The organism is Sodalis sp. RH16 (genome assembly GCF_047324245.1).
Taxonomy (GTDB): Bacteria; Pseudomonadota; Gammaproteobacteria; order Enterobacterales; family Enterobacteriaceae; genus Acerihabitans; species Acerihabitans ligni.
The window spans coordinates 4,138,103-4,195,273 of the sequence record NZ_CP178737.1 but is presented as its reverse complement, the minus strand read 5'-3'; the positions used below and the strand labels follow the sequence as shown (position 1 = coordinate 4,195,273).

The window sequence follows — 57,171 nt, the reverse complement described above, 5'->3', positions numbered from 1 at the left end:
ATGTTCTGACGCAGTCCTTTACCTGTATGGCACGGGATGAGGCGCAGGATCATATCCGGCTAGCGGAAAAACGACTTAACTCCACGGACGACGACGCGACTTCCCAGCGCGAAGAGCTGATTGTCCTGCGCGACCTGCTCCAGTCCGGGCATGTGTCGTGCGGTAAATTCCACTTTTCCCTGCTGATCTCCTCAGACAGTGCCGGACAGGTGGTGAAGGACACTAACGTTCTGGCCCAGCCCTTCGCCGATCTGGGTATTATGACGACGCTCTCCACCCTGTCACTGCCCGCCGCATATCTGGCGCAACTGCCGGGCGTCTATACGCTGCGTCCCCGACTGGTAGCCGTCAGCAGCCAGAATTTTGCCGATATGGCCTGCCTGCATAACTTCCATCCCCACAAACGCAACGGCAATCCGTGGGGGGAAGCCATCGCCATCCTCACATCGCCCGGCGGTGGCGGGTATTACCTGAACCTTCACGACAGCCAGGCCGGGCGGGATGACACCGGTGAGAAAACGCCAGGGAATACGGCGATTATCGGGAAAACCGGCTCCGGCAAAACCCTGCTGATGACGGTCATGCAACAACTGATGCAGAAGTACCGCAACCCGGCGACATTTGCGCCTTCTGCCACCCTCAAACGGCTGACCACGGTGTATTTCGATAAGGATCGGGCGGCGGAGATGGCGATCCGCCAGGCGGGCGGGCGTTATTTCCGCATCCGTACCGGCGAGCCCACCGGATTCAACCCGTTTGCGCTGGAGCCAACCCGCCGGAACATCAGTTTCATCAAACGGCTGGTGCGCATGCTGTGCCGCCGTAACGGTAAGCCGCTCGATCCACGCGATGAGGAACGGATCAGTGCCGCCGTTGACACCATCATGCTGGACTATCCGCCGGAGTACCGCCGGTTCGGGATCACCCGGCTGCTGGAAGTGCTGCCGGAGCCGCCGACCACAGACGCCCGCACCAACGGGCTGCGTATTCGCCTGAAACAGTGGGCGCAGGGGGGCGAGTTCGGCTGGGTGTTTGATAACGAGGCTGATACTTTCACCATCAGCGATGTCGATAACTTTGGTATCGACGGCACCGAATTTCTGGATGATGACGATATACGCGGCCCCGTGACCTTTTACCTGCTGTATCGCGTGACCAGCCTGCTGGACGGTCGCCGCCTGGTGATGTTTATGGATGAGTTCTGGCGCTGGCTGTCCGATGTCGAATTTTCCCGTTTCTCGCTCAATATGCTGAAAGTTATCCGCAAGCTGAACGGCATATTCGTCCCCGCAACACAGTCACCGGATGAAATCGTCAGACATCCCATCGCCCCGGCGATTATTGAACAGTGCGGCACCCAGATTTTCCTCGCCAACCCGAAGGCCAGTCATGCGGATTACGTGGAAAAAATGAAAGTGCCGGACAGCGTTTATGACACGGTCAGGAATCTGGATCCGGGCGAGCATTACATGGTCATCCTGAAAACACCGTTGCGGGCCGGGGAAACCCGCCCGTTTGTGGCGATGGCAAAAATGGATCTGTCCGGGCTGGGTAAACTCACCCGGCTCCTCAGCGGCAGTGAGGACAACCTGAAAATATTCGATGCCATTTATCAGGACGGCATGCGACCTGATGAATGGAAAGAAACTTTCCTTGAGCGGGCAATCTAATATTCATACGGAGGTCACTGATATGCGTACCAGATATACCTTTCTGGCATTATCGTTATTTTTCTCGACGCAGGCGTTCAGCGCCGGAATACCGGTTTTCGACGCCGTGCAGAATACCGAATCCATTAACCAGTGGATGCAGAAATTACAGCAATGGGAGGATACAGTTACCCATTATAAAAGTGAACTTGATGCGTATAAAAAACAGTTAGCTACTGCAACCGGCGTGCGGGATATTCAGGGTTTTCTCAGCGATGCCCGAAGCCTGAAAACCGATATTGATAATCTCCGTAAGAGCGGTATTTCACTGGATGATCTGCTGACCACGCAAAACAGCTCATATTCTGCTGAACTGCAAAACCTTTACAATAAATACAAATCATTCAGCGTATGCAGCGAGGAACAGGAAGGAATAAAGTCTCAGGTCCTGGCCGACAGTTGCAAACAGATGATCCTCAATCAGGCAATGGCGATTGAGAATACCACTGACGTTGAAAAGAGGATAAACAACACACTCAGCGATATATCAGACTTATCTGACCGTATATCGAATGCGCAGGACTCGAAAGAGTCTCAGGATCTGGCTAACGCCATTGCGGCGAAAAGCGTACAGTTAAATGCGCTGACGAATCAGTGGGAGATGTCTGTCAGACAGGCTGAACAGCGAACGACATTGCTGGAACAGCAAAGACAGAAAGCCTTTGAACAGCAGCAGCTAACGGCTCCTGTTGCTGACCTTAATAATTTATAAGGAGGTTATCCGTGCTCAGATCATTGTTCACCTTATACATACTCTCAGGCGTGATATTACTGTCCGGCTGCAAGGAAACCAAATCCGAGGCCTGGTATAAGCAGCATCCTGACGAAACTTATGCGGTTTATACGCAATGCCTGAAGGATGGCGAGGCAAGCGATAACTGCGAGTTTGCTCAACGGGCTGCCATTATGTTCGCTCAAATTGGCAAGCCCGGAATAAAAGAAAAATTTGAGATAATCTTTCAGCAGGAAGCCGAAAAGAGAAAATCCGTCACACAGTAATATCTCCTCCAGCAAAACAGGGAATTCTCCCTGTTTTTTATTTCCTTTCTTTATATATCAGGTGAGGCACCATGTCCGGTGGTATTTTTGTGGGTATGGACAAAAACATCATGGATGGACTTAATGCCGTACTGGAAGGTCAGTCTTCCACTTACGGTACGATGATCAGTGTCATCATCGTCAGCTCTTTTACCTTATTTATACTGTATCGCGGTTATCAGACACTGGCTGGCAAACTCCGGGCCCCGGTTGAAGATGTCGTCTGGGATGTGGGGCGAATGTTGCTGATCACCACCTTTGCGTTAAACCGAGATGGCTGGCTGGATATGGCGGTAGCGGCTATCCAGGGACTCAAAGACGGTGTCAGCGGCAATGATAACGTCTGGGCGCTGCTTGATACCGTCTGGGAAAAGGCACAGACACTGGGGCAGACACTGTTCAGTATGGACACCTCGACTTACGTCAAACTGAATGGTGGCTTTGCCGAAGTGCTGGTATGGGGCGGCGCGATCGTTCTGTTACTGGCTGCCACCTTTGTCAACCTGCTCGCTGAAATTATCATCCTGTTAATGACGACCACCGCGCCGCTCTTTATTTTCTGCCTGCTGTACGGTTTTCTTAAGCCGATGTTTGATAACTGGCTGAAAACGATTTTCGCGGCAATATTAACGATCATGTTTTCCGCCTTATCCATCCGTATCGCCATCAATTACCTGAATAAAATCCTTGATGCAGCGACCCGGACATCCAATGTCAGCAACATGGTGACGCTGGCGGCACAGTGCCTGCTGGCCGGGATTGCAGCCGGTGTGGTGGTCTGGTTCTCGGCGAAGCTCGCCAGCGCCCTCAGCGGATCCGCTGTACAGGCGGTGTTACAGGGGGCGGCCATGAGTGGTCTGACCGGACTGGCGAACAAATCCGCCGACCTTGCCGGGCCGGGGATAAAGGGTGGTGCCCGCCTGGCTGCGAAAGGCGGCATGGCCGTCGCAGCGGCGACCGGCAGACTCACTGGCGCAGGCGCGGGTAAAACCGTGAGCGCCTGGCAAAAACGCGCCGCCGCCATCGAAAGTATGAAACGCCTGAACCGGCAGCGTCACCGTTAATCCTCCCGTCTCTTAATTTCCTTTCCCCGTCACGCCGTGGCCTGCGCCACCGGTGCGGCATTCCTGCATCCATACGATAAGGGGCTTCCATGAAATTCAGCATCTTCCTTCTGATGCTGTGCGCGCTCACGGGCTGCGCACGGCATCAGGGCGACCTTCCGCCGGTATCCGGCGAACCCGAGCCTGTAAATTCCCCCGCCATCATTCAGGAGCTGACTCACCATGTCTGATATTCAGAACATTGTTAATGTTTCCCGTTCTTTTGAATCCATCCTGCTGGAAAAGGAAGAGCGTTCCCGAAAAACCGCCTGGCGGGTGGCCGCTGCCGGACTGATTCTGGCCGCAATGGCGATTGCGGCCATTATTATTCTGTTGCCGCTGAAAACCACCGACACTGAATTATGGTCAGTGGATAACCAGACCGGGCGCTATGAATATATGACCCGCGTGAAGGAACGGGATATTTCGTCTGAAAAGGCACTGGCGCATTCACTGGCAGCACACTATGTCAGACTCCGCGAGGGATATAATTATTTCTCCCTCCAGCGTGATTATGACGACGTGCAGTTATTTAACAGCGACAGCGTGAACCGGGACTATCTGGACGGGTTTAACGGCGACCAGGCACCGGACGTTATTTTTAACAAGGCGGAATATGTTGTCTATATCGACATTATTTCCAATGTGCATGCGCCTGCCACCGGGCCGGATAATCTGGCAACACTGCGTATTAAGCGCACAATTCGTCGTATTGCTGATAATTCTGTGAAAACGGATGTCTGGAATATCCGCCTCACTTACCGCTACGTCCCGCACCGGCAACTGACCGACAGCCAGCGCGAAGTGAACCCGCTGGGATTTATCGTCACCAGCTACCAGCGCGATAAAGAGCTGAGGGGGGAATGATGCTGAAACACATCCTGCTCCTCTCCGGCTTACTGGCGTCATGCGTGGCGTGGAGCGCGGCAATACCGCGCGGCAGCACGTATGACAGCCGGATGCAGAACGTCACGTACAACAGCCAGAACGCCACGGTCGTCAGTACCCGACCCGGCTACGTCACCATGCTGGTGTTTGATGACGATGAAACAGTCATCGACGCTCAGGCGGGCTTTCCCAGGGGCTGGACCGTGACGAAAAGCGATAACCGGGTGGGTGTCAGCCCGAATCCCATCGCTCAGCCGGTCACAGATGCCAGCGGAAACAACATCAGCCAGGTCTTTCTGCCGACGGCAAAAGACTGGAAAACCAACCTGTTCGTGGTGACATCGAAACGCGACTACAGCCTGGAGCTGAACGTGCTGGATAAAGACTCGCCCGCTCAGGCATTTGTTATCCGCTACCACTATCCCGATGAGCAGAGGAAAAAATCAGCCTCCGCCAGCGCCACCCGCCAGCAACGACAGCAGGAAACACTGAACCGGCAGCAGATAGCGGCGGCATTCGGGCAGGCCACCACGCCACGCAACTGGCGCTATATAAAACGGGTGGCCACGGGATCAACCTCTATCGCCCCGGACTTTGCCTGGGATGACGGCCGTTTTGCGTATATCGGTTTTTCCCCCACGAAAACCCTGCCTTCTGTCTTCCGGGTGGTTAATGGTCAGGAGCAGGCGGTCACGCCGCAGACAGTTCAACAGGGCAACTACACCGTGATGGTGGTTCCGGCATCGCCGCAACTGGTACTGCGTTACGGCACCTCTGTGGTGGGGATCGAAAACGACGGATTCGGGCGTATCCCGCTGACCAACAGTGACACCGTTTCGCCGTCCGTTACGCTGGAGGCAAAATGACCGACAAGTCTTTCCCGGACGAACCGGAAAAAACCACCGCAGAACGGGAAGCGGAAGCCCGTGAACGCGCCCGCGCGGCAATGACATATCAGGAGCCGGAGCAGAAAACGCCGCCCGGCCAGCCGGAAGTGACCCGTTTCCGTAAGGCGTCCGGTCACCGTACGCTGATAGTCAGCCTGCTGAGTCTGGCGCTGGTGATCGCCCTGGCATCCGGTGGCGATCGTCTTCTCAGCGCCCTGAAAAGGGATGATGAGAAAAAATCTGACACCGCGCCGCCGCCCTCCTCCGGGGCGGTGCAGCAGGAGCGTAAGAATCTGGGCATGGACAGTAACCCGTTTGGCCTGTTCGGGCCAGGGAGGCAGGAAAGCGCAGGCCCTGCCAGTCAGAGCGCCCCGGCCACTCCAGCTCTGCCGCCTGGGCCACCCGCCCTGAACAAGGCGGCAGCACTGACAGACGGGCTGAACAGCGGCAGTACAGGGTCAGGCGACAATACACGCTCGTCCCGAAGCGGTTTGCGCAGCAACACGGAAACGTCGGGCAGCCCGTCAGCCTCCACGGCGTACACATCCTGTCAGTCGGTACTGGTCAGTGGCGAAGATGGACGCCTGCGCTGCCCGGATACGACAGCACCGGCAGGCAGCAATAACAACGACAATCCGGGCGTTGCCCGCGTCACCGGTGTCAGGCGGCTGGGCCTTGATCCCGATCTCTATATCCCGGTGGATCACTATATTCCGTGTTCGATGATGCGGCGCTTCGTGTCCGATGTTGGCGGTCATATCTCCTGCCTGATCGGTGAAAATGTCTGGAGCGCCAGTAACCATGTGAAACTGATCCCGGCAGGAACGGTCGCCCGTGGTGTCTACCGCACCGGCGCACTGCAACATGGGCGCAGCCGGATGTTTGTGCTGTGGACGGAGCTGCGCACGCCGGAGCCCGGCAGCCTGCAAATCCCGCTCACCGATACGCAGGCCACCGGCCCGCTCGGTGAGGCGGGGATCGCGGGCTGGATCGACAGCCATTTCTGGGAGCGTTTCGGCAACGCCCTGATGCTGAGTACCGTGCAGGACGTGGCAGCAGCGGCATCAGAGGCCGCGCCGGGTAAAGACCGCAATACCGACTATACCGAAAACACCCGCGCCGCCACGGCGGAAATGGCGAAAACGACGCTGGAAAACAGCATCAGTATCCCGCCCACGATGTACCTGAACCAGGGCGATGTGATCGGCATCATGACCGGTACGGATATTGATTTTTCCTCTGTTTATCAACTACGGCTGAAAAAGAAATGGTATGAGCGCTGAAAACCTGTCACTGGATTTTATGAAAAATCAGCTGTTCGGTGATTATCTGCCAGTCGAAGGGCTGACCGAAATCGCAATTAACCGACCGGGGGAACTGCACACCAAAATAAAGGGGGCATGGCAGCGGCATGAATCCCCGGTCACGCTGCGTCAGTGTCATGCTTTTGCCAGAGCGCTGGCGTCCTGGCAGGACGATAATATTGACGATACGTCACCGATACTGTCGGCCACTCTCGAATCCGGCGAACGTATTCAGACGATTATTCCCCCCGCCTGTGAGCGTAATACGGTGTCCATTACGCTGCGCAAGCCCTCTTTTGAACAGAAAACACATCAGTCATGGATTGATTCGGGATTTTATCAGCGTGTGGCCGGTCAGGAGAAAACGGAAAGCCAAGATGATGCACTGGTTCAGTTATATCAGAGCGGGAACATCCCCCGTTTTATGGAAAAGGCGGTGGAATACGGCAAAACGATTTTTATTGTGGGTGAAACCGGCTCCGGCAAAACCACCTATATGAAAACGCTGCTGCATTATATTCCGCTGCATCTCCGTCTGGTAACGATTGAGGATAATCCTGAAATCCGTTTTTATCACCACGCCAACTATGTTCATCTTTTTTACCCGGCGGATGCCGGGGACAACGCCATTGTCACGCCCGGCAGACTGATCCGTGCTAATTATCGCATGAACCCTGACCGGATATTGCTGGCGGAAATTCGCGGGCGAGAGGCATGGGACGCGCTGAAAATTATTGGTTCCGGGCATGAGGGATTAATCACCTCCATGCATGCGGGCAGCCCGAAAGAATGTATTGAAGGGATCATTGACCGCTGCTATGAAAACCCCGACTGCCGGAATATTCCTTTTGATGTGCTGTTACGCAAGGTACTAAAAAGCATTGATGTCATCGTCAGTATTGATATACACGGCGATATTCGCCGGATGCATGATATTTACTTTAAGCCAGTTCATTTAAATGGCTTGAAAGAGGCATTCAGAAAATAACTCTGGTAAATAACATTACCCTAAATACGCAACCTTTCATTAATCATACTGGTGACTGAAATGAAGAAAGTCATACTCTCCTTATTATTTCTCGGCGTTATGGCGTCATGTTCAACATCCGCAATGGCCACTGATGCATGCGAAGTGGTTTTATGCATGTACGGTAAAACAACGAGAAACAGCGGCGGCAGTGAATGTCACTCCGCTGAACGGGCATTCTTTAATATCGTGAAAAAGAATAAACACGGCTTTCTTCCTGACCATACGGCCGATGCCAGAAAATCATTTTTGAGTGAATGTGATTCGGCAGACCCGGCGACTATCGAGCAGATCATCAGTAAATATGGCCGCGTTCGTGGTTAATACTGGCGAGACTGGCACAGAGCATGACGGTTTTCAGGTTTTTACGGCTTCTGTTTTTCGCGGATTAAGGAGCGAAGAAACAGGGGCCGTAAAAATGAGGCAGCGGACAGAAATATTTTCGCGGGTTAAGGAGCGAAAATAATTCAGGTACCGCGCCTCACCTGCAAACAGCCGCGCCCACGCGGATTTTGCAGGCCGGGGGGAGCCGGATAAATTTCGCCGCCCCAGCGAGCGAAAAGCTGTCGCCCACGACAGCGGTTTACCCGGGGGGCACAGCCCCGCACACCGTCGCGGCTAAGTCTCCGGCCCAAAGCCGGTAGCGTGGCGCGACCACCCTCTTTAAAGGTCAGCTTCCCTTTTATTCCCGCTGCGAGGAACGAGTAAAGGGAAGAAAAAGGCGAAAGCGACCGTCTTAAAGGGGGTGGTCGCGCGTAGCCGGCGACGGTGTGCCGCCATTGACCCTGGGGGTTTTGGCGCAGCGTCCAGCGGCGACATTACCCCCATGTGACATGCAGTGCGAGCGTCCAGCTCGAGCGAAATGTCACACGCCATTGCCCGTCATTCGGACGTTTCAGGGGACTGACGACCACGCGTCGGCTGTTTTCTGAAAGCGCGGATAACGGGCGTGAGCGTCGGAGACGTTCAGTACTTTTCATCCGTTTATGGGCGTCCTCAATAGGCGTCGCGTGTGGGCGTGGGGTTTAACGTCCATCGGTAACGCCCATGTGATGCGCCCGTCACACCGAAATCAGACCGGAGATCACTGCAATGGGAACTCATCTGATGCAAAGGCTGAATGCCTTTTCGGATGCATTTTCTTTTTTTCTGCTGTGGCTGCAATACAACCCAGTAATATTGTCCATATTTGCCGGGCTGACGCTGCCATTCATCTTTCATCTGCCACGTGAAGAAAGAAAAAACGCCCCCTTCTGGTTAAAATCGGTGGCGGGTGTATCCACCTTCTTTTTCATATTCGGCACCCTGTCACCGCTGACCATTCAGGGGCTGAGTTTTTTCTTTGACGTACTCGACAATAAAATACTGTTCAGATTATCACTCTGGATACTGACGGTCGGATTTACGCTGGCAGGTCTGGCTTTTCATATTGCTGCCCGAAGGGTGCTGGCCGGAGAAATCGACAGCCTAAAACACAGGATGATTAGAAAAAGCAAACTGGAAAGAAATGTCAGAACGGATGTTCGTGAAGTCAGAGACATGTTACCTGACAGTATTGCGTATAACCCGCTGGATTATGTTGACCTGAATAACGGTATTTTTATCGGGCTGGATAAAGACAACCAGCCGCAATATATCACCGCCGAAGAATTTCAAACTCAACACGCTGACCTTATCGGCACCACAGGCTCTGGTAAAGGCGTCAGTGCCTGTGTACTGCTTTATCAGGCAATACTTTCAGGTGAAGGCGTATTTGTCGAAGACCCTAAAAATGATGAGTGGGCACCGCATGTACTGCGGGGGGCTTGTCAGAAAGCCGGAAAACAATTCGTCATTATTAACCTGAATGACCTTAATTTTCAGCTTGATTTACTGGCTGATATTTCTCATGAACAACTGGAAGAGCTGTTTAATGCCGGTTTCAGTCTAGGTAAAAAAGGCGAAGGTGCTGACTTTTACCGTATTGCCGACCGTCGTGCAGCCAGAAACACAGCAGCTATTTATGAAAAGGGAATGACATTACGTGATTTATTTAATACCGACTTTGTGAAATCCATTAGTGAAGATGTGCCTGCTTTTTATGGCGAGCTTGAGGAAATCGCATTAGCCAATTCCATTAACGCCCAGAACGGATTTTCCTTAAAGACTATTTTCGATGAAGGCGGATGCTGTTACATCATCGGCTCGATGCGTAATCAGAAAATCATATCAGCTCAGCGGATGATTTTAACCCGCCTGATTCAGATAGCCGAAACACGTGACCGGATAAAAGGCAAACCTCGTCCGGTCGCTATTTTCCTTGATGAACTTAAGTATCACCTGTCCCGCCCTGCGCTCGAAGGACTAGGCGCAGCGAGGGATAAAGGTGTGCATATCATCATGGCTCACCAGTCGGTAAAAGATTTATATGATTGTCCGGCAGATCTGGAGGGTGATGCCGTTGCCGGTTCGGTGATTGAGAACTGCAAGTTTATGCTGGTTTATCGCCTTCGCGATCCGGACACTGCCGACTGGGTAGCAAGAATGACCGGCTCCATTCTGGTAGACGATGAAATGAGGAAAGTTAAAACGGATATATCCCTGACGGAGAAAATAGAAACGGACAGGATGATCCGCCAGGCTGAGAGATATTATATAGACAGCAACATGTTGCTTAACCTACCCCAATTTGTTGGTTTTGTTTTTACTCAGAACGATCTGGCGAAGGCAACCAAACTATTCCACATACCGGCGAAGAAGCAATATATCGACCTGTTTTCATTTGAGCATAAACCCCCTCTGCATACCGAAAAAGAAAACCAGACTCATAAACCGTCCATCAACCTGTGAGGCTATCAATGCTTGTTCATAACGTTGCTGAAAGAAATGAAGCCGCAAAACGGAGAATGCGGACATTGCTGTATTTCCTCAAGGAAGAAACATTCTCTGATTTCCGGACCTTAAAAAGAGCTGTCGGTTATAAAGGAAAACATAAGCATGCGATGTATAACCTGCTTAATAAAGCGGTTGCAATGGGTCTCCTCAATAAACATGAGTATCCGGTATTGACCGGGAAAAAATCATTGTGGGGGATCACCATGCAGGGACTGGCAATGGTGGTTAGCGCTGATGACAAGGTTTTCCCCGCCTATTTTGAACCGGGAAAACTCAAACACTCGACGCTGGAACATCGACTGCTAAATCAGCGGGTCAGGATCGCCCTTGAGGAAAAAGGCGGTACAGGCTGGCTTAACGGTGATCGGAGAGAGTTTATGTCGCGATACCCGGGCTTCCGGCACCGACCGGACGGCATTATTACTTTAAGCAGTGGTGCCATCGTTGCGGTGGAAACAGAGCGAACGATGAAAACCCGCGCCCGTTACATCAGCATTATTAACAGTCATCTTGCCGCCAGCGACGCCGGACGCTGGCACTATGCGATGTATGTTATGCCGGATGATAAAACCAAAGAATCACTGGTCAGGCTGTTTGCCAGCATCAGGACGGTGATGAGAAACAGTGTTCCCGTTTCGTTTGACGCGAAGAACCGCGAGATGTTTCTCTTCCGCACCCTTGATGAACTGGAAAATAGTGTCAGTGATAAACAGGGTGGCCCGTCTTCATCAGTTGCTGACGATGACGGGAGGGAACGCCATGTATGACATTTTGACTCATGGTGACTGCCTTGACGTACTGCGCAGTATGCCTGGCAACTCTGCGGACAGCATCGTGACCGACCCGCCCTATGGTATTAAATTCATGGGTAAGACATGGGACTATGATGTCCCTTCACTGGCGATCTGGAAAGAATGTCTGCGCGTACTCAGACCCGGTGGCCATCTGTTGTCGTTCGCGGGATCCCGTACTCAACACCGGATGGCAGCGCGTATTGAGGATGCGGGCTTTGAAATACGTGACATGATTGTATTTCTTTACGAGACCAGTAATGCTGCCAGGGTACTCATTGAAAGTTTATCGCCGGAGCAGCTCAAATTGCTAGATGCGGCATTTGGACGTGACGGAATGCTGGGCTGGGTATACGGTTCGGGCTTTCCTAAATCTCACCACGCGTTAAAACCGGCGCTGGAACCGATTACCCTTGCCCGCAAGCCATGTAAGGGAAGCATAGCATCCAACGTAGACGTGTATGGTACCGGCGTTCTGAACATCGGCGAATGCAGGATCCCTCTGGCAGAAGGAGAATCATCCTATGATTATCCAAATGGACCGGGAGGTTCCGATCCCAACCACATGTGGCGAGGCAGAAATAAAGGTGACGGGGATATCGCCAGGCAAGGAAACCCCGATGGCCGATGGCCTGCCAATCTTATCCATGATGGCAGTGCCGCAGTGCTTGCCTGGTTCAGGGATAACCCTCAGCAGGTAGAAATTAGCAGCCCCAGTCGGTTCTTTTATTGTGCGAAAGCCAGCAGAAAGGACCGTGGTCAGGGTAACAATCATATGTGTGTAAAGCCTACAGAACTGATGCGATACCTCTGCCGTCTGATTACGCCCCCGGGCGGCACTGTACTTGATCCCTTTATGGGGAGTGGAAGCACCGGCAAAGCTGCGGCGATGGAAGAATTCTGTTTCATCGGTATTGAGCGCGAAGCGGATTATGTGGAAATTGCTCGCGGGCGTATTGCGGCAGCACGGAGTACCGCAGCTCGTTCTGGTGATGCAGGAATACACATTGACAATTGAATTCGGGTAAAATGCCTCTAAATATGTTAGCGAAGATTTGAGCTAACATTTTTATGGCTCAAGGCCATAACCTAACCTGACAGACAGCTTTGTGCCAACAACGGAAGTTGAAGTGCCAGAGGCTCTCTAAAAATTGATGGTCCGTTTTGCAGGGATACTTAAACCAGCAGCTAGACCCGAAACAATGCTTATGGCGGTTCAACGGAGTCTGCCCGCTTTACCGGCTAGCGCAGTTGGACTGACTGTCCGGTCTGACGGGGATCAGGAGGCGATCTAAACCTGGCAGTGGCTGAAGTTTTTGCGTATCAGCAGCAGGCATTTCCTGAATCGTGCTACATTAATCTTTAGGAAAAATTCAAAGGTTATAGTCCAGTCTGGGAGACATGAAGATATGTCAGAAATCTTTGTGATTAATGATAAGAAAGTCCCGCTTAAGTCCCTGCAATACAACAGCAAAGCGAATCAGCTGGAAGTGATGCGCAACTGGTTTTATGAACACTACGAAGACCCAGTGAATGCCTGCCCTTATAACTCACGGGAAGGTGGATACGCGTATATTTATGGCGGTCCGTACGACGCTGATGAAGAGCTTCAGGGGTACTTTGGCGGATTCGTTAAGGACGATTACATCCAGGAGTTAGTCGACGAACTCCAAGCGGATTGCTTTGAATGGTCAGGAAATTCAAATAACACCGACTGGTACGATGATGATTTGTACAATGCGGTCACATCATCCGAAGCGCCTTTCGCTAAATTCGTCGGAAATATTGAAGGCATAAAATCCCTAGCTAACGGAGAGTTTGAAGGTGAAAGGAAGGATCATCTTCTCAGCCTTCTGTACACCAATGTCATTACAACGCTGGAAACACTTTATGTTGAGTTGTTCATTAACGCTATTAATGAAGATGAGTCTTATATTACTGAATTCATTGAAAAGGGAAAGTCAGAGTTCAAAGTAAGTAAAGAGATTGCCGCTTTACCTTTCAAAGGTGAACCTATTGAGAAAGTAAGAAATGAGCTTCTCAAAGCAGTAAAGGAGCATTTGATCAGCGCAAGCTGGCATAACACTGATCGCGTTTTGAAGCGATTCAAAGCTACGTTTGATATTGACGTACAGAAGGACTGGCCAATCGATGCGATTGAAATAGCCACGCTGAAGCGTAACCATTTGGTGCATCGGGGCGGTAAAGATAAAGACGGAAATCTTGTAGTGATTACAGAACAGGATTTGGATGAGTTGCTGGGTCATACCATGTCGATTGGAGAAAAACTATACCGTAGTCTGGAAATCGCGGTACTGACTAAAAGCGCTGGCGGGGAAACTGAATTTTGAACGGCCCTTGCTAATCGACCGGAACACAGTTAGAAAAATCAGTCTGAAATAATGAAAGCCGGCATTACCTGTGAGCGTCCTATCACCCTCCTTTTCTTCCTCCTTTCTCCATCAGACGCCCGCCGTAATGCCCATAACACTGTTCTGGCGGTTTGGTGGAACTCACAGGCATAATGGTTAACAAAGTCGGGCTGATAAATTGGCAATGCAGAGAAGCCGGAGGGCCAACAGGGTTTTAATATAGGTGCCAGCTATTGCCAGAAACGGACATTACACCTGTTAAGCTGTATCAATATAATTTGGTAGACATACCCAATAAATGACATTTAGATTACAAGATACAAACTTACCTAGTTTCTTTTAACATTAAATAAACGTTGAGATATTGAATACATGTTCAATCCCTTAAAAGGGTGGCTTGACCGGCGTCAGCCTATACCAGAGCGTTTTTATACCCCGGGACACATAGATGTCCCCACCCCAGATTGGTCCTGTTGGATTTCAATCGAGGAATGCGAACCCCTTCACTTAGTAATGAGTATGCAGTGGTTGAGCCTTAAAGACGCCAGAGCAAATACCCAGTCCTACTTAGATAGTGCTAGTGAACTCATTAGGGGACTTGAAGGCGGATGGCTTGACAGATGGGAACAGGAAGAAATCTTAACTGAATTGGGTGAAGCCCCCTTACCATCACTACCCATCTACCTGATATCTTGTGGTGATGGAGATGATGAAGAATTGGTCTATGTTGGAAAGACAAAAAATACATCGCGCTTCAATGGAGGTCATAGCGCAGCATTGAAGTTACATGCACCTGAGTACCAAAGTAAGTCAAAACATATCTACAGATGCACCGCTTGGTTTTATATTGATAACGAATATATTTCTCTTGATTGGATACAACCTGAACAAGTAGCACTTGATATTTTAGATAGTATTGAATCACAGCTGATTTATTGGCTACAGCCTCCACTTAATACGCACAAAAAAAAGAGAAATCTTGCAAGGTGGGAATTTTATATCCACATGCAAAATTTAATATGCGGTGGATTCATGAACGATAAGTTCATTTAATTTAATACTCTTCCATCGATTTTGTGAGCAAATACGAACTATCACAATGATTATAATAGGAAATTGCATACATGACTGGAATAGGAGATAATCGCTTTTTGGGATGATTTTAGAGAACTGTGATGCGTAACTTGAATTTTCGCTCTGCAACAGACTTTGAAGATTTTTGTTGTTGGTGGATGAGAGAGATCGTAAGTAAAAGTGTAGGTAGGGACGTAAATTTCGCTTGTTTTGGTTCATCAGGCCAGGCGCAGGGCGGAGTTGATATTATAAGTTGGCCTATCAACACACTGCCAGTGGTGGCACAATGCAAATGGTATTCACGCCCTTTTACCTTGGAAAACTTGGAGGTTGAGCTGAAAAAAACTGATAATTATCCTAACCCGATACAGCACTATTTTTTACTGACGACTGCGAGTCCACATACTTCAATTCAGAATGCAATGCCTGATGGCTATCTGACACATACTCGTAAAGATGGCACCTCATTTAAAGTTCATATCCGTTACTGGAGCCAGCTAGAGAATATTAATTTTTTGCCGCTCTTTGCACGGCAGCGTTATTTCCCTGAAGTACAATTTACGTCAATAATTCAGCCAAATCCAAACGCTATGGAGGAACAGTTTGCCCATCTAAAACAGCTTTTAGAACAAAAACTGCCTGTAGCTCATTTAGACTGGCTAGAGAAATGGGATTTCAGTAGTGGCTATATGAATAGCACTGATTTTGATCCGTTCGACGAACTGGTATATGACTATCATTTGGTTAAGTCATCTTTTGACCGTAGCGATAACGTTTTTCTGGATACACCTCTACGACTGAAAATGTATCAATGCCTACCAGCAGGGAACGGTTTCTTTCAAGCACTTGTCGCGTTTCGTGACAGCGTCTCATCGCACGTAATCGGTGATGCAATTAATGGGAAGCAAGCCCTATCCGTTCTCGACCTGCCAAACAGACATACAATTACTCGGCAGTGGATAAGCAATGCAGAGTATCTCGCAAAAAAATATCGGGACATAGCCCTCTAACAAAAGTCCAACGTGATCTCTTCCCTGGCTTCTGATTCTTGGGGAGAGACCAAAATCCGGAAGTCCCAAAAATGTGAGGGACTACTGTAAGTAACCCGTTAAACCGAACAATTCTCTTTTAGAGATCCTCTGGCATGTGGATTAGGTTACCCTGTAAGCAGAATTTCCGCTTCTCGCTCACAGCGGACCATCAACTAAGGTAACTTGCCCGCTTCGTGCCAGGAGCGGACGTTTGAGCTCAATAAGCAAGGACGTTATATTTTGTCCTGATTGACGCGAGATGAAAGCTCCTGATGGCTCTCTTTTCGTTCACTGTAGCGATCGGCAAGGTAAACGGTTTGCCCCTTGAGCAACAGTGTGATTTTAAACAACTCCTCGGCGACATCGACGATACGATCATACCAGGACGAAGGTTTCATTCGCCCGTTCTCATCGAATTCCTGCCAGGCTTTGGCTACTGAAGATTGGTTGGGAATAGTGAACATTCTCATCCAGCGTCCAAGAATACGCATCTGGTTCAGGGCATTAAAGGACTGCGAGCCGCCACATACTTGCATTACCGCAAGAGTTTTGCCCTGCGAAGGGCGTACCGCACCTTCACTTAAGGGTATCCAGTCGATCTGTGCCTTCATAACTGCGCTCATAGCACCGTGCCGTTCCGGAGAACTCCACACCATCCCGTCACACCATCTGACCAGACCACGCAGCTCGGTGACCTTAGGATGCGTGTCTGGCGCATCATCCGGCAGGGGTAAACCTGAGGGATTAAAGAGTTTCACCTCCGCGCCCATCGCTGTCAGCAGGCGGCCTGTTTCCTCCGCGGCAAAGCGGCTGTAAGAGCGCTCTCTTACTGAGCCATACAGGATCAGAATCCGTGGCGGCTCCTGCAGGTGTAATTGTTCAGCGATGTGATGATCAAAGCAATCAGCGTTCAGTGCAGGAAAGTGTTCCATTATTTCTCCTCCGGGATACCTAGGTGTTTTATAATTTACACATATGATTTACCATATGTGTAAATTATAAAGGGAACGGAGTGAAAAATGCTACAACCTGTTCAGCTTTTCAAAATCCTGTCGGATGAAACACGGCTAGCCATCGTCATGCTTCTGCGGGAGTCCGGAGAACTGTGCGTGTGCGATATCTGTGCGGCCACCACTGAGTCACAGCCCAAGATTTCGCGCCACATGGCGATCCTTCGTGAAGCAGAACTGGTACTTGACCGCCGGGAAGGCAAATGGATTCACTACCGCCTGTCTCCCCACATGCCAGCATGGGCAGCAGAGACGGTCACGACGTCCTGGCAATGTATGCGAGAGGATGTGCGTGAATGGCTGGACAAATCAGCTTGCACCTCCTGCTGAGACAGAAGACACATTTACATAATCATATATGACGGAGTCTGAGATGCTTTTGGCAGGGAGTATATTTTTACTGACACTGGTACTGGTGATCTGGCAACCCAGAGGTCTGAGTATTGGCTGGAGCGCGAGTATCGGGGCTGTGATGGCGCTGGTAACCGGTGTCATCCATATCGCTGATATTCCCGTTGTCTGGAATATCGTCTGGAATGCGACAGCGGCATTTATTGCGGTCATCATCATCAGCCTGCTGCTCGATGAGTCCGGCTTCTTTGAATGGGCAGCATTGCACGTCTCCCGCTGGGGTAACGGACGTGGGCGCCTGCTTTTCACCTGGATAGTACTGCTTGGCGCTGCGGTTGCTGCGCTGTTTGCTAACGACGGGGCAGCACTGATTCTGACGCCGATTGTGATTGCGATGCTGCTCGCTTTGGGATTCAGCCAGGCGACGACTCTGGCCTTTATCATGGCAGCAGGGTTCATTGCTGATACCGCCAGCCTGCCGCTGATAGTTTCCAACCTGGTAAATATTGTCTCAGCGGATTTCTTCGGACTGGGCTTTACGCAGTACGCCTCCGTGATGGTCCCTGTGAACCTGGCGTCTGTAGCTGCCACGCTGGTCATGCTCCATATCTTCTTCCGCCGCGATATCCCCGCCAAATATGACGTTTCGCTTCTCAAGATGCCTGCCAATGCGATTAAAGATCCTGCTACGTTCAGGGCGGGCTGGGGTGTTCTGCTGTTCCTGCTGGTCGGTTTCTTTGTTCTGGAGCCGCTGGGGATCCCTGTAAGTGCGATAGCAGCAGTTGGGGCTGCGGTGCTTTTCGTGGTAGCAAAGCGTGGTCATGCCATAAATACCGGGAAAGTGCTGCGCGGTGCGCCATGGCAAATTGTATTTTTCTCGCTGGGTATGTATCTGGTCGTCTACGGTCTGCGTAACGCAGGACTGACTGAGTATCTTTCAGCCGTACTCAATTTACTGGCAGACAAAGGTTTATGGGCTGCCACGTTCGGTACCGGCTTCCTGACAGCGTTCCTGTCGTCTGTGATGAACAATATGCCGACGGTACTTATTGGTGCATTGTCTATAGACGGGAGCACTGCGACCGGCATCGTCAGAGAGGCGATGATTTATGCCAATGTGATTGGCTGCGATTTAGGTCCTAAAATCACCCCGATAGGTAGTCTGGCAACCCTACTGTGGCTTCATGTGCTGGCACAGAAAAATATGACCATCACTTGGGGATATTACTTCCGCACCGGAATAATCATGACCCTGCCCGTGCTTTTCGTCACTCTGGCCGCGCTGGCGTGGCGGCTCTCTATCACTTTGTAATGAGATACTGATATGAGCAACATTACCATCTATCACAATCCAGCCTGTGGCACTTCACGTAACACGCTGGAGATGATCCGTAACAGCGGTAACGAACCAACCATTATTTATTATCTCGATACGCCCCCGACTCGTGATGAACTTGGCAAACTGATTTCAGATATGGGTATTTCAGTACGTGCATTGCTGCGTAAGAACGTCGAACCTTATGAGCAGTTGGGTCTTGATGAAGACAAATTTTCTGATGAGCAGTTGATTGATTTTATGCTTCAGCATCCGATCTTGATTAATCGACCGGTTGTAGTAACGCCGCTTGGTACGCGTCTTTGCCGCCCTTCAGAAATCGTGCTGGATATTCTTCCGGAAGGTCAGAAACGAGCGTTTACCAAAGAGGATGGCGAGAAGGTCATTGACGAAACGGGGAAGCGAGTTAAGTAATCTGTCCATATTCAAAATATCGGACACCTGTTTACGCAATGCGGGTGTCCGCTTTTCGCTCAAAGCTGCCTGTCATAACTGCTTAAAAAACAGGCTTAACGTAGGATATTTTCCGTTTTCCAGCGGCCCCCTATACAGCGTTTTCAGGGGATTTGGTCTTAATCGGATAACCTAAATGCGTTACAGCAAGAGCGATAGCCACTGACGCTAAATCAATCTCTTACGTATCTGGATTGCTTAAATAATGTGCTTGACGTACAAAAATTTCCGATCTCCAAACTGACCCCTTAAAGGCGGCACGCTCAGCGCGCCGGTGCAGGATGCGATGACCTCGCCTGGTTTTGCCCTCTCAGCGGGTCAGCATGCAGCCGAAGCGTTGGCTTTTTTCCAGGAGCGGAAGATATCCGCAGCACCCGTGACATCTGATGCCGGACAGGTTATCGGTGCCATTAACGCGCATGATATTCGCGAAGCCGGGATCTGATCTCTTTGCTGATTCTTACAGAGATTAAAAAAGTAATGAGTGCGGAATCGAAAACCAAAGCTACTCATCAGCTCAATGATTTCAAAGTCGATTTATCAGTCGGCGACTTTGAAATGATGACGCATTTGATACGTGTTTAGCCTAGCGGCTATGTGTCAGAAGCGGACGTTACGGACACTCTTATATAAAATAATCAGCCTGAAATCATAGCTTCAATTTCCGCTTTGCATTTCATCAGAGATACGATGAGAAACTCCTTTTTTTCCTCAAACCGCAGGGACGGAACGGCAACGGAGACAGCATACAACTCGCTCAGGGAAGACTGTATATGAACGCTGAGGCCGCATACACCCTGCGCATGTTCTTGATAATCTACCGCATGTCCCGCCTTTCGCACTTTGGCGACTTCAGCAAGAATATCTTCCACGCTGCTTAATGATTTTTGCGTCCTGATTTCAGGCGTATGGCTATAAAACGATACTATCTGCTCGTCTTCCAGACGGGCAAGCAGCGCTTTTCCTGGAGCGGTACAGTGGCTAGGGAAAGCGGTTCCAACCGGTGAAATGACACGCAACTCCTGATCGGAAGCATACTGACTGATGAGCAGCGCATGGGCACCACGCATAACGCTGAGATCGACGGTTTCCCGCGTCCGGCGTCCCAGCATTTCCATAGGCGTACGCGCCAGAGCAACCACATCCGTATGCGCTGAAGCCGCAAGTCTTGTCAGCGCAGGACCCAGCCGGATAAAACCTGCCGCACTCAGTAAAAGTTCTTCAGCCTCCAGTGAACTGACCAGCCGGTGTACCGTCGTACGCGGCATTCCGGTATAACGCGACAAAGCGGCGATCGTCAGCCCGCGAGGATGTTCTTCAAGCGTCCGCAGCAGCAGAGCTGCCCGAACGATAACACTTGTACCCGAATCAGCAGATTTGGCCGGCATGGAGACTCCTTACTTTCAACTTACATTTTGCGCATTGACATCATCGGATAGAAGTCAGAATACTATATCCGAATGGCGGACGCTATCGTCCGAATATCGGTCATTATGGAGCAATTTATGTTACAGATAAATAAAATTGGGGGGGTTACGCTTCTGGCCGTGGCCTGCCTGACAATTATGGTGGGATGCGTAATCGTGCCGGGACTGACCAGTATTTCTGATGCACTGAACGTGAAAGGTGCAGAGAGCTGGCTTGTTACCCTACCGTCTCTGGGAGTGGTGCTGCTTGGACCGCTTGCCGGTAAATTCATCGAGCGGGCGGGGCTTTACAGGGCACTGTGCCTCGGGCTTTTCCTGTACGGCTTGTTAGGTTCAGCCGGTGCATTTCTTTCCGGTTACATTACAGTCTTTGCCGATCGCTTCCTGCTGGGAGGGGCGACGGCGCTGATCATGACTGCAGGAACGGGTCTGATTTCAGTATTTTATAATGGGCCAGAACGTATGAAGATGATTGCGCGGCAGGGTATGTCGATTGAGCTGGGCGGCGTCATATTCCTGTTTATCGGCGGGTTACTTGCCGCTGCAGGGTGGCGCTGGCCGTTCGCGCTCTATTTATTTGCCTGGCTGATGCTGCTGATGGTACTGATGTTTGTTCCGCGACCTGACAACAGAGCGGAGTCTGAACAGATTAAAACGGATGTCAGCCAGGGTACCACTTCACCAGCCGTTCTGATGACCTGGGCAGCCGCGCTGATGTCCATGATTGTCTTCTTTACCGCCATTGTTGTCTTACCCCTGCACCTGCATAAAATGGGAAACACCGAGTCTCAGACGGGATATTTTCTCTCATTTGTTTCTCTGGTTGCCGTCTGTGGGGCCTGGCTGATGCCGAAGCTGGTAAGCCGTTACAGTGATTTTTCAACCTTATCCATTGCTTTCGGCTTTTACGCGCTTGCTCATCTGATCTTTGCTTTTGCGTCTTCCATGCCTTTCCTGATCCCCGGGGGAATCGCACTGGGACTGGGATTCGGTTTTTCCGTTCCCCTGGTAAATCACCTTATTGTCGAGCTCAGCAGTAACGCTGTGCGTGGAAGAAATCTGGCACGGCTATCAATGGCTATCTTTCTTGGGCAGTTTTTGTCCGCGTTCATGGCTTATCTTCCGGGTACCACTTCAACCGTATTTTTATCCGCTGCGGTAATCGGTGCGTTATTTTCATTGTTTATAAAATTTCGCGCGCCGGCCAGAGTCGCATCCAATACATAATTCACCGTCCGGCTTCATGTGCCGTCAATGTGGTTACTGATCCAGTCGGTCAGCCTTTCAATATGTGCCGCCGCCTCACGTCCCGGAGCGGTGAGCGCATATTCAGTATGAGGCGGTAAAACGGGATAAACCTTTCTGTGGACCAGGGACGCGCTTTCGAGTTCCTGCAGCGTTTTTATCAACATTCTGTCGGTAATTCCGCCCATTTTACGTTTCAGCTCTCCAAAACGATGAGTACCATCCATGAGGGTTATCAGCGTCAGGGTTCCCCACCGGCTTGTCAGGTGACTGAGCAGCCTTCTGGAAGGACACGTCGCATCAAATGTTTCTCCGTTGCGTAACCGGGTCGCCAGCACATTTTTTTTTACATTAGCAGGTTCAGAGAATACAGACATTTTTGTAGGTACTTATCCTGGACGTTAAAGAGGGCTAAAGTCATAGTTTACTCTATCGGATACGGGGAAAACCTTCACGATGAAAGCTGTACTCCTTGGCAATGAAGCGGGCGTAGATAATATCGCCTTTACAGACGTTACCGATCCGGGCCAGCCAGGCAAAGGTGAAATACGCGTCCGCATTCATAATGTCTCGCTTAACTTTCACGATTACAACGTCGCTGCGGGTACCCTGCCCGCGCAGGCGGGTCGTATCCTAATGTCTGACGGCGCTGGAACCGTCGAAAGCGTCGGAGAAGGCGTCACAGATTTTCAACCCGGGGATGCGGTGGTATCAACATTTTTTCCGGACTGGGACAAAGGAGAGTGCCCACTCGCCGGTTTCAGCCGAACGCCCGGAGACGGCATTGATGGATATGCCACGGAATACGTTGTCCGTCCCGCCCGTTTCTTCACGCATTCCCCCGCAGGATGGACGCATGCCGAGGCGTCAACGCTCCCTACCGCAGCACTGACGGCCTGGCGGGCTTTGATTACCGAAGGCGATCTGCGCCCGGGGGAAGATGTTCTTATCCTGGGCACCGGGGGCGTATCCGTTTTTGCCCTGCAGCTGGCAAAAATGACCGGAGCCCGGGTCTGGGGCACGTCTTCCTCTGAAGAAAAAATGGCCTGGCTGCGTGATCAGGGTGTTGCCGGTGTAGTTAATTATCGTAAAGAGCCGCATTGGGGTAAAAAAATCTTCGAGCTCACCGGTGGACGGGGGGTTGATCATGTAATTGAAATTGGCGGCCCCGGCACGCTGGCTCAGTCAATTGCCGCAGCGCGCATAGGCGGCCGGATTACGCTTATTGGCGTATTTACCGGCATTGCCGGAGAAGTCCCTACGGCGGCAATAATGGGCAAGCAGCTAACCGTCCGGGGCATCACCGTTGGAAGCCGTGAGCATCAGAAAGAGATGATCCGCGCTTTTGAAGCCTCTGATGTACGTCCCGTTATTGATAAAGTTTTGCCGCTCGGGGAGCTGCAGGACGCATTCCGGCATCAGCTTGCCGGTAAGCATACGGGTAAAATTGTCATAGAGATTTAACAAGTCAGGCCAGCGGAAGCTGGCTTTTTTTGCACAAAATGCGGCATGGATCGTGGTCCGGCAACAAGCAGATTGACTTGTAAACGATCCGCTTTAGAATTAAATCATCAATTGATGATTTAAAGAGGGTGTGATGAATAAAGTGAAACCAGCTGGCCCGGAAGTTTCACGACGCTCGCTACTGGCGGGTGCAGTGGGAATGGCCGTTACACATATGATGATGCCGCGACTGGCATTTGCTCAGAGCGGCAGTACAAACGGGAATCGTATCGTGCAAAATACAAAAATTTATGGCGACAGCGCTTATTCTGTCTGGTATCGGCGTCCGCTGCCTCTTAATGCTCCCCGCGCTCGCTATCCCGGATTTTCTCCCGGCACGACTCTGCTAAAAAAAGGGACCATCCGGCGTGAGGGGGCAAAACCACTGCCCTGTGACATCATTTTTGAGCGGGACGTTGCGCTTAAAATGCGTGACGGTACAACCATTTATACGGATGTGTTCCGCCCGGTAGCGGAAGGGAAATACCCGGCCCTGGTAGCATGGAGTCCCTATGGAAAAGAGATAGGCGGTCAGTGGCTGGATGATATACACGAGCGCTCCGGCGTGCCGCTGGAGTGGGTCTCAGAACTTCAGAAGTTTGAAGGCCCCGATCCGGCTTTCTGGGTCAACGAAGGCTACGTTATTCTGAATCCAGATCCACGTGGGGCTTATAAATCTGAAGGTCATATCTCTTACTGGGGACGGCAGCTGGCTGAAGACGGTTATGATTTTATTGAATGGGCCGCGCAGCAGTCCTGGTCAAGTGGAAAAGTGGGGATGGCAGGAAACTCCTGGCTTGCCGTCTCGCAGTGGTTTATTGCAGCCGAGCAGCCTCCTCATCTCACGGCTATCGCGCCCTGGGAAGGGTTTGTCGATCATTTCAGAGAGACGGGCAATCGTGGAGGAATACCTGCGCCAGCATTTCCTGAAGTCATACTGAAATCTTTCGCCGGTGAGAACCTTGTCGAAGATCAGCCCCGGATGATAGTGGAAAAACAGCTGATGGATGCCTACTGGGAAGACAAAAAGGCAAGGCTTGAGCGTATCAGCATCCCGGCGTACGTTGTCGCAAGCTATACCAATCACGCTCATACCCACGGATCGTTTGCCGGTTACCGTCAGATAGCTTCAGAAGAAAAATGGCTGCGGGTTAATAACACAAACGAATGGCTGGATTTTTATACGCCCGCCTATTCGCAGGAGCTTCTGGCATTTTTTGACCATTATCTCAAGGGCCATAACAATGGCTGGGAAAACACCCCTCGCGTGCGTATCTGCGTCCTGGATGACGGCGGTACAGATATTGTTGACCGGACTGAAGACAGCTGGCCACTGCCCCATACTCATCTGAAAAAAATGTTTATTACTTCCGGCGCGCAGCTCAGCCCTCTGGGTCAGAACATACCGGCGTCTCTGTCCTATGACGTTTCCGGTGAAGGGAAAACGGAGCTTCACTTTACCTTCACGCAGGATACAGAGCTCACAGGCTACATGAAACTGAAGCTCTGGGTTGAAGCCCAGGGGGCTGATGATATGGAGCTTGAGGTTGGCGTTGAGAAACGAAGTAAAGACGGAAAACCGTTTGAACGTCTGCTGGGAGAAGGCGTGAAAGGTCCGGTGGTCGCATCCGGTCTACTGAGGGTTTCCCAGCGCGCGCTTGATCCCAAGCTGTCAACTGAAACAGAGCCATTCCACACGCACACCCGTGAAGAGAAGCTGCACGCTGGGGAGATTGTACCTGTGGAAATAGGTATCTGGCCGATGAGCATGCTTTATCATGCAGGTGAAAAACTGGTGCTGACCATTGCTGCACACCGCCCAATACCCACAAGTATTGACATGGGGTTTGGCTCTGCCGTCATTGAACTGCCAGCTTCCGGAGGAACCTTTATGCCAGGTGAGAAAATTAAACGTATTTCCCTCGGCGGTCCGGCGTCAACGCTTCTGCCATTTGTCAGTGAACAGCAGGTAGCTACCCCGGTGAGCCGGAATGCAGGCCGGCATATCATTCATTTTGGTGGAAAATATGACAGTTACCTTCAGATCCCGGTTGTGAGTAAAATGGGCATGGTATTTTGATCAGTAAAAAGCACCGGCCTGGTCCGGTGCTTATCAAAAACGGAATCACATGAGCTCACAAGAAAGCAGACCTTCAGTACGGGGTCGCCGCCCCGGCGGGGCAGTATCAGGGCGGGATGCGCTTCTTCCCGTAGCTACACGTTTTTTTTCACAAAATGGTTATGACGGTACATCTTTACGAAAAATCGCAGCTGAAGCCGGTGTGGATATGGCTCTGGTGGCGCGCCTTTTCGGTTCAAAATCCGATCTCTGGAATGCGGTTCTTGAACATCTGCTGGATAAGCAACGGCATCATCTTGAAGAAATCAGTGCAATTGAACACTCGTTCAGTATCAATCCAGCTGAAGGGTTTCGCCGGTTTATCCGCCACCTGACCGCTATCAGCGTGGAAATTCCAGAGTTTCCCTCGCTGCTGCTGAACGAGGCGGCGAGGGGCGACGAACGGCTTGAATACCTTCTCCTGCATCTGGTTACGCCGTTTCGTGACAGCTGTCTGCCCGTCATCAGACTGGCGATGGAGAAAGGCATCATCAGAAGTAATCAACCCTCGCTGACTTTTGCATTAATGATTTCAGCAATTTCGTTGCCTTTGATCACTCCAGGTCTGATCGATCCGGATGCCCCTCAATCCACCTCTCTTTCCTCTGATATTGCTGATGAGGCTATACGTCTGTTCGTTGTCTCTGAACATTCCTGAACCACTGACCTGTCGCATAAGTGCGCCATGCTTTTAGCAGGTGGCGTCTCAAAGAGACCGGCGATGTATGCAGGCAAACCCGTAAAAAAGAAAACGCTCACGCAATATATCATCTGTTGATGATATATTGCTGCTATACATGATGCCCGTCCCGGTTTTACCCGTCGGGACATCATAAAATTTTTCGTTAGCCTGATTATGTCAAAAGAGGAGTAAGCGATGAAAAACGGAATGCTGGCGTTAGGTATGACTGCAGTGATGAACATGGCCACTGCAGCTGACGTTCCTGATAATTTTCTGTGGGGGGCAGCTTCTGCTGCCTATCAGGTTGAGGGAGCAACAAATAAAGACGGTAAAGGCCGGTCTGTATGGGATTACTATCTTGATGAGAAGCACCTGGCCGGCCCCGGCATATCGGGGAGCGTTGCTATAAACTTTTACGACCGTGATCAGTACCTAAAAGATATCCAGCTGTTTAAAGAGCTCGGCCTGAACAGCTACCGCTTCTCTATCGCCTGGACACGTATTATCCCGGACGGGCAGGGGCCCGTAAATCTGAGTGCGGTTGCGCACTATCGGCAGTTCATTACCGACTTAGAGGCTGCTGGAATAAAGCCTCTGGTAACTCTGTATCACTGGGATATGCCTGAGTCGCTGTCTGCTGCGGGAGGATGGGAAAACCGGGAGTCGGTGGAATGGTTTCAACGTTATGCTGAGGTTATCTTTGCTAACTTCTCCGATCAGGTTGACCAGTTTGTACTGATTAATGAACCAACCGTTGAAGTTGCAACAAAAATCATGGCCGAGAAGCGGCTGAAAGGTGAGGAGCTTACACTCCCTCCTATTGTTCCTGCTGGTCCCTATCTCGAAACTTCCCTGAAGTCCTATAACCATATTCTGCTGGCCTCCGCAGCAGCAGCGGAGAGTTTTAAAGTAAAAGGCTACAAAGGCCGGCTGGGAATTGCTCTGCCATTTTTCCCGGTACTGACGACAGAGAACGCATCGGATGAAGACAAAGCTGATGCCAGACTTGTTGACGGCATTCTTAATCGCTGGTTCCTTGATGCCATGTACAAAGGAAGCTATCCGGCCGATGTACTCAAGCTGGCAGCAGACCGACACCTGAATATTGACGTCCAGCCCGGAGATGCAGAACGCATTCATGATGCGGGCTTGGGTTTTCTGGGCATTAATTACTATGCACCTTTCTTTATTCGCCATCAGAAAAATGCTTCAGAAGTCTATTCGCCCGAAATAATCTTCCCGAAAAATGAAAAGCTCGCCTTCAATGGCGCAGTAAGACCCGATCAGTTTTCCGCCCTGCTTGAGCGCGTGCGTGATGAGTACGGCAATCCACCGGTCATCATTACAGAAAATGGTGCAGGGTTTGAGGGTGAAGATCAGTTGACGAATGGAAAAGTGAACGATGTAAACCGCTGCCTGTATCTGGTAGACCACATCCATGCAATGAAGGAGTCGATTGCAAGGGGGGCTAATGTACAGGGTTATCACGTCTGGTCCAGTCATGACAATCTGGAATGGTTGAGTGGCTATAAAAGCCGCTTTGGCATGATATACGTGGACTATGATACCCAGAAGCGTACACCAAAACTCAGTGCGGAAATCTATGGAAAAATCATCCGCGGTGAAAATATCCGCGATGCTGACTGTAAAGCGGCAAACTAACTTCTGAATCGAAAGCATTCTGTTAGCCTGGCTTGGTCAGCCAGGCATTGATTAAAATTAACTGAGTCTGATGAGCTGTAGCTTATTGTGAGCAGTTTCTGATGAAGGTCCGCTCCTCGCTCACAGCGGACCTTGAGCTCGGTTAACTTCTCCGTACTAGGAGCGGACTGTTCAGCAACATACTGCTGAAAGAATCTAACATGTATAGAGACAATATAAGTTCGTTAACAGATTAACAAAAACAGGCAGAGACCTGCCAGTCCCGGCCTGAAAATGCTAAATCGCTAATCTTCATCCTCCAGATCGGGTTCGATAAAGACGGAGATTTTCCCACCTTCACGCTCCTGAAAACCTCTGATGATGCGTACTGCTTGCAGATGTTCAAGAATTGATATCACGCGTTCCCTGTTTGCAACAGCAATTGTTGCCTGGGTTCGATTGATGAATACATTTCTCAATTCATCTTCGCCCATTTGATGACATAGCCCGGCCAGTTGATGTTTATTCAGGCCTGTCACAATAAATCGCGTAAACAGCATGAGCTTGAATTCTTCATTACTGGTACTGTTAAACACCTGCAGCAGGACATCATGAGGGTAATTAAGGTCAGCGATATCAGACGCAATGAAATAATCAATGAATAGCGACACTAGGTCCGCTCTCTCTTGCACGGTAAAGTGCGCGTAGGTTATGACTTTTGTGAGCATGACGTTAAAGAAGCGCGCGTCTTTTTCTTTTCTTAGATAGAACTCGGGCTGCGTCAAAAACTCACTTTTGTACTGGTTGAACCAATAGACGAAGGCATCACTGATATTTTCATCTTGAACCGCATATTGAGCCGCAATTTTTTCATACACATCTGCGTCGAGAGGCAGTTTCTGCATGGCTACCAGGGTGCAGAAATGATGCGCGCTAAGCTGCTCATCAATTTCCCGCATGTTAATCTCAATCGGTGCAACTAGGTTCTGATAAACCTGTTCTTCCAGGTCATCGTTGCAGATAATTTTCATATACAGCAGGTCATAGCGGTCGCCATCATAAACTTCTGGGGATGATTGCCCCAATACAGGCGCATGCTTTGTCACATAAGCCGTCAGTATCTCCATGTCGCAATCTTCGCAGATATAGTCTATTAGCGCCCCCCATCCCGGTGCGATGCGGTCATATCGGTAAAACAGGTCGTGATAGGAAATCGTTAGCTGGTCTTCGGTAAATTCTGCTTTAGCCGATATCCCGGACAGGTCGGCAAACGAGAAGGTCATGTTTCTGACGATATCGCCTTTGGAATCGTCGCTTAGAGAGGTGCGGGTCAGAACATAGCGGGTACAGGCGGCATCCTCAGCGGAGTAGATAAACACATCCCTGACGAATATATCGATGTTTTGACTGAAGTAATCAGAAACCTCACTGAGTTTATGCTCATAGGCGAGCGTCCAGGGTTTCCTTACCGCCTCTTCAGGCGTTATGTTGTCAATAAGACACGAAATGGCAATGCCTACATTGTGTCTGGTTAACTGATAAAGACTGTTTTGCGCAACAAACTGCAGACAATACCGCTCCGTTGGCGTTATAGGTTCGAACAGCTCGTCATAGCATGCATCCGCCTGTTGTACATGACGCATGAACGCTTCCTGATTCTCCTCTGTGAGCTGAGAGATGATGCGACAGCCCAGCGAATGAATAAGCTGGCGGTATTGCGGTTTATCTAGCGCATGTTCAGGCGATACGCAGGCTATCACGCTGATAGCAATATCGTTGGTGAATTTTTCACCCGGCTGTCCTGCGAGAACGGCAACCATTCTGTCAAGATAATCATTTTTTTGCAGTGCAGTAACGATTAACTTATCGAAGGTCTCGGGTTTGCCAAATCGGCTATAAAGTTCAGTAAAAACAGTAAGGATGTGTTCATCGGACTTGCTGAATAGCGAAGCGAACATGCCCACCAGATGTTCATCTTCGTTATTAATCAGATGAGTCACCAGTTGATGATGAAGCGCGCCATCGGCATAAATACGGTTATATTCAACCAGTTCGCTGATGACTCTATTCTCGTCATCGATAAAATATTCACCGTTTGAGGTTGCGCAGCTCAGATCCTGACCGACGACTTTCAGAAAGTCGTTATCATTTACGGTCATTGATCCTTCATGGAAAATAGAGCGGTAGGCCATGAAGTCTTGCATCACCAGACCATCGGACAGCAGCAGATACAAAGCGTCTAAGCCGCCATTGCGCATATCGGCACACAAGGCATGAAGCTGCTGTTCAGAGACGAAGTCATGACCCTCCATCGCCTCAAGATACCCCTGCGCAATCTCTGCAAATTTTTCACGCCCGATGATTAGCGTAAGTTCTCGCAGCGAAAGGGCATTTTTTAATTTTATTGACTCTTTAAGTTCCTTTATTTTTATTTGCAGCTCACTAAAAGCCGAGTTTTTATCTTTACCCATTTTGGTTTTTCGTTTCAGGTATTCTTCTTTTAATTGTTCTCTTAATGCTCTATCAAAAAGTGAGAGTGATTTCATTTGATAATTAAAAAAGTAACCTATATATAAATTTTCCTTTCGCGATAAAAATTCTAAAAAGCTATTCTCATCATCAATTAAAACCAAGGTGGGTAGGTGATAAAAATCATTGTGTCCATTTCCCGTACCAAAATAAACGCCATCCCAGAGCATTTTTGGAATATATCGGCACACTATATCCTCTCTGATTCCCCTGTGGTCATACATAGGCTCATGATTAAGATGTTCTATTTCAGCCTGTAAAAGTTCTAGTTTTGTTTCCAGAGAGTCGAAATGATTACGATGAAGTTTGCGAGTTCGATAGTCGCGAATAAATGAATATAAAACCCCTGTTTTCTTATCGGTAAGGAAGTAGTCTAAAGCGTAGATGTTTTTATAAAACACTAGCGATAACAGTTTAATCTTATCTTTGCCGTTATCAACGATATTGCTGAACACATGGTACTCATTGACTAAATTCTGCAGGCTGCGCATGTCATTTATATATGACGAAATGTCTTTCAGATAGCTATCGTTATGCGTGTCGAGCGACATTTTCCTCTTTAATAACGTAAACGCGTTTCTGCTGTCCATAAATGGAATGACGGGAAGAATGAAATCAAAGAATTTAGTTCTAGCATCAGCACCTAGAAATAAGTCGTCTCTTACCGCATAAACAAACCTGACCGGATTACCATCAACAATATTGTTATTAACTATTTTGTTAATTTCACGCAGCTTAACGAAAATCTCAGGCGTTCCTAGCCTGTCAAGATCTTCAAAGATAACCACCTTATATTCCAGCCTGGTGAAAAAATACACGATCTCGTCAAGACAGTTATTCAGTAAGGATGGCGTCTCTTGGTCGCTTGCCTCTACATCTCCGCTTAAAAGGGCGATCTTGCTCAGCTTAAGCTTCTTATCAAAAATACCGATTCTAGATGCGCTGGCAGTTATAAAGTACAGCGAGGTAAAAGCCAGCAAAACTAATATAATGCCTTTTATGATGTAGTGTGCATTAAACACCTCGATCCAGGATGGCGGAAGGCTTAGAAACTCTGCAATTGTTTTGAAATAGATAATAAATGCGGCTACCGCGATGGGCGTAATGACTTTAAGTAAGGCCCGATAAGTTCCTCTGACATAGTGAGGGCCCCTGTCGATTATTCTGTCTATCCTTGAGTCAGGAAGCTTCTCTCTATTCTCTTTATAAAGAATTTGTTGCAGGATACTGAGTTCAACCTCTTGGTGAGTGGGGCTGACGGTTGTTTCATTTTCCGTCATATCGAACCCTGCAAGAGATACATTGATGTATTTATCATCGCAGTGATATTTCATAAATGATGAAATAACCGTACTTTTCCCTGCGCCATAGCTCCCTGTGATGGCAATGTTTCTTACGTCTTTCTGAAGTGGTTTACTGAATTTGGCCACCTGAACAGAGGTGATATGCTCACCTCAGAACAACACAGGTGCACCAATGAAAAGAAGAAATTTTAGTCCTGAATTCAAACGTGAGTCCGCTCAGTTGGTTGTCGACCAAAATTACACCGTTTCTGACGCCGCTAAGGCTATGGATGTGGGGCTTTCCACGATGACTAAATGGGTAAAACAGCTGCGTGATGAACGACAGGGCAAAACGCCAAAAGCCTCTCCTATCACACCGGAACAAATCGAAATACGTGAGCTCAGGAAGAAGGTGCAACGTATTGAAATGGAAAACGAAATATTAAAAAAGGCTACCGCGCTCTTGATGTCAGACTCCCTGAACAGTTCTCGATAATCGGGAAACTCAGGGCGCGTTATCCTGTGGCCACACTCTGCCATGTGTTCGGGGTTCATCGCAGCAGCTACAAATACTGGAAAAACCGTCCTGAAAAGCCAGACGGCAGACGGGCTGTATTACGCAGTCAGGTACTTGAGCTGCATGGCATCAGCCACGGTTCGGCCGGAGCAAGAAGCATCGCCACAATGGCAACCCAGAGAGGCTATCGGATGGGGCGCTGGCTTGCTGGCAGGCTCATGAAAGAACTGGGGCTGGTCAGTTGCCAGCAAGCGACTCACCGGTATAAGCGTGGCGGTCATGAACACGTTGCTATCCCGAATCACCTTGAGCGACAGTTCGCCGTAACACAGCCAAACCTGGTATGGTGCGGTGATGTGACCTATATCTGGACAGGCAAACGCTGGGCATACCTCGCTGTTGTTCTCGATCTGTTTGCAAGAAAGCCAGTGGGCTGGGCAATGTCGTTCTCGCCGGACAGTAGACTCACCATGAAAGCACTGGAAATGGCATGGGAAACTCGGGGTAAGCCCGCAGGAGTGATGTTCCACAGCGATCAGGGCAGTCATTATACGAGCAGGCAGTTCCGGCAGTTACTGTGGCGTTACCGGATCAGACAGAGTATGAGCCGGCGTGGAAACTGTTGGGATAATAGCCCAATGGAACGCTTCTTCCGGAGTCTGAAAAACGAATGGGTGCCAGTGACAGGTTACGTAAGCTTCAGCGATGCGACTCACGCTATAACGGACTATATCGTTAGATATTACAGCGCACTCAGGCCGCACGAATATAACGGTGGGTTGCCACCAAACGAATCAGAAAATCGATACTGGAAAAACTCTAACGTGGTGGCCAGTTTTTGTTGACCACTTCATTCTGAGACAAGGCATATTTTAGGGCAATGAAATACTCTCGCATACTGGCATCATTGATGGTTTTCGGCGCTAAGGTGTCATAGCGATCACCTAATTCTTCTTCCATCAGACTCAACCCCTGCTCTGCGCTCTGTAGTTGATCTTTTGCCTGGCGCTTAACCAGCCACGCTTCCATCTTCCCGCACAGATCTATTGCCCAACTCAACACACTCATTCAGCGACTCCATTTTGCCAGTACCCGATTACGATAAGCGGAAATTCCGACTGTGTTTAGTGACGCCCAGAATAATCCTGATGGTTATATCGTAGCGTTTCAACACGATGAAAACATATTCTTTTTTGAGTTACTCGTGCGGATTCAGATTTGGCATGTATGAGAAGGCATCTCTGGGGGTCATGACACGGCCTCAGCTCTGTGTACCAAGTAACACAGCATGTTGCGCTCCTAAGTCGAAGCTCTTGCATAGGTTGCTGGCAACATGATGTAGCTTATCCATAATTTGGTACTGTCCGGTCCAGCATTAATGCTCCGCTACATAGGCTGCAACTGTTTGCATCTTGGAAAACGAGCTATGCACTTTAAGAGGTATTAGCAAGCATGACTTCCGCTTCTCGCTCGTTGCTGACCGTCATGCTGAATCGTGTTCTAACAAATAACACGGCCAGATCAAGTCTGAGCCAATACACCTAAAGTGATGAGCGGGCTCTTTGCCGCCCGCCCCCGCAGCCTGCGAATTTTTCCTAACACACAGTGCCACGAAAAATTCGTAGGGAGGTTAAACCTTTAACACCACCACGACTCTGCCCACAAGAATATATTGTCAAAGCCACATTCCTTTGTGGCTTCTTACCTCTGTCCTCAAGCTATATCCATCAAATAACGATGCGCTTTCGCTGCCGCACTGGCGGCTTTGAAAATATAGCGTTTGTCGTTTTTCAGTGCTTTCAGCCAAGAAGCGATGTAGCTTTCGTGCTGGACCTCCCCGACAATCCCCAGATCCGCCATCAGGAAGGCGCTTCCCAGCTCGGCGATCAGCTCCTCAAACACATAATCCTCACTGCCAAATTTCCCTTTCATCTCGCGATTCAGGCGGCCTCTACCACCACTCCAGTGCACCAGCTCATGCAGGCCGGTAGCGTAGAAGTTGGCCGCATCAGCGAAAAGATGGCGCTCCGGTAGCCAGACCTCATCAGTTGATGGGCTGAAAAAGGCGTATTGTCCTTTCTCGATGATGTTTGCGCCACTATTGCGGAACAGATTTTCAGCCTGTGGCGAAGGGTCAAAGGTTGCTTCCTGGCCGACTGTTTCAGTTGTCAGGACCAGGCCGTCGATTTGCTGAACATTAAATACGGTGAAGGTTTTCAGCATCGGGATATGGTCGATTTCTCCGGCGTCGTTTTCCTTCTCCAGCGTGGCGTAGAAAATGGCTGTTGTGCCATGTTCACCCTTGCGAACCTGTCCTCCTGCTGCCTGTGCCTGTTTGTAGGTCATCCAGCGTGAATCGCTGAAACCCTGTTTTGATGCACTGCACCACAGCAACATGATATTTACACCACTGTAGGCTACGCCGGTGGCGTAATTGGATGGCAGACCAGACATGCCCGATACGCGTTGCCACGGGCAGGACCACAGTTTTACACCGCCTTCAAGTGCTGCAATGATGTTGTCGGTAACGGTCTGATAAATATCCGTTCTGGTTTTAGACAATTTCGTTTTTGAGGAGCCTGACTGCTCCAGCGGGGATACGCTGGTCGCCGGTGCGGTGTTAGGGGCGCTTGTCCGGGTGGAACGCAGGGAAATCATCATGGTTTTTTCTCCGTCAGTGTGTGATTTTCGTCTTCGTATCGCCTGACGGTTCGCTTTCCCGGCAGCGTTCTGGCCCGCAAGGGCGCAGCATGCGTGTCATTTACCCTTGCGGAACGGGTTGTGTTGGGAAACGATTAACCGGAAGCAGATACGGAGAACGAAAAATGCACAGGAGAAAAAAACTTACCCATGCATAGCCGGGCTTAGCGCCCCTTGGTTCGCAGCGGTGAATTGGGTTTGGGGTTTGGGGTTTGGGGTTTGGGGTTTGGGGTTTGGGGTTTGGGGTTTGGGGTTTGGGGTTTGGGGTTTGGGGTTTGGGGTTTGGGCTGAGACTGTAATTAATATTAATAACAATACCTCTGTGAATCGCCATGTGTTTACAGACAAGCGATAAAGAAATGCAAAGTATCCCCGACGGACCTCTCGGTGAGCAAAGTGATTTATTTAATAATGCAGTCCGCGTCTAAAAAGTGGAGTATGCCGACCCAGAACTTTCGGTTGGCTATAGGCCGTTTTATTATCAAGTTCGCTGACTGCCTTAGCGGCCACCTTTAATCAGATGGAATTTCAACAGAATTATTTACGGGGTCGGAATGGCGTCAACGGAAAAATCTCGTTGACGCCATTTCATTCTATACATCATTATTTTTATTAACTATTTTTTCAAACCCTTCAAATTTTTCCTGTTCAAAAGAATCAAAACTTTCTTTTATTTCAATATCTTCATTAGCTTCATAATACTCTATAACTTTACTTGGAACACCATAGTCACTAGCTAAACGCCCCTTATCAGAAGTTGCGTTATACTCTAACTTTAACAACAACTTATCTATGCCTGAGACCTCATCAATAGCTTTACCTAATAGAGATGATTGTTGATATTTATACATTATATTAAAAACACCAAGATACTTAACAAGTTGATATTTCAAGGTATTGAAAATAAATGATGACGATTCACTTATTGCTTTATTTATTGTAAATGGTTTAAGTTTACTATCCCTTCGGGTAAGATTATACTTTACGCTACCTATGAATCCATCTTTCAAATATGCAGATAGCATATAGACAATAATAGGATAGAAACTCCCAGCGTTTTTACCTTTTTTGACCACGGTTTCAGTATCAATCAAAAATTTCAGTTTAGTATTCTTAACAATTGGCTTTATAATATAGAGAATCGACTTTAACCCATCAAAATTAATTGAAATGATTGGTGAGTTAATTAATTGGATTAAAGACTTTATTTTTTGCAATTCATCTATATTTAATCTTTTAATTCGTTTAAATATTTCAATCTTATCACTATGTGATATAACCCTGAACATTTTCATTATTTCATCGGGTATACCTAATTCATTCTGTTCCTGAATTATTCTTTCTTTTTCTTTAATATCTTCTAAACTCAGATATTCTTCATCAGTAATAAAATAGTCTATTTCATTTTTAATAGAGGTGGCATCATAGTTTTTATGTTTTATTTCATCATCAGACCCATCCAAAATCTCTTGAAATCTTTTATCAATAATTAATACCCTACCACTGTAATGATATAAAAAACGACCGGCTCTACCAGTGATATTTTTCGCATCAAATGTTTTTAAAACCTTATCTCCTTTATATGAGCTGAGTACAATAAGATTTTTAGCCGAAGTATTAACTCCTTCAGTTATTGTTGTTGTAGAAATTAAAACATCTAGATAACCTAAATTGAAAAAATTAATAATCTCTTTTTGTATATATTTAGGCACTAATCCATGATGAATAGCCACTTTGGATTTCAGGGCATTTATTACCACCCACTGTTCATTGTATTCATCTCTCAAGTAAAATGTTGCTTCTAAATGACTAATAAATTTATTTAAGTTGGGATCAAGCTGATAAACATTTTTACCAAGTAGATCTTTAGCTTTAGTTTCAGCAGTAGTTGGCCCTTTCGTGTATAAAATAACATTCTCATTTATACCTCGTATAGCTGAAACTATTTCCGCTATTTTCTCTGGGGCTTTATAGCTACTTTTTAAAGTAAAACTTAAGTTTTCATCAATATTAAAATCACCGTTTTTTATAAAAAAAACCTTTTTTCCTACAATTTCAAATTTATTATAATTCAGAGTGTTAAAATTATTTCTGGCCAAAAAAACATTAAATGACTGGTTACTATCATCATCAGGGAATTCAATATAAGGACCGACCAGTAAAACATCAGTGCATTTCATTAAAATATTTTGCAATGCTACTCTATATGCTGTATCTCTTTCATTCTCCTGATTAATAGAATCAATTAGATACTCATTATCAATTTTATAAACCTCATCAATGAAAACAAAATCTAAATCAACATTATTATTTTTGTCAATAAATGACAGATACCGTTCAGGTGTAAAAATATAAATATTCTTATCAGATATATCCTTCACCTCACTTAAAGTATGAATATTAAAATCTTTAAAATAGGTATAGTTTTTATCTAAAATAAGACGCTCATAATTTTCAGAAAGAAGTGCAATAGTAGGAAATATTAAAGCAATGTTTTTATATTTTTTTTGCTTTATTATTTCATAGATTAAGAATGTTTTTCCAAATGACGTTGTTGCCGATAAAAAGAACCTATTTATACCACCCTCTTTAAACCTATCTAAAATTTGCTTTTGAAACTTATGGATTTTAATATTTTCATCGACATACAATGAGCTTTCATAAAATATAGATGAAAATGTATTAAGATCAAAAACCTTAAAAGAACCATCTTGCTTAAACCTAGTAAATAGCAGATCATAATAATGAGGAACACCCGAAATATTTGATATATACTTTAGAAATTTCAAATCAGAGCTGGTTAAACGGAGATGTTTTATACTATCAAAATACGTACAAACTTCTTTTATAAAATCATAGTCAGTAATTTTTCCTGACATAAACGAGTTTAGTTTCTTTATGATATCAGAGGCTGCTTCGATTCGATCCATTTGATAACATCCTGTTTAATTTTCTTCACTTCATTTAATGGTAATAGAATAAAAAATATTTGATAATCAATGGATAAGTTATATTTTTTTGAAGCATAATTATCATTGATATGTTTAATCGCATTAGTAATCCGGTGATCGTATTCAGGATCTTTATCAGAATAGATAATCAAGATGGGGTATATTAATTTTAAATTGTATTTTTTTATTTCATCCAGTAAATTAATCTCTGGATTAATACTCCATGAGTCTATGATTTTTTCTATTTTACTATCTTTAATATTAAAATTATTCCTGTGATTAATCATTGCCAATATATTATTGGATAAATACATATCTGATAACGCTTTATCCAACCCTTCCACTGCACTTTTGATACAACTATCTAATGTTCCGCGAAATTTCACCTCACCAAACCACAAATCAATCTTATCAGCTGATTCAATTAGATGATAAGAGTCATAACCTTTTGTTTCAGAGTTTTCTAGTGGATTATAGAAATACCCCCTAGAAACCAAGGGCGTAGAATGATAAAAATGCTGAAGCATTGAATAAAGTATAACCTCCCCATAAAAACCGTATTTTATTTTTACAGTTTCATCTTGCCACTCATTATACCTAATTTTAATTTTCAAAGCCTGAATTAACAACTTAGAATAATCACTATCGTTCAGATCAAACTCATTGAATGAATAATCGATTATTGAATTGTAAATTACGCAAACCAAATCATCTTCTGACGCGCATAAAAAAGCATCATCATCAATATTACTTAAGCATGTACGCTCAATTTTTAGATCAGAATTAGGGAGTGAATATTGTTTAATCAATGTTTTTTTTAATAATTCACGTAAACATTCTCTCAAAATACTCTCCTACAATTTACAGTAGCAGATAAAATTTACGAGTAGTATAGCATTTACACTAAAAATTTCAAAAATAGCTTTGAATCACCACGGATAATCTAAACACGTCTGAGCAGCTTGAAGATGCTACCTTGTGCTTTCCTCCTCTAATTTCCCATATAGATGCACACCTACAAGTCCTAGAGGCAATGGAACACGACATGCAGATTCATCGCACTCGTGACAGATTTTTCAAAGCAACTGATCTGGTCACTATTAATTAACATGTCTTGGTGTTAGTAACTTCCTCTCTCGGTATGATCAGACAGTTAAACCTCTTGTCCCACTCAGTATGGATTTTTCGATGCACTTGCTAACCATGCTGATTTTTAAGGTTAAGCCATAGTAACGATCAACACATGCAAAGGTTTCTCATAATAGATTTAGTTAATATACTACTATTGGTGGTCATTCTGGTGGTCTTGACAGGGAGAGTTTTCAGGTTTAGCTTACATATTAGCCAGTTACTGGCAAAGGCGATCCCAGTCAGAGGAGCCAAAATTCTAGAAAAGCCCGCTCAGGGAACTGATGCGGGCTTTTTGCTTTCTTGATTTTCACACTTTATAGCGATAGCTGAAAATCTCATTACGATTCAAAATAAGGATAAAGTACTTTTTCTGCCTCCTCGTAAACGAAATCATGCGGCGTAACTTGCGAAGTCAGCACGACATTCACTGGATAACTTCCATGATTTATCCATTGTCCTAGATCCACTACTTCTCCAACTTCAGCACGGCTTTCCTTAATAGCAGCCATTCGAGTTGATGCAGCATAAAATTTGGGCTCACCAGGACCGTTACAACGTTGATAATTGATAACAGCAGATGAAGGAGGTGCGAAAACCTCGCTTACGTTGGAAATGTTAGTAGACGCAAAACGTCTAATTCTATACATAGAATCGGCGCCACCTTGATTTTGAAGCACCATAGTCAGTCCATTTGTTAATTTAGCTATCATGTCCTTGATATAATTAAAATCAACCCGGTCACAATCGATTCTATTTAACTGTTTAATGAGCTTATTCATCTCAACGCTAGACAAATATTTAGACAATTCAAAATCCTAAGTGCCCATTCACTGGCACCATGCCAGTATGCTCATGAGGTTAATTGAGTGATTCCCGATTCAACCCCGCCCATTTTTGAAATTGCTGTTTTGCTGCTCTTTTCCACGAATTAGGCTCAGCAATATGAGGAAAAACCGGCTTATGATCACTTCCGGGTTCAGTGCTGAATTCAATCAGAGATTCCTGAATCCCGGTCCTTCATATGCCCACACTTCTTGAGCAACTTCAGTGAGACAAAACCACCGCTTAAAACCTGCTAAATCATAAACTGGTAATTTCTAAGAGCCTTGACCGTCATGGGGAGTCCCTGCTTGAGTAGCATCTCCAAGAATTCTTCAGTCGCCATTGGCGGGTTTTTTAATGCGTTGCGTTGTAATCTGACGGCATTCAGCGCAACCGAGTGATTCAGATCAAAGAGATCCGAGATAAAATCATCTGGGTGAAGTGCTTCAATACCAAATCCTGCCAAGACTCCACTTGGAAAATCCTTCAAGTTCAGAGTCACAATCACATCAGCATTCGAACGGATTGCCACAGCCAGAACGTGCCTATCGTCGGGGTCAGGTAATGAGATACCCTCGATAAGCGTTTCAAATCCAGTAACATTTGCATCAGGCAGCGCCAGATTCATTAGATCCGTTGTTCGTGCCAGTGCCTCTGGGTTGATGTCGCTTCGCTGTAACAACAGATTACGCCGCCATTCATCATGAATTACCTCAGACCACTTAGGCTGGTACAAACCGGCCAAACCTAAATGCATCAGCAGATCGCGCAGTATTGCCGGATAAAGCACACAGGCATCAAGTACTACGGGATAAGGTGAATGCATCATGTGTCAATAACCTAACCCGAGTTCCTGAGCCTGTGCCGCAAGCTTCTGCATAGCCTCTTGGCTGTTAGCATCGCGCTCATTTTTGTAGGCCATCAAGTCTGCAAACAACACTCGACGGTGTCGGCCGGTTTTGTGATGCGGTAGATGGCCATCTTCGAGTAATTTCACCATGTGTGGCCGTGAAACATTTAAGATATTTGCAGCTTCCTGCGTCGTCAGTTCGGCATGCACCGGCACAACCTGTACGGCATTACCTTCAGCCAGCTCACCCAACACATTCATTAGCAACGTTAAGGCCGCGGTAGGTAGTTCGATCTGGTGTGAGACGTCATCCGCGTCTTTAATCAGAATCTGCTGCGTCTCAAGCTTTGTTGAAAGGAAAGCGGCCAAGGCACGCTGGCCACGTGTAGCCGTTTCTATTTCATGTTTTGCCGGAAGAGCCAGTCCGGTCAGCGTAGTATTCGTCATCATCATATCTCCATCGATTAACTATTGCTGAAAGAATAATCGAAATAAACGAAAAACGCAATAAACGAAACACTACCGATATGTTATCGTCGCATCCTGGCACACATGGAAAGAGTAACCGTACCTGACAGCTTAAGGCGAACAAGTACCTCGATCAGCGACAAAGCGGAAAGTGACTGGACCATATGAAGTATATATCTGGGATGTTGCGTAATGTCGTATGTGGTGAAAAAACGCGGGTGTTATCGTACCTCGGGGATGGTATCTTCAACCGTAAAATCATTGTGATGGAGTGCGGATCGTCCTTGTTCGCGAGAATTGTGTTTTCCGCGTCCAATATAAAGCCGGCCGCCCCCACCTCTTTACGGACGGACAAAGTGTCAATGCGATGCAGCGATTGGGTATCGCTCGTGCCCGCCCCGGTGGTGGCGGCGTGGTCGACTATCACGTAGAACCCACCGGGCTTCAGCCGTCCGTAGACGGCTCGATTGACGTGGGCCGCCGAGTCAGCCTCAACATTCTCTCGGCCCGGCTCAGTCGAACTTGACCAGATCCTTGAAGATCAGCCGACCCCATTCGTTTCCGCGTGCCTGCAAAAGCAGCCCACCTTCTGAAAGGCCGCCAAGTGTGATCGGCGCGAAACCGAGATTTTCCGCAAGCGCACCAATCTCCGCTGCGGCGCCGTCATCGTCGCTCGCCAGAAACACCACTCTCCTGCCACCGTGCACGGCCGGATCCTGGTCAAGTACGGCAGCGACCAGATGATTGAAGCCCTTGACCAGTTTTGCACCAGAGAAGGCCTGCGCAACGAACTTGGAAGAAGGCTGCCCCCCCAGTTCCTCAGGGGGCACGCCGTAGGCATTGGTCACGTCGACGATAGTCTTCCCCTGCCAGGTGGACAGCGCCTTTGCAACATCCTGATGCGACTCGAAACGGACAGCCAAAAAGACGATGTCCGCCTTGACCGCTTCCGCCAGTTTTTTAGGAATGACCGTCGGTCCAATCGCGGCCGCTACGGAAGCAAAGCTTTCGGGGTCGCGAGTCGTTGCAATGAATACTTCGATGCCCTTGCGGGCAAACGCCTTGGCAAGGCTCTGGCCGATATTGCCGAAGCCGATAATTGCGTAGCTCATATATTCTCCTTGGGGCACACCGCGCCCACCGGGCGCTACGAACGATCGAACGGAGCGCCCGGTGGGCGTAGTGCGTCAGAGTTGTGCCAGGCCGCCATCTACGGCGACTTCGCTGGCGGTCATGAAGCTGCTGTCCGACGACGCGAGAAAGGCGGCCACGGCCCCAATCTCTGCGGGATCGGCCATGCGCTGGAGCGGAGTCATCGCACCGTAGGCCTTCTGGCCCTCCTCGCCCAGCGCCGCCTTCGCCAGTTCGGTCGCCGTCGCGCCGGGCGACAGCACGTTGACCCGGATGCCGGTGCCCTTGAGGTCCTCCGCCCAGGTCCGCGCGAGGTTGCGCACTGCCGCCTTGCTCGCGCTGTAGGCAGTGAATTCCGGAGCGCCCGTGGTGCCGGCGCTCGATCCGGTCAGGATGATCGAGCCGCCCTGCCCCATCAGCGGCAGCGCCTTCTGGACTGTGAAGATCGTACCCTTCACATTGGTGTCAAAGGTTTCGTCAATGTGCTCGGCGGTGATCTTGCCGAGCGCAAGCGGGCTTCCCGCCCCGGCATTGGCGAAGACGATGTCGAGGGTTCCGCGTTCGGCCTTCACCGCCGCGTAGAGACGGTCGAGGTCGGCCTCATCCGAGACCGACCCCTTCACCGCGCGGGCATTGGGTCCGAGCTCGGCCACAGCGGCGTCGAGCGCTTCCTGCCGGCGGCCGTAGATAAAGACGAAAGCGCCCTCCTCGATGAAGCGCTTTGCCGCTGCGCGGCCGATGCCGGTAGCGCCACCGGTGATCACGGCGGTCTTTCCTTTCAGTCTTGTCATATCAAGAACCCTTTCATTAGAGTTGCACGGCAGCTGGAGAAATGCCGCCAGGTGATGTAATATGTGGATCACCGATCCACATATTTAATATATGGAACACTGATCCGTTTGTCAAGATGCCCTATGCGAGCCGATGCCAAAAAAAATTACAGCCACCTTCTTGCAGTCGCGCGTGATGCCGTCGCCGAGCATGGTGCCGATGTGTCCATGCGAGATATTGCTCGCCGAGCCGACGTTGGATTGGCCACACTGTTTCGCCATTTCCCGACGCGGGAAGCCTTGTTCGACGCGTTGCTGCGTACGAATCTCGACGCACTAACGCATAAGGCAAGCGAGCTCGAAACGTCGAATCCCCCTGACGAAGCGCTCGTGTCCTGGTTTCGCGAAGGGGTGACGTTCGTCCAAAGCTATAGCGGCGTAGTCGCCTTGATGGCGAGCGCACACGCAGACCCGGAGTCCGCGCTCTACGCTACATGTGCAGCGGTGCACTCAGCTGGGGCGCGCCTATTGTTCCGTGCTCAGACCGAGGGAACGGCGCGCGCCGATATGGATGGGACCGACCTGTTCGCCCTTATGTCGGCGCTCGCCTGGATCGCCGACCAATCCGGTTTCGCGCCGCGGGCCGATCATCTATTTCACATGATCGCGAACACCATCCTGACAAATCGGCCGGACAACGATGTCACGAAGGCGAAGTAAAGACGTAAAAGAGTGCAGATCGTGCCAGGCTGCAGCCAGGGATTGTCCTGCTTGTATTCGGCCAATGCCGTAACTTTGTCAGCCGACAGGCATAGCGCTTCTTGACGGGGACGATTGAAGCGTCCCCCCTGCCTGGCGGCACCCGTCTCTGGTATCTTAAGTATCGTATTAATGGCAAAGAATCCCGTCTCGGTTTAGGCGCTTATCCGCTGATATTCCCCCGGTGATTGGTCATCTACCGGTGACGGAACTGAAAACCTGACATTTCACCGCTCTGCCGAATCTGTTTTCCGTTCCGGCGAACTGCTTTTTGCCCGCTGGCGCGCGATTGATTTCAAAAACAAAATCTTGGCCATCCCCGCCACTCGCGACGCCATCGCGGGTGCCCGTTATTGCTGGTTAGGATCACTGCACGTAAAGTGATTTAGCCTGCGCCCCCATCGTAAGCCAGTTTGGCTTCGTAGCCGCCAGCATTCTCGGGAGCGCTGTCTTTTATATTAATGTGACTTACATCACTTTTATTTGATCATAATCCAGTCCCTGAAAATGTGACTCCTCTCGATCACATCATTCGCCGTTATGCATATTATAGTCGGGAAGTTGTACATAATTGTCTATAGACAACTCAGGATGTTCAGGTGCGCGCCATGAAATCACTCAGTAAGAATTCCCAGATCCCACTCTATCAGCAGGTGGCGGAGTGGATAAGAGAGAGTATCTACACCGGGGAGTTGGTGGAGGATGACCGTATTCCCTCCGAATTCCAGATTATGGACATGCTGGAAGTCAGCCGGGGCACCGTAAAGAAAGCGGTCGCCCAGTTGGTTAAAGCAGGGACGCTGGTTCAGGTTCAGGGAAAAGGCACCTTTGTCAAAAAGGAGAATATTGCTTACCCTCTGGGTGAAGGATTATTGTCGTTTGCCGAATCCCTTGAAAGTCAAAAAATTAACTTCAGCACCAGCGTGGTAACGTCACGTATTGAACCGGCCAACCGGTTTGTCGCTGAGAAGCTGCAAATAAAACCGGGGCAGGACATTTTATATCTTGAACGCCTGCGCTCTATTGGCGATGAAAAAGCCATGCTGATTGAGAACCGCATTAATATTGAGCTTTGTCCGGGTATTACTGACGTGGATTTTAACAAGGAGAATTTGTTTCCAACAATTGAGCGTCTTTCTCAGAAAAAAATCCGCTATTCGGAAAGCCGCTACGCGGCGCGGTTAATTGGTAATGAGCGGGGGCATTTTCTGGATATTAGCGACGAAGCGCCGGTATTACATTTGGAGCAGCTGGTTTTTTTCTCCCGCACATTGCCGGTTGAGTTCGGTAATGTCTGGCTGAAAGGTAATAAATACTACCTGGGCACCATCCTGCAACGCCGGGATGTGAGTTGAGGCCGTTTTGACAATTCCCCGGTTGTTATCAAACCTGGAAATCGTAGAGTTAACGTGATTAGCGAGGAATTTATGCAGGGGATTGAATTCAAATCCGAGTACGTGCAACACCTCCCGGCGGGTATGAGTGTCGATGCGCTCATCCGCCAACTGGCGCAGCCGTTGATTGCAGACGGGCAGGTGGCCGAGGATTTTGCCGACCATGTCCTGGGGCGCGAGCAGATATTTCCTACCGGTCTGCCTACCGAGCCGGTTGGTGTAGCGATACCACATACCGATCACCGTCATGTGCGCCGCAACGCCTTTGGCCTCGGTGTTCTGCTGGAACCGGTGATCTTCGCTGATATGGGTGGTGAGCCGGATCCAGTGCCGGTACGCGTTGTTTTCTTACTGGCGCTGAGTGAAAGTAACAAGCAACTTAATGTGCTGGGCTGGATAATGGATCTGATTCAGGATGGCGGGTTTATGCAGCAATTACTCGACATGAGTAATGAACAAATTCACCAGGCTATTTTTGATAAATTGAATGAACGAGGTGAAATATGAGCCAGACTATTTTATTTGTATGCGCCACCGGCATCGCGACGTCCACTGCCGTTGCCGAAAAAGTAATGGAATACTGCAAGGAACAAGGATTGGATGTTAATTATTCACAAACGAATGTCGCCTCTCTGCCAAGCAATACCGAGGGCGCAGCTATCGTGGTATCCACCACGAAAGTCCCGTATGAACTGGATATTCCGGTCGTTAATGGCCTGCCTATAATTACGGGTATCGGCGAGGATAAGGTGCTGGAAAAAATAGTATCGATCCTGAAAGCTCAAAAATAATTTATTTAACCCAATCCGATAAATTTATACAGGCGCTAACGCGAGGTCCCGTTACGTCTGAAGCAGGGGTTTGCCATGAATGAAATAGCCCATACCCTATATACAGTAGTGCAATACATTCTGGGTTTCGGCCCGACCGTATTATTGCCGCTGGTACTGTTTATCCTCGCTCTGTTCTTTAGAGTAAAGCCGGCCAAAGCGCTGCGTTCATCCCTCACCGTCGGTATCGGTTTTGTGGGGATATATGCCATTTTCGATATTCTGACCAGCAATGTGGGGCCCGCGGCTCAGGCCATGGTGGAACGCACCGGTATCAATCTGCCGGTGGTGGATCTGGGTTGGCCGCCGCTGTCGGCCATTACCTGGGGGTCGCCGATTGCGCCTTTCGTGATCCCCCTGACCATCCTGATTAACGTTGCGTTATTGGCGTTGAACAAGACGCGCACCGTCGATGTGGATATGTGGAACTACTGGCACTTCGCCTTGGCCGGCACTCTGGTGTACTACAGTACCGGCAGCTTTGTGTTAGGTCTGTTGGCCGCCGGCATCGCCGCGGTGGTGGTACTCAAACTGGCGGACTGGTCGGCGCCGATGGTGCAGAAGTACTTCGGTCTGGAGGGGATTTCGTTGCCGACGCTTTCCTCGGTGGTATTCTTCCCCGTCGGGCTGCTGGTGGACAAAATTATCGAAAAAATCCCGGGAATTAACCGTATTCATATCGACCCGGAGTCCGTTCAGAAGAAACTCGGCATTTTCGGTGAGCCGATGATGGTGGGCACCATCCTGGGCGTACTACTGGGCGTTATCGCCGGCTATGATTTCAAGCATATCTTGTTACTGGGTATCAGTATCGGCGGTGTGATGTTTATCCTGCCACGTATGGTGCGCATCCTGATGGAAGGCCTGCTGCCGCTTTCGGAGGCCATCAAAAAATACCTTAATGCCAAATATCCTGGGCGCGATGATTTATACATCGGGCTGGATATCGCGGTAGCGGTGGGTAATCCGGCGATTATCTCAACGGCGCTGTTGCTGACGCCTATTTCGGTTTTCATCGCTTTTGTGCTGCCGGGGAATAAAGTATTGCCGCTCGGGGATTTGGCGAATCTGGCGGTCATGGCATCAATGATAGCCCTGGCCTGCCGCGGCAATATCTTCCGTACCCTGTTGGGAGCGATTCCGGTCATTGCCGCCGATTTGTGGATAGCCACCAAGATTGCGCCGTTTATCACCCACATGGCGAAAGACGTCAACTTTAAATTCGCCGAAGGGTCGAGCGGACAGGTTTCCAGTTTCCTGGATGGCGGCAATCCCTTCCGTTTCTGGCTGCTTGAGATATTTAACGGCAACATCATCGCCATAGGGTTGGTACCGGTAATCGGCCTGGTGCTGTATGGTGTGTTCCGTCTGACCAGGGGAACCGTATATGCCTGATCGCAGCGCGGCTATCGTCATTGATATCGGTACCACCAATTGTAAAGTCACCTGCTTTTCCTGCCAGGATGCCTCGCGGCTGGGAGCCAGAAAATTTGCCACTCCCAAACTGATATCGGCGCAGGGCGCGGTTGATTTTGATGTCGACCAGCTATGGCTGGAGGTTATGGCGGCAATGTCCGGCCTGGCGGCGGAATCACCGCTGCCGGTGGCGCGCATCAGTATTGCCAGCTTTGGTGAATCGGGTGTGTTCATTGATGATAAGGGAGAAATCCTGACGCCGATGCTGGCCTGGTATGACCGTCGTGGCGAAGAATATCTGGCGGCGTTGAGCGAGGCGGAGAGCGAAAGGCTCTATGCCATCAGCGGATTGCCGCCGCACAGTAATTACTCCGCGTTCAAAATGCGCTGGTTGATGGATCGCTATCAATTGCATGACCGGAAAGACCTTTGCTGGCTGCATGCCCCTGAATTACTGCTATGGCGGCTTACCGGGCAAAGACGCACCGATATCACGCTTGCCAGCCGCACACTGTGTCTTGATGTCCGCCAGAGTACCTGGTCACGGGAAGCAGCCGACATTCTCAAGCTGCCGTTCGCCGCATTTGCGCCGCTGCTGACGCCGGGCGAGAATGCGGGTCGGGTCACCGGCGAACTGGGTGACAGATTAGGCTTTAGCGGACCCGTCGGCGTCACGCTGGCCGGACACGACCATATGGCGGGCGCCCGGGCCTTGCAAATGAGGACGGGAGAAGTATTGAACTCAACGGGAACCACGGAAGGCATTCTGCTGCTCAACTCCCGGCCTACGTTGGGCATACAGGCGAGCCGGGACAAGCTTGCCAACGGCCGTTATTCGTTACCGGGTCTTTATACCCTGTTTGCCTCTTTGCCGGTCGGCGGTTTTGCCTTGGAGTGGCTAAGCAAAACCTTTCGATTTACCTTCGCCGAAATCGAGGCCGCACTGCAACGCGGTTATCAGCATTACCTGGAGGAGGAGTGGACGTTTGAGGATATTCCGGTCTTTATTCCCCACCTGCGCGGCTCGGGATCGCCGCATAAGAACCGCCATACCCGGGGGCTGCTGTACGGTCTGGGCGACAGCCTGACTATAGATACGCTGATCGCCGGCATTTCGCTGGGACTGGCGATGGAATTTGCCAACTGCTTTGCCTGCTTTAACGTCCCCGCCGGGCAAGCGCTGAAAGTGATCGGCCCGGCCACAGGTAATCCTCTCTGGCTGCAACTTAAGGCGGATATTTTGCAACGCCCGGTGGACACCATAGCTTTTGATGAGGCCGTTTCGGTCGGGGCGCTGCTTACCGCCTGCCCGGCGTTGACGCCGCCGGAAGTGACCGTCGCCGCCCGTTATAGTCCGGATGCGCGTCGATATCAGGCGTTGCAACGTTTTCAAATACGCTGGCGGGCGTTTTATCGATTCAAACTTCAGCAAGAAGGAGTTATTGCTCAATAGGCTAAGCCGGCGCGGGATGTTTCCGCCCAATGCATAAATAAAATAATGCCTTCATTGCCGCATTATTTTATGAGCCGTTGAAAAAATCCGAGTTAGTTAATCTATTTCTTTTTTATATTAGCAACTATAACCGAGGAAAATACTATGCCATTAGTTAATGGAAAGATCCTGCTCGACCGTATTCGCGAAAAGAAAGTGCTTGCCGGCGCTTTTAATACCACCAATCTTGAAACCACCATTTCAATCCTGAATGCTATTGAACGCTCCGGATTACCGAATTTTATTCAGATAGCACCAACCAATGCCCAATTGTCGGGTTATGATTACATCTATGAGATTGTTAAGCGGCATGCCGCTAAAATGGATGTTCCGATAAGTTTGCATCTCGATCATGGTAAATCGCTGGACGATGTGAAACAAGCGGTGCGCGCCGGTTTCACCTCGGTGATGATTGACGGCGCGGCGTTTTCATTTGAGGAAAATATTGCTTTTACCCGTGAAGCGGTCGATTTTTGTAAATCATTCGGTATCCCTGTTGAAGCGGAACTGGGGGCTATTCTTGGCAAAGAAGACGATCACGTCAGCGAAGCCGATTGCAAAACCGAGCCTGAAAAGGTAAAGACGTTCGTCGAGCAAACGGGTTGCGACCTGCTTGCGGTCTCGGTGGGCAACGTCCACGGTCTGGAAGATATTCCCCGCATTGACATACCATTGCTCCAGCGCATTGCCGCGGTATCCCCGGTGCCGCTGGTTATTCATGGCGGTTCGGGCATCCATGAGGATATCCTGCGCAGCTTCGTCAACTACAATGTTGTCAAAGTAAATATCGCCAGCGACTTGCGAAAGGCCTTTATAACATCAGTAGGTAAAGCCTATGTTGATAATAACAATGAGGCTAACCTGGCCCGCGTAATGGCGCGCGCAAAATCCGCGGTTGAAGAGGATGTCTACGGCAAAATTTTGATGATGAATAAAGGTCATCGTTATATTCGTAAAGCATCTTAAGGTGCACCTAAACAATCTGAGGGCGTATGATCAGGCAAAGCGTAAAAGTCATAAACAGTACGGGATTACATGCCCGGCCGGCTGCTTGTTTAGCCAAAATAGTAAAAAAATATAATTCATCGCTTATTCTGATAAACAACGGGAAGGAAATCCCGATTAAAGGGATGATGAGTATATTAGGCTCCGGCGTGAAAGGAAATACCACCATTGATTTGCTGTGCGACGGTCAGGATGAGCATGAGTTGATGGATGAACTTAAAACGGAATTTGCCCGTGGCTTCGGTGAAAAAGATTAGTTATTTCAAGCTTCAATTTATCTTGATACCACCACTGCCGCATCTTCAACAAACCTGCCTCAGCGCAGGTTTGTTATATATTCTTTTTTGTATCCAAAATTTCTGCAGACACGGACTGGATGCTCCCTAAATATATTATAAATTTATCAACATGCTACGGACATTGCGATTATGGGTTATGCAGGGGTACGGTAAGGATTCCGCATAACAGAGCCAAACGTTTTATCGAGCTCCGGTGATAAATAGAGATGCAGCGCTTGCATGGCTCAGCGGCAATCACGTGGTCGCCGCACCGATCGTAGGAGCGCTCCAAACCAAGCATATTGATGGCGCGATAGCGGCGCTCTCCATCACTCTGACTGATGATGAGGCGAAGATGCTGCAAACGCCTTAACCCCCTCGCCTGGACCACCAAGAAATATCTGTACCGGCTCTAAACTATATACGCACAATATACTACGCCTCGAATTCCGCAAGGGACTCTAATGGAATATGTAACCTCTCATCATGTGCGAATGTCTCCAGCAAATGCTCAACCGTTACGCGTACCCTGGCAGCCGGCAATGCACGATGCGGATACTGTATTACCATTTTATAATCGCCCGGATGGTGATACTGACGGAGGACCAGCTTGAGTTCGCCGCTGCGTAAATATGGCCATGCATGGTGGATTCCCACTTCGGCAATCCCCATGCCGAGCAATGCAGCGTTAATCTGGGCTTCTGGAGAGGACAGCGTTATACCAGCGCTGCGAGGCTCAAAAGAGAAGATATGTCCATCATGGTTGCGAAATAGCCAAGGCGACAACCGTCCTCCCAGAAAACGGCCTCGCTCTCAGGCCGGTCTTTATGACAGAACAGTGGCGTGGTTAAACCGTTTTGTTGTTCAGCAGCACCACATGCTCGACTTCTTGCGGCGTTTTCAGGAATGGGGTCAGGACGGCGCTGAGTATATAAAGCCCAGCGTAAATCGCCAGTACCCCGCCCGCCCCCAACGGCGCATAAAATATACCGACGATGGCGGGAGCCAGAAAGGCTCCAAGACCGGCGCCCAGATTCAGTACCGACATCGCTGCCCCTTTATTATCCGGCGCCAGCAGCGGGAATAGCGCGGAAAGCGGCACATATCCCGCCATGGTCACGCCACATAGGCACAGCACAAACGTCATGAGGTAAAAATTATGCCCGGCAAGCTGCGGCGTTAGCCAAACCAGCATCAACACAATCGCGTAGCAGACGCCGCCTATCCACATAATAGTGTTGCGCCAGCCGAATTTGTCGCCAAAAAAGCCGAAAAACAAATTGGCAAAGATAGCCACCATAAACACAGCCGACCACATATGCAGCCATTCTGTCTTTGAGTAGCCGAACCCGGCGAGATAGATCGGCAAGAATACTGCCAGCCCATATTGGGCAATACCGTTTATGGACTTTACCACCAGACCGGTGGCAATTCTTGGACGTTTTAATATCGTTATGCAGGTCATTAATTCGGCTAGCGAAAAGGGGTGGATTTCATCGGCGGGAACCCTATCTTTATTGACGTAAATCGCCAGGACAGATCCGATAACCACAAAGATAGCCCCCGACCAAAGAACGTTTATCTCGCCCATCACCGGGAGTGCCAAAGAAGAATAGAACGGCCCTACAACACTCAAACCCAACGAAAACGTAAACCAAAACCAACCTACCGCAGTGGAGCGTTTTTCAAGGGGGGAGCTGTAGTTAATCCATATCAAAAATGAATAGGCAAACAAGGGATAGCCAAATCCGCGGATGGCATAAAACGGCAGCATAATATGCATATTCAGCATGGGCATGCCTAGACCGATGAATCCAATACTACCTACGACAAAGGCCAATAAACCGGCCAACATTATTTTTCTCGGTCCTAGGGTCTGAACCAACACACCAGATAGCCAGGCTGCCAGCGTCACCGTCACACCATAGAATGTCATCAAGAACGAAGCATCGGAAACGTGCAGGCCTTTTTCCACAAGATAAAGGGAGAGCCATGCCTGCTCTACCCCGTCCCCGACCATAAAAAGGGTGAGACCGATATAGCCCCACAATAAGTTTCTGGGTAATCCAATTTTATCTAACATGTTGCCTCCGGACATTACTACAGCAATGCCTAATGAAAGATTATGGAAATAGAGAGATATCTATCAAACCTAAGCTTTTATTACAGCGATGTTTTTTTTGTAATGAGAGACAAAAGCAAGCTTTGGATTTTAATGGCATCCTGGGACTTGATAATTGAATCTATTTCATTCATAGATACGGAATCTATATAATCTGACAATATCTTATACATTTTGATATTTTGTTCACACTCTCTCACCGGGTCTTCCCGCTTGGGGAAAGTGTCAAAATAAACCAGTCCATCAAATTTATATTTTTTCGCATAATAGATATATTCAAGAGTCTGTAGAAGATGTACGGTACCGAGCATTAACCCATCATCAAAATGACCATAGCCATCATTCAAATGGAAGCCCACCAGCCTATTACGCTGCGCGGAAAGAAACAGTGAGTATGCCGGGTTCTCCTTTTTCATGATCATATGGCAGAAATCAAGGGTAATACCGAGATTTTTTTGCCCAACATCATCCAACAACATCAGGGTAGAACAGACATCGCCTATTAACGAAAAAGTACGTGGTTCATAGGGCTTATATTCAAAACTAAAGGTCATGTCGGGGTTTTCTGAGGTGATCCGTTTAAAAGCATCCACCGTATTGGCATAGGCGCGTTCATAATCCAATTGGAATGGATAATCGAAACCATCGTTGGCAAACCATAAGGTCACCGTGTCACCACCCAGTTCTCGACACACGTTAACCGCATCAAGAGTGGTTTGTATCGCTTTTTCCCTTAACTCCGCGTCTGGGTTGGCGAACTCTCCATCATTGAAATCTTTTTGGAAGCGAAGCGCAATTCCGCCCACTTTCAATGAAGATTCTTCAATAGCGTTTTTTATTTCAGCGATATCATTTTGTAAGAAATGTTCAGGATAGTTCAATTCAACATGAGTCAAACCTTTAACGGAAGACATCCGTTTGATGAGGCCCACTGTATCAATTTTGTTTGTATCAAAAAAAAGCTCCGGACGGGCTTTAAATGAATTAATCCGGGATGAAAATTTCATGAAAAATTCCTTCTTGCTTGTTAATAATGTCGTTATTTATAGGTGATAGAGGGGTCTTTTCAAAACAAAAAAATCATGAACACTTAAAGTTTTTTTACAGGCGTTATAGAGCCTAAAAAATTTCACTATGAGTAAAATAAAAAATTAAAAAAATGAGTTTAACCACTATAAATGTGATATGCATAACACTTTATCAACTTGCAAACATGATATTTTGATAGCAATAGTGCGTAAATCAAATTTTGAGTAATATTTTTAGCCGCGCTCTTCTAAAAACAAGGTAACAATACGTATGCATCAGAGCTTAAAAGGAAGGGAAATAATACTCTACGCTAAAACCCTTGCGCCTACCTTGGGCAAAAAAGAGCGGTCAATTGCGCATTTTATCGAGAATAATCCCGATGTCATTTCGACAATGCGCATCAATGAAGTCTCGAAATTTCTCAAGGTGAGTATTGCTAGCATTACTAAAGTTTCAAAAAAATTAGGTTGTAGCGGTTTTCATGAGCTAAAAAACTCCATTAGCGAAATCAGCGCCTCAGATCAAGACAGTCTACAGCAAGATTTTCATATTTCTGCGCGCTATGAAGACATACTGGAACGTACTTTCTTGAATTCAATTCTGGCGCTCCAGGAATCATTGACTCTCATTAATTCTGAAGTATTTAATCAGGTCGCCTTACTATTAATAAATTTCAACGAAAATAATAAGATTATCCTGGCTGGGTGCGGTGGTTCAAGATCTATCTGTGATGATTTCCACCATAAGCTTCTTAAGATAGGCATTTTTTCAAACGTTTATTACGATTCTCATATGCAGCAAATGTCTGCTTCATTAATGAAACCGGGGGATATACTCTTTGCTGTCTCCCATTCAGGGAAAACGGCGGATGTCATCAATATGCTGAAAACGGCGCGTGAAAATGGTGCTGACACGGTTTCAATTACAAATTATTTCAATAGTCCGGTCACTCAAGTGTCAGATTATGCGATTATTTCATCGGTTAAAAATAATCCCATTACCGGAGAAAATGCTTCTACCCGTATTGTCCATCTTAATATCCTGGATGCTCTTTTTACCATTCTGGCTAACGAACGCGGTCAAAAAAGCCAGGATAGTTTACAAAAAACACGTGATTCAGTGCAATCGAAACGAATTTGAAAATAGTTTGGGGAAATATTATGAAAACTGACGTACTGGTGGTCGGAAGTTTAAACTTCGATATTCTGATTAAACAGTCAAGGCTTCCCTTTATCGGAGAGACCTTTAATGGCGAGGACCTTTATCAGATGCCGGGCGGTAAAGGGGGGAATCAGGCGGTACAATGCGCTCGCCTAGGGCTAAATGTCAGGATGGTGGGTTGCGTTGGTGAGGATTTGTTCGGTCAGGAGTTAATCAAATCCCTAGTGGAGAATCATATATCCTGCTTTGATATCAAACAATGCGGCGCCTCTGGCTTGGGACTGGTACAAATACTGCAGGACGGGAATTATTGCAGTACCATCATCAAAGGTGCCAACTATCACCTGGACGTCAGAGATATCAAGGATGATTTTTTCGCCGACGCTCCGCTAGTCATCCTGCAATCTGAAATCCCCGAGAATGTGGTGAAAAAAGTCGTTGACCGGGCCCGACACCATAACTGCATTATCTTATTGAATAATGCCCCCGCCAGGTTTATTGAAGACGAGATGCTAAGTAAGGTCGATTTCCTGGTGATAAACGAAACAGAAGCGTCGTTTATGCTCGGTTATCAAGTCAATACTCCTGAGGATGCCTTTAAGGCAGCGGCAACGTTAAAGGGCCGAGTGCGGAAATCCGTTATCATCACCCTCGGCGAAAAAGGATCGGTTGTCATTTCAGATGAGGTAAACAGCCATTTCCCGGCGATCAAATGCGATAACGTGGTGGATGCCACAGGGGCCGGTGATTCGTATATCGGCGCGTTGGGCTATGGCATTATCAAAAACTTGCCGTTGGCCGAGTCTATTCGCTTTGCGTCGGAAGTCAGCGCTTATTCTGTGCAAAATTACGGTGGACAGGGTTCTTTCCCCACCCTGGAAAAACTACAGGCGTTTCCCGAATACTCTTGAAGATGATGCCCAAGGGCCGGGGCATCAGTTGCTCGATAACCGGTGTCCATACCGTTCTCGGCGCCGCATGCTCCGGCGGGGCTTAGCAAAGCCACTTATCGGCGGCCGGCGGGCCGAACATTTTTTGGTCTGCCGGAACGTCGGGGAAACCGTGTTCAAAATAGGGAAGGCGCTACGTTTTGGCGACCTTGCTCGACGTCTTTGATCTTGCGGATATCCAGTCCTTTAAGACGACGCTACCGGAAACGAGGATCAGGATGGCCCCCCATAATGCCAGAGTGATGAACTGACTGAGATCCAGCAGGATTGACGCGGTGGACATCAATTGCAGTATCACCAGCGACAGGATTACGCCGCTAACTTTGCCGAAGCCACCCAGCGGATCAACACCGCCAAGCACGGCGGCCAGAATGGCAATCAGCAAATAACTCTCCCCGTAAGAGGCATTGGCCGAATTGAAGCGCGCCATCATGATGACCCCCGCGACGCCGGACAAGAGCGCAGAAAGCAAATACACCCAGACCAGGCTGCGACGCGTGTCGATACCGGAATATCGGGTGGCTCGCTCGTTTGAGCCGATCATGGCGATAGCGCTGCCCAGCGGGGTCTTGTTGACGAAAATACTCAGAGGGATGACGACAATGACAAAAATGATCAGTGCGATAGGTACGCCCAACAGGCTTCCATTGCCGATAAACACCACCGGCTCTGGAAAACCGGTAATGACATTGCCATGGCTGAAACCGATGGCAAGACCCTTCACCGCGGTCATGGTGCCAAGGGTAGCCAGCATGGGCGGAACCCGCAAATAGGCTACCAACACCCCGTTGAGCAAACCCACCAGCGCGGCCAGTAATAATCCCACAAATAATGCCCCTGCCTGGATCAACCCCCAGACGACACCATGAGTTCCCGGGATCCAGGACGTGAGCATGTAGGCTATCACCAGCGCACATAGGTTCGCCGTCGCAATGATGGACAGGTCAATGCCGCCCGAGAGCATCGGAATCATCATGGCCAGGGCCAGGAATCCCAGTTCGGGGAGCTGAAAGGCCATGGACCTCAGCCCGGCGGGGCCGAACAGCTTGCCCCCCTCCAGAATGCCAAGTCCAACCACCATCAGCGCCAGCATGATAATCAGGCGTGAGTTGGTGGCGCCCACCCGGTTCTGGATATTGCCATAAAGAGTGCTTTTACCTTGCGTCATGCTACTGCTCCCGGTTCAACGATCTTGTTGTGGCGCTTCTTGGTTTCCATTGCCATCATGATCATGGCCGCGATAATGACCAGTCCGGTGCTAAACAGCGACCAGTAAGACGAGACGCCAAGCAGAATCAAGCCATTTTGCAAAATGGCGATCAGCGCCAACCCCAATAGGGTTCCCAGCACCGTGCCTCTCCCGCCGATAAGGCTCGCGCCGCCTATCACAACCGCCGCGACCACGTCCAGCTCACGCCCCACCAGGGCGGTAGGCGACACCGATTGCACCAATTGCGCCTGCGCCAATGACGCAACTCCCGCCAGCGCGCCCATATAGCCATACACCAGCATATTGAGCCTGTAGACGTTGAAGCCGACGCGCTGGGCCGCGTCCGGATTGCCTCCCATTGCGTAGATCTGACGGCCGATATTACTTCTGTTGAGCAGCAGCCAGGTCGCCAGAAAAGCCAGGACCAGGGCGATGATTTGTAAATTCACCGCATAGGTATCGCCATTCGGATCGGTATGGAAGACAAACTCAAAGCCCGCATTGAACC

Annotated in this window: 56 protein-coding genes and 1 pseudogene (2 of these 57 only partly in view); 38 read left to right on the top strand and 19 right to left on the bottom strand. The window is 48.7% G+C overall.

The window, feature by feature from the left end:
- The 16 genes from ACL2XJ_RS19220 to ACL2XJ_RS19145 form a co-directional block, all read left to right on the top strand.
- Positions 1-1,670, top strand: the 3' portion of a protein-coding gene (locus ACL2XJ_RS19220; protein WP_413724163.1) for a VirB3 family type IV secretion system protein. 1,078 nt of this gene lie to the left of the window's left edge; 1,670 of the gene's 2,748 nt are visible here — the last part of the coding sequence; the start codon falls outside the window, past its left edge; the stop codon is at positions 1,668-1,670.
- 22 nt (positions 1,671-1,692) lie between these two features.
- Complete coding sequence (locus ACL2XJ_RS19215) at positions 1,693-2,421, top strand: type IV secretion system protein (RefSeq protein ID WP_413724162.1); 729 nt, start codon at positions 1,693-1,695, stop codon at positions 2,419-2,421.
- An 11-nt stretch (positions 2,422-2,432) separates the two neighbouring features.
- The gene (locus tag ACL2XJ_RS19210) at positions 2,433-2,708 is read left to right on the top strand and encodes an EexN family lipoprotein (protein ID WP_413724161.1); all 276 of its coding nucleotides are present in this window, start codon (positions 2,433-2,435) and stop codon (positions 2,706-2,708) included.
- 71 nt (positions 2,709-2,779) lie between these two features.
- Positions 2,780-3,811 (top strand): type IV secretion system protein, encoded by a 1,032-nt coding sequence (locus ACL2XJ_RS19205; RefSeq protein WP_413724160.1) that lies wholly within the window; start codon positions 2,780-2,782, stop codon positions 3,809-3,811.
- An 89-nt stretch (positions 3,812-3,900) separates the two neighbouring features.
- Entirely contained in the window at positions 3,901-4,041 is a 141-nt protein-coding gene (locus ACL2XJ_RS19200) for a hypothetical protein (protein WP_032936799.1), read from the top strand.
- Positions 4,034-4,717, top strand: a complete 684-nt coding sequence (locus tag ACL2XJ_RS19195; protein WP_110221686.1) for a virB8 family protein — start codon at positions 4,034-4,036, stop codon at positions 4,715-4,717. Before ACL2XJ_RS19200 ends, ACL2XJ_RS19195 begins: the two co-directional genes overlap by 8 nt.
- Entirely contained in the window at positions 4,714-5,604 is an 891-nt protein-coding gene (virB9, locus tag ACL2XJ_RS19190) for a P-type conjugative transfer protein VirB9 (RefSeq protein WP_413724159.1), read from the top strand. The genes ACL2XJ_RS19195 and virB9 overlap by 4 nt, the downstream gene beginning before the upstream one ends.
- Positions 5,601-6,908 carry a VirB10/TraB/TrbI family type IV secretion system protein gene (gene virB10 / locus ACL2XJ_RS19185; protein WP_413724158.1) on the top strand — a complete coding sequence of 436 codons (1,308 nt, stop codon included), beginning with the start codon at positions 5,601-5,603 and terminating at the stop codon, positions 6,906-6,908. Before virB9 ends, virB10 begins: the two co-directional genes overlap by 4 nt.
- Entirely contained in the window at positions 6,898-7,917 is a 1,020-nt protein-coding gene (virB11, locus tag ACL2XJ_RS19180) for a P-type DNA transfer ATPase VirB11 (RefSeq protein WP_413724157.1), read from the top strand. The genes virB10 and virB11 overlap by 11 nt, the downstream gene beginning before the upstream one ends.
- A gap of 60 nt (positions 7,918-7,977) precedes the next feature.
- Positions 7,978-8,280: a TrbM/KikA/MpfK family conjugal transfer protein gene (locus tag ACL2XJ_RS19175; RefSeq protein ID WP_413724156.1), complete on the top strand. Its 303-nt coding sequence runs from the start codon at positions 7,978-7,980 to the stop codon at positions 8,278-8,280.
- 768 nt (positions 8,281-9,048) lie between these two features.
- Positions 9,049-10,785: a type IV secretory system conjugative DNA transfer family protein gene (locus ACL2XJ_RS19170; RefSeq protein ID WP_413724155.1), complete on the top strand. Its 1,737-nt coding sequence runs from the start codon at positions 9,049-9,051 to the stop codon at positions 10,783-10,785.
- An 8-nt stretch (positions 10,786-10,793) separates the two neighbouring features.
- The gene (gene mobC / locus ACL2XJ_RS19165) at positions 10,794-11,597 is read left to right on the top strand and encodes a MobC family replication-relaxation protein (RefSeq protein ID WP_281116380.1); all 804 of its coding nucleotides are present in this window, start codon (positions 10,794-10,796) and stop codon (positions 11,595-11,597) included.
- Positions 11,590-12,639: a DNA-methyltransferase gene (locus tag ACL2XJ_RS19160; protein WP_413724154.1), complete on the top strand. Its 1,050-nt coding sequence runs from the start codon at positions 11,590-11,592 to the stop codon at positions 12,637-12,639. The genes mobC and ACL2XJ_RS19160 overlap by 8 nt, the downstream gene beginning before the upstream one ends.
- Before the next feature lie 391 nt (positions 12,640-13,030).
- Positions 13,031-13,972, top strand: coding sequence for a hypothetical protein (locus ACL2XJ_RS19155; RefSeq protein ID WP_413724153.1), 942 nt, complete (start codon positions 13,031-13,033; stop codon positions 13,970-13,972).
- Between the two features lie 393 nt (positions 13,973-14,365).
- Positions 14,366-15,046, top strand: a complete 681-nt coding sequence (locus tag ACL2XJ_RS19150) for a GIY-YIG nuclease family protein (RefSeq protein WP_012541148.1) — start codon at positions 14,366-14,368, stop codon at positions 15,044-15,046.
- A gap of 122 nt (positions 15,047-15,168) precedes the next feature.
- A complete protein-coding gene (locus ACL2XJ_RS19145) occupies positions 15,169-16,077 on the top strand; it encodes a hypothetical protein (protein WP_413724152.1) in 909 nt (302 codons plus the stop codon).
- Positions 16,078-16,331: 254 nt separating this feature from the next.
- On the opposite strand, the gene arsH is transcribed toward ACL2XJ_RS19145, so the two are convergent.
- Positions 16,332-17,030 (bottom strand): arsenical resistance protein ArsH, encoded by a 699-nt coding sequence (arsH, locus tag ACL2XJ_RS19140; protein WP_413724151.1) that lies wholly within the window; start codon positions 17,028-17,030, stop codon positions 16,332-16,334.
- 87 nt (positions 17,031-17,117) lie between these two features.
- Between arsH and ACL2XJ_RS19135 the strand changes: the two genes are divergently transcribed.
- From ACL2XJ_RS19135 to ACL2XJ_RS19120, 4 genes are all read left to right on the top strand, one after another.
- On the top strand, positions 17,118-17,438 hold the full coding sequence (locus tag ACL2XJ_RS19135; RefSeq protein WP_269129744.1) for a transcriptional regulator: 321 nt from the start codon (positions 17,118-17,120) through the stop codon (positions 17,436-17,438).
- 43 nt (positions 17,439-17,481) lie between these two features.
- Positions 17,482-18,771: an arsenic transporter gene (locus ACL2XJ_RS19130; protein WP_413724150.1), complete on the top strand. Its 1,290-nt coding sequence runs from the start codon at positions 17,482-17,484 to the stop codon at positions 18,769-18,771.
- 12 nt (positions 18,772-18,783) lie between these two features.
- Positions 18,784-19,209, top strand: coding sequence for a glutaredoxin-dependent arsenate reductase (arsC, locus tag ACL2XJ_RS19125; protein WP_413724149.1), 426 nt, complete (start codon positions 18,784-18,786; stop codon positions 19,207-19,209).
- 325 nt (positions 19,210-19,534) lie between these two features.
- Entirely contained in the window at positions 19,535-19,693 is a 159-nt protein-coding gene (locus tag ACL2XJ_RS19120) for a CBS domain-containing protein (RefSeq protein ID WP_243839493.1), read from the top strand.
- A gap of 193 nt (positions 19,694-19,886) precedes the next feature.
- Here the strand turns inward: ACL2XJ_RS19120 and ACL2XJ_RS19115 are convergent, their stop codons facing one another.
- Positions 19,887-20,636, bottom strand: a complete 750-nt coding sequence (locus ACL2XJ_RS19115) for an IclR family transcriptional regulator (RefSeq protein WP_187514471.1) — start codon at positions 20,634-20,636, stop codon at positions 19,887-19,889.
- Positions 20,637-20,753: 117 nt separating this feature from the next.
- Between ACL2XJ_RS19115 and ACL2XJ_RS19110 the strand changes: the two genes are divergently transcribed.
- Positions 20,754-21,902 (top strand): MFS transporter, encoded by a 1,149-nt coding sequence (locus tag ACL2XJ_RS19110; protein WP_187514472.1) that lies wholly within the window; start codon positions 20,754-20,756, stop codon positions 21,900-21,902.
- 14 nt (positions 21,903-21,916) lie between these two features.
- Here the strand turns inward: ACL2XJ_RS19110 and ACL2XJ_RS19105 are convergent, their stop codons facing one another.
- The gene (locus ACL2XJ_RS19105; protein WP_133824187.1) at positions 21,917-22,297 is read right to left on the bottom strand and encodes a winged helix-turn-helix transcriptional regulator; all 381 of its coding nucleotides are present in this window, start codon (positions 22,295-22,297) and stop codon (positions 21,917-21,919) included.
- Between the two features lie 79 nt (positions 22,298-22,376).
- Here ACL2XJ_RS19105 and ACL2XJ_RS19100 point away from each other — a divergent pair, with 79 nt between their 5' ends.
- The 4 genes from ACL2XJ_RS19100 (at position 22,377) to ACL2XJ_RS19085 (ending at position 27,886) form a co-directional block, all read left to right on the top strand.
- Positions 22,377-23,384 (top strand): zinc-dependent alcohol dehydrogenase family protein, encoded by a 1,008-nt coding sequence (locus tag ACL2XJ_RS19100; protein ID WP_133824186.1) that lies wholly within the window; start codon positions 22,377-22,379, stop codon positions 23,382-23,384.
- Positions 23,385-23,517: 133 nt separating this feature from the next.
- A complete protein-coding gene (locus ACL2XJ_RS19095; protein WP_133824185.1) occupies positions 23,518-25,503 on the top strand; it encodes a CocE/NonD family hydrolase in 1,986 nt (661 codons plus the stop codon).
- Between the two features lie 49 nt (positions 25,504-25,552).
- Positions 25,553-26,200, top strand: a complete 648-nt coding sequence (locus tag ACL2XJ_RS19090) for a TetR/AcrR family transcriptional regulator (protein WP_133824184.1) — start codon at positions 25,553-25,555, stop codon at positions 26,198-26,200.
- Between the two features lie 219 nt (positions 26,201-26,419).
- Positions 26,420-27,886, top strand: a complete 1,467-nt coding sequence (locus tag ACL2XJ_RS19085; protein ID WP_208294505.1) for a glycoside hydrolase family 1 protein — start codon at positions 26,420-26,422, stop codon at positions 27,884-27,886.
- Positions 27,887-28,170: 284 nt separating this feature from the next.
- On the opposite strand, the gene ACL2XJ_RS19080 is transcribed toward ACL2XJ_RS19085, so the two are convergent.
- Positions 28,171-31,824, bottom strand: a complete 3,654-nt coding sequence (locus tag ACL2XJ_RS19080) for a DNA-binding protein (protein WP_413724148.1) — start codon at positions 31,822-31,824, stop codon at positions 28,171-28,173.
- 46 nt (positions 31,825-31,870) lie between these two features.
- On the opposite strand from ACL2XJ_RS19080, the gene ACL2XJ_RS19075 reads away from it, so the two are divergent.
- A protein-coding gene (locus ACL2XJ_RS19075) for an IS3 family transposase (protein ID WP_413724147.1) occupies positions 31,871-33,039 on the top strand; the annotation gives its coding sequence in 2 pieces (ribosomal slippage) (positions 31,871-32,120 and positions 32,120-33,039; 1,170 coding nt in all).
- Here ACL2XJ_RS19075 and ACL2XJ_RS19070 read toward each other — a convergent pair.
- Complete coding sequence (locus ACL2XJ_RS19070; RefSeq protein WP_413724146.1) at positions 33,014-33,262, bottom strand: hypothetical protein; 249 nt, start codon at positions 33,260-33,262, stop codon at positions 33,014-33,016. The genes ACL2XJ_RS19075 and ACL2XJ_RS19070 overlap by 26 nt on opposite strands.
- A gap of 645 nt (positions 33,263-33,907) precedes the next feature.
- Positions 33,908-34,855 carry an ArdC family protein gene (locus ACL2XJ_RS19065; RefSeq protein WP_413724145.1) on the bottom strand — a complete coding sequence of 316 codons (948 nt, stop codon included), beginning with the start codon at positions 34,853-34,855 and terminating at the stop codon, positions 33,908-33,910.
- Between the two features lie 375 nt (positions 34,856-35,230).
- On the opposite strand from ACL2XJ_RS19065, the pseudogene ACL2XJ_RS19060 reads away from it, so the two are divergent.
- Positions 35,231-35,410, top strand: a pseudogene (locus tag ACL2XJ_RS19060) (hypothetical protein); the annotation flags it as partial.
- Positions 35,411-35,487: 77 nt separating this feature from the next.
- Here the strand turns inward: ACL2XJ_RS19060 and ACL2XJ_RS19055 are convergent.
- Positions 35,488-37,824: a helicase-related protein gene (locus ACL2XJ_RS19055; RefSeq protein WP_413724144.1), complete on the bottom strand. Its 2,337-nt coding sequence runs from the start codon at positions 37,822-37,824 to the stop codon at positions 35,488-35,490.
- A complete protein-coding gene (locus tag ACL2XJ_RS19050) occupies positions 37,791-38,690 on the bottom strand; it encodes a DUF1837 domain-containing protein (protein WP_413724143.1) in 900 nt (299 codons plus the stop codon). Before ACL2XJ_RS19050 ends, ACL2XJ_RS19055 begins: the two co-directional genes overlap by 34 nt.
- A 398-nt stretch (positions 38,691-39,088) precedes the next feature.
- Between ACL2XJ_RS19050 and ACL2XJ_RS19045 the strand changes: the two genes are divergently transcribed.
- A complete protein-coding gene (locus tag ACL2XJ_RS19045; protein WP_413724142.1) occupies positions 39,089-39,280 on the top strand; it encodes a hypothetical protein in 192 nt (63 codons plus the stop codon).
- A 34-nt stretch (positions 39,281-39,314) separates the two neighbouring features.
- Here the strand turns inward: ACL2XJ_RS19045 and ACL2XJ_RS19040 are convergent, their stop codons facing one another.
- The 5 genes from ACL2XJ_RS19040 to ACL2XJ_RS19020 form a co-directional block, all read right to left on the bottom strand.
- A complete protein-coding gene (locus ACL2XJ_RS19040) occupies positions 39,315-39,782 on the bottom strand; it encodes a hypothetical protein (protein WP_413724141.1) in 468 nt (155 codons plus the stop codon).
- Between the two features lie 269 nt (positions 39,783-40,051).
- Entirely contained in the window at positions 40,052-40,627 is a 576-nt protein-coding gene (locus ACL2XJ_RS19035; RefSeq protein WP_413724140.1) for a putative toxin-antitoxin system toxin component, PIN family, read from the bottom strand.
- A 3-nt stretch (positions 40,628-40,630) separates the two neighbouring features.
- Positions 40,631-41,095, bottom strand: coding sequence for a helix-turn-helix domain-containing protein (locus ACL2XJ_RS19030; RefSeq protein ID WP_413726925.1), 465 nt, complete (start codon positions 41,093-41,095; stop codon positions 40,631-40,633).
- Positions 41,096-41,628: 533 nt separating this feature from the next.
- A complete protein-coding gene (locus ACL2XJ_RS19025; protein ID WP_413724139.1) occupies positions 41,629-42,228 on the bottom strand; it encodes an NADPH-dependent F420 reductase in 600 nt (199 codons plus the stop codon).
- A 75-nt stretch (positions 42,229-42,303) separates the two neighbouring features.
- Positions 42,304-43,038, bottom strand: coding sequence for an SDR family NAD(P)-dependent oxidoreductase (locus ACL2XJ_RS19020; RefSeq protein ID WP_413724138.1), 735 nt, complete (start codon positions 43,036-43,038; stop codon positions 42,304-42,306).
- A gap of 123 nt (positions 43,039-43,161) precedes the next feature.
- On the opposite strand from ACL2XJ_RS19020, the gene ACL2XJ_RS19015 reads away from it, so the two are divergent.
- Entirely contained in the window at positions 43,162-43,737 is a 576-nt protein-coding gene (locus tag ACL2XJ_RS19015) for a TetR/AcrR family transcriptional regulator (RefSeq protein WP_413724137.1), read from the top strand.
- On the opposite strand, the gene ACL2XJ_RS19010 is transcribed toward ACL2XJ_RS19015, so the two are convergent.
- A complete protein-coding gene (locus tag ACL2XJ_RS19010) occupies positions 43,674-43,826 on the bottom strand; it encodes a hypothetical protein (RefSeq protein ID WP_413726924.1) in 153 nt (50 codons plus the stop codon). The two genes, ACL2XJ_RS19015 and ACL2XJ_RS19010, sit on opposite strands and share 64 nt — an antisense overlap.
- 558 nt (positions 43,827-44,384) lie before the next feature.
- Here ACL2XJ_RS19010 and ACL2XJ_RS19005 point away from each other — a divergent pair.
- From ACL2XJ_RS19005 to ACL2XJ_RS18975, 7 genes are all read left to right on the top strand, one after another.
- Positions 44,385-45,131, top strand: a complete 747-nt coding sequence (locus ACL2XJ_RS19005; protein WP_132922095.1) for a GntR family transcriptional regulator — start codon at positions 44,385-44,387, stop codon at positions 45,129-45,131.
- Between the two features lie 72 nt (positions 45,132-45,203).
- Positions 45,204-45,677 carry a PTS sugar transporter subunit IIA gene (locus ACL2XJ_RS19000; RefSeq protein ID WP_413726923.1) on the top strand — a complete coding sequence of 158 codons (474 nt, stop codon included), beginning with the start codon at positions 45,204-45,206 and terminating at the stop codon, positions 45,675-45,677.
- Entirely contained in the window at positions 45,674-45,961 is a 288-nt protein-coding gene (locus tag ACL2XJ_RS18995; RefSeq protein ID WP_132922096.1) for a PTS sugar transporter subunit IIB, read from the top strand. Before ACL2XJ_RS19000 ends, ACL2XJ_RS18995 begins: the two co-directional genes overlap by 4 nt.
- 75 nt (positions 45,962-46,036) lie before the next feature.
- The gene (locus ACL2XJ_RS18990) at positions 46,037-47,395 is read left to right on the top strand and encodes a PTS galactitol transporter subunit IIC (protein WP_413724136.1); all 1,359 of its coding nucleotides are present in this window, start codon (positions 46,037-46,039) and stop codon (positions 47,393-47,395) included.
- Complete coding sequence (locus tag ACL2XJ_RS18985; RefSeq protein ID WP_413724135.1) at positions 47,388-48,869, top strand: FGGY-family carbohydrate kinase; 1,482 nt, start codon at positions 47,388-47,390, stop codon at positions 48,867-48,869. Before ACL2XJ_RS18990 ends, ACL2XJ_RS18985 begins: the two co-directional genes overlap by 8 nt.
- A gap of 144 nt (positions 48,870-49,013) precedes the next feature.
- On the top strand, positions 49,014-49,874 hold the full coding sequence (locus ACL2XJ_RS18980; protein ID WP_132922099.1) for a class II aldolase: 861 nt from the start codon (positions 49,014-49,016) through the stop codon (positions 49,872-49,874).
- Between the two features lie 26 nt (positions 49,875-49,900).
- The gene (locus ACL2XJ_RS18975) at positions 49,901-50,170 is read left to right on the top strand and encodes an HPr family phosphocarrier protein (RefSeq protein ID WP_132922100.1); all 270 of its coding nucleotides are present in this window, start codon (positions 49,901-49,903) and stop codon (positions 50,168-50,170) included.
- Between the two features lie 456 nt (positions 50,171-50,626).
- Here ACL2XJ_RS18975 and ACL2XJ_RS18970 read toward each other — a convergent pair whose 3' ends face one another.
- The 3 genes from ACL2XJ_RS18970 to ACL2XJ_RS18960 form a co-directional block, all read right to left on the bottom strand.
- The gene (locus ACL2XJ_RS18970) at positions 50,627-50,977 is read right to left on the bottom strand and encodes a LysR substrate-binding domain-containing protein (protein ID WP_413724134.1); all 351 of its coding nucleotides are present in this window, start codon (positions 50,975-50,977) and stop codon (positions 50,627-50,629) included.
- A 61-nt stretch (positions 50,978-51,038) separates the two neighbouring features.
- A complete protein-coding gene (locus ACL2XJ_RS18965; protein ID WP_413724133.1) occupies positions 51,039-52,274 on the bottom strand; it encodes an MFS transporter in 1,236 nt (411 codons plus the stop codon).
- Positions 52,275-52,354: 80 nt separating this feature from the next.
- Positions 52,355-53,320, bottom strand: a complete 966-nt coding sequence (locus tag ACL2XJ_RS18960) for a sugar phosphate isomerase/epimerase family protein (protein WP_413724132.1) — start codon at positions 53,318-53,320, stop codon at positions 52,355-52,357.
- A gap of 292 nt (positions 53,321-53,612) precedes the next feature.
- Between ACL2XJ_RS18960 and ACL2XJ_RS18955 the strand changes: the two genes are divergently transcribed.
- On the top strand, positions 53,613-54,482 hold the full coding sequence (locus tag ACL2XJ_RS18955) for an SIS domain-containing protein (RefSeq protein WP_413724131.1): 870 nt from the start codon (positions 53,613-53,615) through the stop codon (positions 54,480-54,482).
- A gap of 20 nt (positions 54,483-54,502) precedes the next feature.
- Complete coding sequence (locus ACL2XJ_RS18950; RefSeq protein WP_413724130.1) at positions 54,503-55,414, top strand: ribokinase; 912 nt, start codon at positions 54,503-54,505, stop codon at positions 55,412-55,414.
- A gap of 172 nt (positions 55,415-55,586) precedes the next feature.
- Here the strand turns inward: ACL2XJ_RS18950 and ACL2XJ_RS18945 are convergent, their stop codons facing one another.
- Together ACL2XJ_RS18945 and ACL2XJ_RS18940 are read right to left on the bottom strand one after the other, a co-directional pair.
- Positions 55,587-56,546: an ABC transporter permease gene (locus tag ACL2XJ_RS18945; RefSeq protein WP_413726922.1), complete on the bottom strand. Its 960-nt coding sequence runs from the start codon at positions 56,544-56,546 to the stop codon at positions 55,587-55,589.
- 71 nt (positions 56,547-56,617) lie between these two features.
- Positions 56,618-57,171 carry the 3' portion of an ABC transporter permease gene (locus ACL2XJ_RS18940; protein WP_132922106.1) on the bottom strand. Its footprint extends 451 nt past the window's final position, so the window shows 554 of its 1,005 coding nt (coding positions 452-1,005); the start codon falls outside the window, past its right edge — the gene reads right to left on this strand; its stop codon occupies positions 56,618-56,620.

Excerpts from the sequence above, each read along its gene's own strand:
- ACL2XJ_RS19215 (WP_413724162.1), top strand. The coding sequence starts at position 1,693 with ATGCGTACCAGATATACCTTTCTGGCATTATCGTTATTTTTCTCGACG.
- ACL2XJ_RS19205 (WP_413724160.1), top strand. The coding sequence starts at position 2,780 with ATGTCCGGTGGTATTTTTGTGGGTATGGACAAAAACATCATGGATGGA.
- ACL2XJ_RS19200 (WP_032936799.1), top strand. The coding sequence starts at position 3,901 with ATGAAATTCAGCATCTTCCTTCTGATGCTGTGCGCGCTCACGGGCTGC.
- ACL2XJ_RS19195 (WP_110221686.1), top strand. The coding sequence starts at position 4,034 with ATGTCTGATATTCAGAACATTGTTAATGTTTCCCGTTCTTTTGAATCC.
- virB9 (WP_413724159.1), top strand. The coding sequence starts at position 4,714 with ATGATGCTGAAACACATCCTGCTCCTCTCCGGCTTACTGGCGTCATGC.
- virB10 (WP_413724158.1), top strand. The coding sequence starts at position 5,601 with ATGACCGACAAGTCTTTCCCGGACGAACCGGAAAAAACCACCGCAGAA.
- virB11 (WP_413724157.1), top strand. The coding sequence starts at position 6,898 with ATGAGCGCTGAAAACCTGTCACTGGATTTTATGAAAAATCAGCTGTTC.
- ACL2XJ_RS19175 (WP_413724156.1), top strand. The coding sequence starts at position 7,978 with ATGAAGAAAGTCATACTCTCCTTATTATTTCTCGGCGTTATGGCGTCA.
- ACL2XJ_RS19170 (WP_413724155.1), top strand. The coding sequence starts at position 9,049 with ATGGGAACTCATCTGATGCAAAGGCTGAATGCCTTTTCGGATGCATTT.
- mobC (WP_281116380.1), top strand. The coding sequence starts at position 10,794 with ATGCTTGTTCATAACGTTGCTGAAAGAAATGAAGCCGCAAAACGGAGA.
- ACL2XJ_RS19160 (WP_413724154.1), top strand. The coding sequence starts at position 11,590 with ATGTATGACATTTTGACTCATGGTGACTGCCTTGACGTACTGCGCAGT.
- ACL2XJ_RS19155 (WP_413724153.1), top strand. The coding sequence starts at position 13,031 with ATGTCAGAAATCTTTGTGATTAATGATAAGAAAGTCCCGCTTAAGTCC.
- ACL2XJ_RS19150 (WP_012541148.1), top strand. The coding sequence starts at position 14,366 with ATGTTCAATCCCTTAAAAGGGTGGCTTGACCGGCGTCAGCCTATACCA.
- ACL2XJ_RS19145 (WP_413724152.1), top strand. The coding sequence starts at position 15,169 with ATGCGTAACTTGAATTTTCGCTCTGCAACAGACTTTGAAGATTTTTGT.
- arsH (WP_413724151.1), bottom strand. The coding sequence starts at position 17,030 with ATGGAACACTTTCCTGCACTGAACGCTGATTGCTTTGATCATCACATC.
- ACL2XJ_RS19135 (WP_269129744.1), top strand. The coding sequence starts at position 17,118 with ATGCTACAACCTGTTCAGCTTTTCAAAATCCTGTCGGATGAAACACGG.
- ACL2XJ_RS19130 (WP_413724150.1), top strand. The coding sequence starts at position 17,482 with ATGCTTTTGGCAGGGAGTATATTTTTACTGACACTGGTACTGGTGATC.
- arsC (WP_413724149.1), top strand. The coding sequence starts at position 18,784 with ATGAGCAACATTACCATCTATCACAATCCAGCCTGTGGCACTTCACGT.
- ACL2XJ_RS19120 (WP_243839493.1), top strand. The coding sequence starts at position 19,535 with ATGACCTCGCCTGGTTTTGCCCTCTCAGCGGGTCAGCATGCAGCCGAA.
- ACL2XJ_RS19115 (WP_187514471.1), bottom strand. The coding sequence starts at position 20,636 with ATGCCGGCCAAATCTGCTGATTCGGGTACAAGTGTTATCGTTCGGGCA.
- ACL2XJ_RS19110 (WP_187514472.1), top strand. The coding sequence starts at position 20,754 with ATGTTACAGATAAATAAAATTGGGGGGGTTACGCTTCTGGCCGTGGCC.
- ACL2XJ_RS19105 (WP_133824187.1), bottom strand. The coding sequence starts at position 22,297 with ATGTCTGTATTCTCTGAACCTGCTAATGTAAAAAAAAATGTGCTGGCG.
- ACL2XJ_RS19100 (WP_133824186.1), top strand. The coding sequence starts at position 22,377 with ATGAAAGCTGTACTCCTTGGCAATGAAGCGGGCGTAGATAATATCGCC.
- ACL2XJ_RS19095 (WP_133824185.1), top strand. The coding sequence starts at position 23,518 with ATGAATAAAGTGAAACCAGCTGGCCCGGAAGTTTCACGACGCTCGCTA.
- ACL2XJ_RS19090 (WP_133824184.1), top strand. The coding sequence starts at position 25,553 with ATGAGCTCACAAGAAAGCAGACCTTCAGTACGGGGTCGCCGCCCCGGC.
- ACL2XJ_RS19085 (WP_208294505.1), top strand. The coding sequence starts at position 26,420 with ATGAAAAACGGAATGCTGGCGTTAGGTATGACTGCAGTGATGAACATG.
- ACL2XJ_RS19070 (WP_413724146.1), bottom strand. The coding sequence starts at position 33,262 with ATGAGTGTGTTGAGTTGGGCAATAGATCTGTGCGGGAAGATGGAAGCG.
- ACL2XJ_RS19065 (WP_413724145.1), bottom strand. The coding sequence starts at position 34,855 with ATGATGATTTCCCTGCGTTCCACCCGGACAAGCGCCCCTAACACCGCA.
- ACL2XJ_RS19055 (WP_413724144.1), bottom strand. The coding sequence starts at position 37,824 with ATGGATCGAATCGAAGCAGCCTCTGATATCATAAAGAAACTAAACTCG.
- ACL2XJ_RS19045 (WP_413724142.1), top strand. The coding sequence starts at position 39,089 with ATGCAAAGGTTTCTCATAATAGATTTAGTTAATATACTACTATTGGTG.
- ACL2XJ_RS19035 (WP_413724140.1), bottom strand. The coding sequence starts at position 40,627 with ATGATGCATTCACCTTATCCCGTAGTACTTGATGCCTGTGTGCTTTAT.
- ACL2XJ_RS19030 (WP_413726925.1), bottom strand. The coding sequence starts at position 41,095 with ATGACGAATACTACGCTGACCGGACTGGCTCTTCCGGCAAAACATGAA.
- ACL2XJ_RS19025 (WP_413724139.1), bottom strand. The coding sequence starts at position 42,228 with ATGAGCTACGCAATTATCGGCTTCGGCAATATCGGCCAGAGCCTTGCC.
- ACL2XJ_RS19020 (WP_413724138.1), bottom strand. The coding sequence starts at position 43,038 with ATGACAAGACTGAAAGGAAAGACCGCCGTGATCACCGGTGGCGCTACC.
- ACL2XJ_RS19015 (WP_413724137.1), top strand. The coding sequence starts at position 43,162 with ATGCGAGCCGATGCCAAAAAAAATTACAGCCACCTTCTTGCAGTCGCG.
- ACL2XJ_RS19005 (WP_132922095.1), top strand. The coding sequence starts at position 44,385 with ATGAAATCACTCAGTAAGAATTCCCAGATCCCACTCTATCAGCAGGTG.
- ACL2XJ_RS19000 (WP_413726923.1), top strand. The coding sequence starts at position 45,204 with ATGCAGGGGATTGAATTCAAATCCGAGTACGTGCAACACCTCCCGGCG.
- ACL2XJ_RS18995 (WP_132922096.1), top strand. The coding sequence starts at position 45,674 with ATGAGCCAGACTATTTTATTTGTATGCGCCACCGGCATCGCGACGTCC.
- ACL2XJ_RS18990 (WP_413724136.1), top strand. The coding sequence starts at position 46,037 with ATGAATGAAATAGCCCATACCCTATATACAGTAGTGCAATACATTCTG.
- ACL2XJ_RS18985 (WP_413724135.1), top strand. The coding sequence starts at position 47,388 with ATGCCTGATCGCAGCGCGGCTATCGTCATTGATATCGGTACCACCAAT.
- ACL2XJ_RS18980 (WP_132922099.1), top strand. The coding sequence starts at position 49,014 with ATGCCATTAGTTAATGGAAAGATCCTGCTCGACCGTATTCGCGAAAAG.
- ACL2XJ_RS18975 (WP_132922100.1), top strand. The coding sequence starts at position 49,901 with ATGATCAGGCAAAGCGTAAAAGTCATAAACAGTACGGGATTACATGCC.
- ACL2XJ_RS18965 (WP_413724133.1), bottom strand. The coding sequence starts at position 52,274 with ATGTTAGATAAAATTGGATTACCCAGAAACTTATTGTGGGGCTATATC.
- ACL2XJ_RS18960 (WP_413724132.1), bottom strand. The coding sequence starts at position 53,320 with ATGAAATTTTCATCCCGGATTAATTCATTTAAAGCCCGTCCGGAGCTT.
- ACL2XJ_RS18955 (WP_413724131.1), top strand. The coding sequence starts at position 53,613 with ATGCATCAGAGCTTAAAAGGAAGGGAAATAATACTCTACGCTAAAACC.
- ACL2XJ_RS18950 (WP_413724130.1), top strand. The coding sequence starts at position 54,503 with ATGAAAACTGACGTACTGGTGGTCGGAAGTTTAAACTTCGATATTCTG.
- ACL2XJ_RS18945 (WP_413726922.1), bottom strand. The coding sequence starts at position 56,546 with ATGCTGGCGCTGATGGTGGTTGGACTTGGCATTCTGGAGGGGGGCAAG.